The sequence below is a fragment of the Candidatus Electronema sp. JM genome, from assembly GCF_048287415.1.
Classification (GTDB): domain Bacteria; phylum Desulfobacterota; class Desulfobulbia; order Desulfobulbales; family Desulfobulbaceae; genus Electronema.
The window spans coordinates 1-55189 of the sequence record NZ_JBLWEN010000044.1 but is presented as its reverse complement, the minus strand read 5'-3'; the positions used below and the strand labels follow the sequence as shown (position 1 = coordinate 55189).

The following is a 55189-nucleotide window of genomic DNA, read 5'->3' as shown; positions in this document are numbered from 1 at the left end:
ATTTAATTCTTCCAGCGCGTCCTCATGACATTCAGTGCCTTGAAACTCTTCTGGATTAATTTGAAGGAACTATCCTGCAGACAAATGATTCATTGATAAATTCAGGCATTCTTTTCTTATGGATCGACATAATATTCTTGTCGTCACGCCGCCTCGGAATAATATGAAATCATATTTTTCTGAACATCTTCTCAAATTCTGCGGACGCGCAAGAAAGCTCATCGAAACTGTCGGCCCGCAGCTGACGGGATGCTTTGTCCGAACGTACGATCTTTGGCATTTTTAACACCGGATGATCCGTAAAATTTTGGCTCATGCTGTCTGTGTTTTCCTGAACTTATCCTGCAATCGCCCTCCGCTTGATCTGGATGGGCTGGTTGCAGGATAAAGAGTTGCACATTAGGTGATATAGTGTCTATTGAAGGACAAGATTGCGTTTCTGACGACAATTTCAGAGTTGACGGTGAAGCAGTGAAGCATGAGACAGTCGGCTGAAGCTGACCACGCCAGCTTCAGCTATCAATCGAAGCCACCGGCTTTCAGCCGGTGGAGCATTCATTCAGCAACGCTCAAGAGGGAGACCACTGGAATTGTGACAGAGGATAAATAGGCTGCTCGCAGCCGGAGTAGGAAATCAGCAGCCTTTGGCCAGAACTGACCAATGCATGCATTCTAAAAATTGATGCGGTGCTGGATTGCTCTGGCTTGGCTGACCTTGATGGACAGGACTTGAGGGGTAAGTGCTATTTTTCGATGAAGACCGCTGCGCTTTGATGGGTTTTTTTTGATTAGAAAAATACAACTGAGCATTATAGAAATAACAAGTTAAACGTTATCAGTGAAACTGACTTGATGCTATAGAACCGCCTGTCAATGTCATAATGTATGGATAAAAAATGTAAATAGCTACTGATTGCACATTGCTGTTCATTACAATACAATCAAATTTCAGGTATTTTTTATTGAAAATAATTTTCGTCAATTCAATCGCAGAAAAACTTGTCGGCACATCAGACAGCGCACTCTTTTTGACAGCCTCTTTCATAGCCCAAAGCATCGTTAAACGAGTTTCATGATCGCCGATATCAGGCCATTTATCCAGCAAGTCCAATTCATTCGTTGAAGCAAAATAATCGGTCAGCAAAGGAAGTTTACCCGATATTTTCTGAAGATCAATGCCGCAGCTCTTTCCTTGCGTAGTCAATGCGACTGCGTATCCACCGCTATGGGAAATAGAAAGCAACATATTGCGCTCTCCCGCCGGTCCAATGACAATAGGTTTTCCATATTCATTCGGCAGCACAGTCAGATGCTGGCTGTGCTGCCGCAGTTTTTCCGCATCTGATTGATTCAGCAGTGCCAATTTTGCGGCAATTCTTCCGCCAAGCCATTCCCGCCGCCTTTTCGCATGATGAAATCGTTGAAAATAATCCAGCTCTTGTTTGGAAAGCAGCATGACCGTTTCTTCCTCTTGCAAACAATCAAGATTCACCAAACTTGCTTGAAAAAGCTCTGAAAAATAAACACGGCCATAACCGCAAAAAACAGAGAAAAAGTCTTCAATATTTTTAAAACCACTCATTCTATTCGCATATGTCCCGATTGCAAAAAAATATTCTTGGAACTGTCAAACTTTGAGAGTCCCCCAGCAGAGCCGGGGGGTACTTCATTATAGAAAACTATTCCAACGCCGCCACGCCCGGCAGAACCTTCCCTTCCATCAGCTCCAGGAACGCGCCGCCGCCGGTGGACATGTAGGAGATGTTCGCCGCTTCACCGGACTGCATCACCGCCGCGTTGGAATCGCCGCCGCCAGTGATGCTCAGGGCGTGCGACGAGGCCACGGCGTGCGCGAGGGCCATTGTCCCGCGTGCAAAGGCATCCATCTCAAAGGCGCCCATCGGGCCGTTCCAGACTATAGTCTTTGCGTCAGCCAGCACTTCGGAGAAGCAAATCACCGAGGCCGGGCCAATATCCAAAGCCATCCATCCTTCGGGAATATCCTGCACCGTCACCTGCTTGCAGACCGCATCCGGCGCGAAACGGTCAGCGGCAATCACATCTATCGGCAAATAAACCTTCACGCCTTTGGCTTTCGCGTCCGTCAAAACCTGACGCGCACTTTCCAGCAGATCGTCCTCAACCTTGGAAGCTCCGACCGCAACGCCTTGGCTCTTCAGGAAGGTGTTGGCCATTGCCCCCCCGATCAGCATCTTGTCCACCTTGTCCAGCATTCGGGTCAAGGCGTTGAGCTTGCTGGAAACCTTGGCCCCGCCGACAATGGCGACTAAAGGCCGCTGCGGCGCATCAATGGCGCGATGGAAATAGTCCAGCTCCTTGTGCAGGAGCAGCCCGGCGGCCTTCTCTTTCACGTGCGCGGTGATGCCTGCAACGGAAGCGTGTGCCCGGTGCGAAGCGGCAAAGGCATCGTTAATGTACACATCCGCCAGCGCGGCGAGCTGCTTGGAGAATTCCTGGTCGTTGGCTTCTTCTTCAGCGTGATAGCGCAGGTTTTCGAGCAGCATAATCTCGCCGCTGCTCAAGGCAGCAACAGCTTTTTCTGCCTCCGGGCCGACGCAGTACGCCGTCAGCTTGACCTCTTTGCCAATAAGCTCCGCTAAACGCTTCGCCACCGGAGCCAACGAATACTTCTCCACCCGCTTGCCTTTGGGCCGCCCCATGTGCGAGGCGAGAATCACCTTTGCGCCCTGCTCCAAGGCATACTGAATGGTTGGCAGCACGGTGCGGATGCGCAGATCGTCGGTGATTTCGCCCTGCTCGTTCATCGGCACGTTGAAATCCACCCGAATCAGCACCCGTTTGTCCTTCAGCTCCAGATCGCGGATCGTCTTCATGGTTCGCCTCCTTTCTCAAACCATCTGATTGGCGACAGAAACGGTCAAATCACCAAGCATGTTGGTGTAGCTGCCCAGCTCGTTGTCGTACCAGCCGTAAATCACCGACTGGGTGACAGGAATCTCCAGCACCGCAGGCACCTTGCCGGGATCAAACTCAAAGCCTTTCAGCTTCAGGTGATCCAGATGCACTTTCAGCGCGGCGGTGCGGGTATGGGTCTCGGTGCCCTCAATCACTGCGGCGGCCTGCGGCGTGCCGATGATGTCGGACGAAACATTCTGCGCCTCTGAGTATTGCAGATACGGCGAATTGGCGGCGTAATCGCGGTAAATGCCGTTGATCAGCTCGCGCTTGATCGGGTTCTCCATCTCATCCTGGAAGTTCATCACCAAGATGATCAATGAGCCGGTGGCCGTTGGAATGCGCACTGATTCGGCAATGAAGCCGATGCTCTTCATCTCCGGGATGACAAGGCTGAGAGCCTTGGCCGCGCCGGTGGTGGTGAGGATGATGTTGTTGAGCAAAGAGCGCGTCTTGCGCAGATCAGTCGCTCCGGCGGAGGGCACGCTGTCCAGCACTTTCTGACTGCCGGTGGCGGCATGAACCGTGACCATCGAGGCGGTCAGCATCCGTTCCGCGCCGAAATGATCGAGCAGCGGCTTGATCATGTAGGACAGACAGGTGGTGGTGCAGGAGGCGGCGGAGATGATGGAATGCTGCTCCGGCTTGTAGTCGTCATCGTTGATGCCCATCACCGCCGTGACCGCGTCGGCGGGCATATCCAACCCTTTGGATTTGATCTTGAACGGTGCTGAGACCAGCACTTTTTCCGCTCCGGCCTGAAGATGGCCGCGCACTGAGCCGCTCTTTGCGTCGGCATCAGCAGTCGGGTCTTTGAACACGCCGGTGCTGTCCACGACGATGCGGACATTGTTCTCCTGCCACTTGATATCTTTCGGATTGCGGGCCTCGCGCAGAATGACGACCGGCACGCCGTTGACGGTCATGGTGCCAGCGGCCTCGTTCAGGTTCTCAATCACCCGTCCGCCCTTGTGGCCGTGCAGGTAGGTGGAGAGCTTGCCGTAGGTGGAATCTTTCTCAATCAGTGAGGCGATGTCCTCCAAGCCGCCGCCGACCTGACGGCCCAGATTGACCACGATTTCCGAGAAATGCTTGCGGGAGACATGGTGCCAGAGGGAAAGTTTGCCGATTCTGCCAAGACCGTTGATGCCGAGTTTCATGCTTGGGTTCTCCTTTTTGTGCAGAAAATAAGAAATATGTCTTCCGCCTGTCCGCCAGACGGCTGTGTGCGTGCGCCGCCGCTGCCAGAAGGCAGCCATGCAAAGTTCGGGTGAATATTTTCCCAAAGAGCGGTATGATGCGCTGATTCAGCTATCTATGATAGGTGATAAATGCGCTTCTGACAATATCAAACCCGATTGGTGCGGAAAAATATCCATGAAAAAAGCAGTTGTTCTTCTCAGCGGCGGGCTGGATTCCACCACGGTTTTAGCGATTGCCCGCAGCCGGGGCTTCGCCTGCCATTGCCTCAGCTTCCGCTACGGCCAGAAGCAGGATGTCGAGCTGGAGCGGGCGGCGGTTATCGCCAAAAACATGCAGGCCGCGCAGCATCTTGTTCTCCGGCTGGATTTGGGCCTGATCGGCGGCTCGGCCCTGACAGCGGCCATCGAGGTGCCGAAAGATCGCAAAGCGGAAGAAATCAGCGAGGGTATTCCTGTGACCTACGTGCCTGCGCGGAACATCATCTTTCTTTCCCAAGCAGTCGCATGGGCGGAAGTTATAGGCGCGGCGGACATCTTTCTCGGCATCAACGCGGTGGATTACAGCGGCTATCCCGACTGCCGCCCGGATTTCCTCCACGCCTTTGCGCAGGCAGCCCATCTCGGTACAAAAGCAGGCAGCACCGGCAATCCGTTCCGCTTTCACGCCCCGCTAATTGAACTGAGCAAGAAGGAGATTATTGAAGTTGGCATGAAGCTGGGCGTGGATTACTCGTTAACGCATAGCTGCTATGATCCGGTGCAGGGCTTGGCCTGCGGGCATTGCGATGCCTGCATCCTGCGGCTGAAGGGCTTTGCTGAGGCGGGAATGAAGGATACGGTGCGGTATTATTCTCAGGAGTTTTAAACTGTCAGCTCCATAAGAGCTGAGAAAGCAGAGGAATTCCAAGAAAGAAGAATGCGAAGCGGCGGCGCGGACGGCCAGTCCTCATGAAAACTTCAGGATTTCAAGTTGAATGGACTTTTTCATGAATGTAAAAAAATCCGCCATCTGGCTGTCCGCTGGGAAAGACAGCCCTGCCGCTTCGATTCTTTTCTCTGTCTGTTTGTTTTATGTGGGCACGACGAATAGTGGGACAGGTTCATTCTTCAGCGCCACATCCCTTCTGCGCTCCTTGGGCAGCTCATCGACATCAACGATGCGCAAGGCTTTGGTCGGGCAGGCGGCGGCGCAGGCCGGGACATCTTTTTTATGGCAGCGGTCGCACTTGACGGCAAGATGCTGCTCGGCGTTGCGGCTGATCACCCCGAAAGGACAAGCAAGAATGCACGACCAGCAGCCGATGCAGCGTTCTTTGTGGCGGAGGACAAAGCCGCGATCATTCTTGTAGAGGCAGCCGGTGATGCAGGCGGCCACGCAGGGCGCGTCGTCGCAGTGGCGGCAGAGCACCGGCATGGTTCTGCCGCCCTGCTGCTCGACAAAAAGCCTGCGCTGGGGCGGGCTGCTCTGGCTGACTGCGGCGACGAGGTTCTTGTCTTTGGAATGAGCGACCCGGCAGGCGATTTCGCAGCTCCGGCAGCCGAGGCATTTGTCCGGCTGGACGTAAATAAGCTCCATGAACGCGCCTCCTTACAGACCAAGGCCGACCCGGCGTTGATCAATGACCGCCAGCAGGGCGGCAGCGGCCTTGGCAGGGTCTGGCTCGACCAGAAAATAGCCGCCGAGCAGCCCTTTGATCTTGTCGGTAAGCACAGTTGCGACCAGTTTGCTGCCCAAAACCGGCGGGGCAATGCCCAGATGCACCGGCAGGCCCGCTGCCACGGCCCAAGTGCCAATAGCGACCGCCTTTTCGGTCACAGCTTCCGGCGCGGAAGCCACCACCGGCAGTTGGCTGAGGTCAACGCCGAGCTTGTCAGCCACTGCGACGGCCACGTCCACAGGCCGGGCGTTGTCCACGCAGGATCCCATGTGCAGCACTGGCGGCAGCGGCCCGCCCAAGCCCGCCGCTTCGCCCACCGCAGTCAGCACAGCGGCCAAACCCGTACCTGCATACTGTTTTGTGGCCTCTGAAGTCATGAAGCCGTGGCGGGCGTAGGCAGACGAAGCGCAGCCGGTGGCCAAGATCAGCACATTGTTGGCCAGCAGCAGCTTGACCATCTCAACATAATTGCGGTCTTGCGGCACCTTGACGCTGTTGCAGCCCGCAAAAAGGCAGATGCCCCGGATATTGCCTGCGACGATGTTGTCAATCAAGGGCTTGAGCGGGTCTTCACTATTGACCTTGGCCAGCGTGGCAATGATTGCCTCAGCCGAGAAACCGGCAATGGCCGCCGAGGTATGCTTGGGAATGCAAACCTTGTCGGCGTTGCGTTGCTGGAAATTGGCGATGCCCTTGCGCAGTATCTTTCGGGCGCAGTCCGCCGCCCTTTCATCGCAGAATTCCACGTGCTCTGCGCCCGGCATCTTGGCGATGGGCATGGTGGTGATGATTTTGGTGTGGAAGCACTCCGCCGCAGTGGCCACCGCAGGCATGATGCACTGGTAATCCACCACCAAAGCGTCCAGCGCGCCGGTCATGATTGCAGTTTCCTGCGAAACAGAGCTGGTCGCCAGCGGAATGCCGTGCCGCATCAGGACTTCATTGCCCGTGCAGCAGATGCCGACGACATTCAGGCCCTCGGCTGCGCCTGCCTGCTTGGCCGCTTCGATCATTTCCGGCTCGGAAGCGACTTGGGCGATGATGTCGCTGAGGAGCGGATTGTGGCCGTGCAGGGCGATGTTGACCGCGCCGCTCTTCAGCACGCCGAGATTGGCCCGGCTGACCACCGGCTGCGGCGTGCCGAACAAAATATCGGCCAAATCAGCGGCTAAATGGCAGGCGGCATAGTCGGCAAGGGCGCATTTGAGTGCGCCAAGCAGGATGTTGACCGGATCAGCGTCCACACCATAGGTGGTGCGGTGCATGACCTCGGCCACGCTGCTGTCAATGCTGGTCGGAACAATGCCAAGCCGGGAAAAGACCTCCAAGCGGCCCTTGGTGACGGTGGTCGCGGCCCAAGCAAGTCCTTCGTCCTTGTCGCTGAACTCGGCCAGAGCTTTGTCAGTCAGATCACGCGCAATGTCGCGGCTCGCGCGGCCCGCTGTTGCAATGCCGACACGGGCGGCGACGGCCTTCAGCTTGGCTTCATCTGTGATGGCATAGTCAGCGGCCTTGCCAGCCGCGATTTTTTTCAGCACGTGCGCCAAATGACGGGCATGGCCGCTGTGCGAGGCCGTGCCGCCTGCCACAGCGCGGGCCAAACCACGGGCAACAATGGTGTCGGCATCCGCGCCGCAGATGCCGCGCTGCGCTCCTTCGCCAAAGGGATCAATCCGGCATGGCCCCTGCATACAGTGACGGCAGCAGACACCCAACTCGCCGAAACCGCACTGCGGCAGCTGGGCCTCGTAGCGGTCCCAAGCGGTCTGGAGCTGCGCTCCGCCTTTGTGGTGGGCCAAAATTTCGGTGACGGCGGGGTCAATGGAACGGTTCATAGTAAATCCTTCTTGTTATCTCGATGTTCGTCATCTACTGCTTCATCTCCGCCATCACCTCGCGGACAATCGCATCTCTTTTGCCGCCGAGCGGTATTCGGCAGCGGATCAGGTTGGCATAGACACCGGCCCGCTCCGCCTTGCCGAGAAAAAGCAGTCCGGCGAGACGGTCTTGCTCAAAAATGAGCTTGCGGTAGTTGCCGCCGCAGGCTTCCGCGACAACCTCATGCTGTCCTGCCGTGCCCTTGAGCAGTCCAGCAGAGAGCAGGGGCAGTCCAGCGATTTCCGTGCTGTTCATCACCGCGAGCATGGGCGGCGCAACCGCCTTGCCGCCGCTCATATTGCAGCCAGCGACCCTGCCGCTGCACACGGCATTGCTCCAAAGGCCGCTGACTGCCGCGCTGCCGTCAGCCTGATCGGTGAATTGCATCAGATCACCGGCGGCATAGATGTCCGGCACAGACGTGCGCATCTGCTGATCCACCACCACGCCGCGTTCAATCGTGATGCCGGATTGCGCGAGGAAAGCAATGTTCGGCTTCACGCCTGCGGCCAGCAGGACAAGGTCAGCAGCGGCTGTGCGGCCCGACGCAAGGCGCACGCCGACAGCTTGGCCTGCCGCAGTCATGATTTCCACCGGCGCATCCTCCGTCAGAATGCTCATGCCCTGCTGCCGCAGACGGTCGGCGACAGCATCAGCGGCAAAGGCATCCGCCCGCAGCGGCAGAATGTGCGGCTGCTGCTCAATCACCGTGACTGCCAGCCCGGCCCGCAGCAGCGCCTCGGCAGCCTTGATGCCCACCAGCCCGCCGCCGATCACTGCGGCGGCCTTGCAGCCGCGCAGGAGATGCCGCCTGATTCGCGCCGCGTCATCCAAGCTGCGCAGGGTGAACACGCCGCCGCTCTCCGCACCTGCCAGATGCGGCAGAAGCAGCTCCGGCGCACCGCCTGCGGCCAAGAGGAGCTTTTTATACGCCAGCTCCCGCCCTGATTTAAGGCTGATTAGCCGCTTTTCCGAGTTGACAGCCACACATTGGTCGTGCAGCAGATCAACCCCGCTGATTGTCGAGGGATGCTCGGTGAAGAGGATTTCCTCCGCCGTGCGACTGCCATCTAAAAGATAGGGAATGAGCGGGCGGTAGTAGAACGGCAGCGGCTCGTCCGCCACCACCCGGATTTCCGCGCCCGGCAGATTCCGTCGCACAGCGGCCAAGCCTGACGCGGCGGCAATCGAGCCGCCCACAATCACGTAGTCCATCCTGATTTCTCCGTTTCAAGGCTCCGCTATGCTGATCCGCCTGGCATTTCCGCTGTGTCTGCGGAGCAGAAGCCGCAGGAAGCACAGCGGGACATGAGCAAGACTGTTTAAAAATCAACTAACTCCACATCAAAGACCAGCCACGCATTCGGCGGAATAATGCCGCCGCCTGCGCCCTGCTCGCCGTAAGCGAGGCTCGGCGGGATGATCAGCGTGCGTTTTTCGCCCTTCTTCATGCTGGCAAGGGCCATATCCCAGCCGGGAATCACCCGGCCTGCGCCGACTGGAAACTGAATCGGCTCGCCCCGGTCATAGGAGCTGTCGAATTTGCGGTCGTTCTCCAGCAGGCGGCCTGTGTAGTGGACGCTGATCTTCGTGCCCTGCGCAGGCGTTGGCCCTTGCCCTTCCTTGTTGACCGTCCAGTACAGTCCTGCCTTGTTCGACTGCGCTTTTGGCCAGCGTTTTTTGATGAGCTGGGCGGTCTGCTTCTGCGCCTCAGCAACAGCGGCATGCTGCTTTGTTTCCAGCTCCGCCTTGACCCGGTCAAACGCGGCCTGATCAGTTGCAAATTTCTGCGCTTTCTCGCCGTGGCGGATGATCTCAATGGTGCTGATCACATCGCCCTGCTGGATGGCATCAACCACGCTCTGGCCTTCAATCACTTGGCCGAAAATGGTATGCTTGCCATTCAGATGCGGCGTGGCGACATGGGTGATGAAGAATTGCGAGCCGTTGGTGGCAGGACCGGCGTTGGCCATCGCCAGAATGCCAGGGTGGGTGAACTTCAGGCCAGGAACAATCTCATCGGCAAAATTGTAGCCCGGCCCGCCGGTGCCGGTGCCGAGCGGGCAGCCGCCCTGAATCATGAAGTCCTTGATCACCCTGTGAAATTTGAGGCCATCATAGAAACGGGTGCCGGTTGCCCTGCTGGCTCCGCCGTAGGCCAGCGTGCCTTCCGCCAGTCCGGCAAAGTTGATCACCGTCAGCGGCGTTTTGTCGTAAAACAGCTCCAGCAGGATGTCGCCCTTGCCGGTTTTGATCTTCGCGTACAGTCCATCTTTCATTTTTTGTTCCTTAGATGCAGGTGGTGAAGGTGTTGACGTTGGCGCAGGAGCAGCCGGAGCCGTCTGGCTGGCGGCAGGAAATGCTGTAAAAACAAGCAGTGCCAACGCGGAAAGAAAACGCAAGGTTGAGACAGTCATATAATCCTCCTGAATGCTGGTGAGCACCTGAAAATAAAAATGCTCATGGCAGTGCCGCTGCCATATCGTTAAAGAATTTACTCAGATCCTCTTGTTCAACGCAGTGAGGAATTAGGCGGGGTAAAATTTGGATCAAAATAAGCAGCGCATCTGATGCTGCACATCTTCAGCAACACGAAAAACAGGAGCTGGTGGCTGCCGTTGAGGAAGATGATCGAACACTTCGTGATTCCATCGCTCATCACGGCGCAGATTGGCAACTTGGATATTTTTTCATATAACCGCCTGTTGCCGAATTCGCTCGATAATTGCGCTGGTCGAACTGTGGCTTTTAAAGACGATCCGCCGCACCGAGCCGCCAGCGGCCTTGACCTCCGCCGCACCGACGATCTGCTCTTCCGGCCAGTCCGCACCCTTCACCAGCACATCCGGCAGCAGCGCACTGATCAGCCGCTGCGGGGTGTCTTCCGCAAAAATGGTGACAAAATCCACGCAGCCGAGCGCGGCCAACACTCTGGCCCGCTCATTTTCGCTGTTCACCGGGCGGGACAGTCCTTTCAGCCGCCGCACCGAGCTGTCCGCGTTCAGGCCGACCACGAGGCAGTCACCGCAGGCGCGGGCCTGCTCCAAATAGTCCACATGCCCGGCGTGGAGCAGGTCAAAGCAGCCGTTGGTGAAAACGACTTTGCTGCCCTGCTGCCGGATCAAGGCCAGCCGCGCTTGCAGGGTTTCCAGCGAGACGATTTTATTTTTATCCCAGCCCGGCCAAGGCCGCTCGCCAGCCGTACAGAAGCGGGAGCGCAGCTTGTCTAATTCCGTCTCGTCAATCTGGGCCTGAACGCATTCGGCCTCCTCACCTGCTTCAGCGAGAATCGTTCCGTCCGGCGCGATGATCAGCGAATGTCCGGCCAGCCTGCCCTCGCCAACCGCGCCGCAGCCATTGCAGGCAACGACGAAGGCTTGATTCTCCACCGCCCGCGCCTGCGCCAGCAGCCGCCACTGCCCCAGCCGGGCTGAAGGCCACTGCGCCGACACCACAATCAGCCTGCTGCCCGCAAAAACTTGGCTGCGGCTGATTTCAGGAAAACGGAGGTCATAGCAGACCAAGGCACCCAGCGACCCGAAGGGCGTGGCAATGTGCAACGGCTCCTGTCCGGCCTGCAAATAGTCTTCTTCCTGCCAAAAGCGGAAGAGATGCTGCTTCTGATACGTGCCTGCCACGCCGTCCGGCCCGACAACGAACAGCGTGTTGCAGGGCTTGCTGCTGGCCTGCGGCTCCAAGAGCGAACCGGCAAACCAGAGGCTGCGCTCCGCCGCTGTTGTTTGCAGCGCGACAAGAATTGCCGGTGTCTGCTCGGCCAGCGCGGCTGCGTTGGGATAATCAAAACCGCTGGCCCAAACTTCCGGCAGAACAACAAGGGTGTTTTCCGGCAGCGTTTGCGCGTCCAGCAGCTCGTGGAACTGGCGGAGATTGGCCGGAATGTCGCCGGAGCTGATTGCCACTTGCAGGCAGGCGGCGTGCGGGAACAGAGTGCTCATGCTTGCAAACGCTCCGCAGCCTGCGCCGCCAGTTCAGCCACAGTCACTGCGCTGATTTTTCCATCCTCATAGAGCCGCAGCATCGCGCTGTCCGTCATCAACTCATGCAGCCGCTTCGGGCAGGAACAGCGGCCCAGCAGGCCCGCCGCACGCGCCGCCAATCCGCGCACTTCCGCGTCCGGAGAAGCAAAATACTGCGGCAGATCGTCGGCCATGCCCTTGGCCAAGGCCAGCTCGCGGCGGCACTGCGCCAGTCGTCCGGCAGCCCAGAGCAGGCCGCGCTGCAAGGTCTCGTGCTCCAGAAAATTGCCGTCCTGATGCGGCAGCTCGCCGTCGGGCCGCATGTAGGAAAGGAGCATATGAACGTATTCTTCGGCCAACCCTTCATGACGGCAGAAAATCTCGGCCATCGCCTCCGGCACGCCCCAGCCGATGCCGCCCGATTCCTCGTTCAAGCTCCAGAGCAGGCGGCGCATGATGATCCGCGCGGCCTCCATCTCCTCGTCCGCCAGCCGGGCGACCGTCCAACCCATTGCGGTGACGGCGTGCCAGCGCAGCCGTTCCTCGCTCCGGCAGATGGCGGCGATGAGGGCGTTGACCGCCTCTTTCGCATCCAACGCCGCCAAACCGCGCTGAATTTCGGCCAAGTCCTCCTGCTCAAGCAGCTCAAGCACCTGCTGCTTGATTTTGCGGGCACTCATGCCCCCTGCTGCGCCGGAGGCGTAAAGACCCGCTTGCCCAACTCGGCATCAAGCAGAAAAAGGCCGGAGCTGTCCTTGCCGATCAGGCGCAGCTTGCTGAGTATCTCGCCGACTGCTGACTCTTCTTCAACCTGCTCGGAGACAAACCATTGCAGAAAAATTTTGGTCGCATGATCCTGCTCGGCGGCAGCAATATCCATCAGTTCGTTGATTTTTGCCGTGATGCCTTCCTCATGCCGCAGCACCTGCTCAAAGGCTGCGAGCGGGCTTTCCCAGTCCGCATCAGGTTTGGCGACCGCCTCCAGCAGTGCCCTGCCGCTCCGGCTGATGATGAAATCATACAGCTTCATGGCATGAAGCAGCTCTTCCTGCACCTGGACCCGCATCCACGAAGCAAAACCGGACAGGCTGACAGAGTGAAAGTACGATTCAACAGACAGATACAGGCAGCTTGAATACAGCTCCGCATTGATTTGGTGATTGAGGGCTTCAGCAATTCGTGTTTTCAGCATGATAATATCTTGTCAAAATCCGCCGCGCGGCATTATTCCTCGTCATCGTCGCCACTGTCCTCCCGTTCGTCAATGCGCTGGAGTCCTTCCATCACCAAACCCATGAAGCCGCCCAGAACAGGGTATTCTTTCTCCTCTTCCGTCAGCCCTTTGGTGTAGGTGAAACGCCCATTCTGCTGCACGAGCAGGGAGAAAAAGGCATCTTTGTCCTTCAAGCTGCCGTAGCGGCAGCCAACCAGCTCACCTTCATTAAATAAGGCTTCGCCGTCACTTTCATTGAAAGTGAATGTCACCCGGCCAGATTTGCCGCCGGAATTGATCATCTGAAATAACTCGACCGGATTGATCTCAGTCAGCTCGCCGCTCATGCCGGAGCTGATTTTGCCCTGCCGCAAGGTGTTCTCCTGAGCACGGTTGACCAGCACGCGGTAGAAAAAAATTTGCAAGATGGGGTATTTAGCGAGCACGTGCTTGAAATCTTTGGCATTCAGTACCGCCAACTGGCAGGCGGTGCGGGAATACACCGAGGGATAGGTCAGTTCGCCCGAAAGCAGGCTCATCTCGCCAAACATGCCGCCCGGCCCGATTTCAGCAATAATCTCGCTGTCTTTCCGCACCACCGCCACTTTTCCTGACAGCACCACATAAAAGGTGGTGCCGCGCTCGCCTTCTTCAATGATGATCTTGCTGGGCGGGAAGCTCTTCATTTTCATCAGAAGAGCGAGGTCTTGCAAATCAAAGTCGCTCAACGGCTCAAACAGCTCCATCTCGCGGAGGATGTTGAAAAACTGGGCGATGATCTGCTGCTTGGCCCGCTGCTCCGCCGCCCTGAGCAGATTCATCTGGAGGGTGGAATAGGCTTTTTCCTTTTTGTACTCGAAACGGATCAGGCCAGTGCAGCCGCCGCACTCAAACTTGGCCTTTTGCACCCCTTGCCGGGTGATTCGCTGCTCCAGCGGCTTCGTCTCAGTCAAGACTTTGAGCAGCTCGCGCATCAGGAAGAGGCAGACCGGTTTGTCCCGGTCAATATGCAGGGAGGAATTTTGGATGGCGAATTCTTCGCCCACGTTGTACAAGGGGCAGGAGCATTCTTCTGTCACCACAAAGACGGCGTTGCGGAATTCCATGCGCTCAACGGAACTGCTTACTCGTCCTCATCCATGTCAAAGTCTGGTTCTGCTGCTGAAGAAGCCGGGGCGACCGCCACGGCCTGCCGCTCGTCAAGCTGCTGAAGTCCTTCCATCAGCAGGCCCATGAAGCCGCCTAATGGTTGCAGTTTATGATATTTTGCCGCCAGATTGGTGTTATAGCTGAAAGAGCCTTTCTTTTTCCCCATCACTTCAAACAAGGCTGGCTTGCCTTCCAACTCGCCGATGGTGGCATAAACTATTTCTCCTTCATTGAACAAAATGACAGCATGACCGTCCGGGAAGATCAAATCCACCTTGCCGGATTTGCCGCCGGAGTTGATGAGCTGAAACAGCTCCACCGGGCTGATGTAGATCAGCTCGCCGCTCATGCCGGAACTGATCTTGCCGGAACGGGCCATGTTCATCTGCGCCCGGTTGACTAAGAGGCGGTAGAAGAAGATTTGCAGCACCGGGTAGCGGTTGAGGATGAATTTCAAATCTTTGCCGTTGATGGTGCCGAACTTGACCACGGTGCGCGAATAGACCGAACTGCTGGCTGGCTCGCCGGAGAGCAGGCTCATCTCGCCGAAAATTTCGCCGCGCCCGATTTCGGCGATCACCTCCTTCTCACCCTTGACGATGGCCACCTTGCCGGAGAGGATGATGTAGAGATGCGTGCCTCTGGTGCCTTCAGCGATGATCACCTTGTTGGGATCAAACTGCTTGAGCTTGAGCATGGAGATCAGGTCGAGCAAGTCGTGATCTTCCAGCAGCTCGAAGACCTCCATCGTGCGCAGGTGCTTGAACAGGGCTTCCACGTGCCGCTTGCGGGCCTTTTTGTCGGCGATCCGCAGCAGGTTCATCTGCAAGGTGGAGAACCCCTTCTCCTTCTTGTACTCGAAGCGCATCGAGCCGGTGCAGCCCGGGCATTTGAAGGAAGCCCGCTGCATGGACATCTGGGTGAAGCGCTGCTCGCCCGGCTTTTTGACTAACGCCTTGTGCAGTTCCTGCACCAGCAACATGCAGACCGGTTTTTCGAAATCAACGCTGACTCCGCCGTCCTGCACTTGCAGCTCTTCGCCGATATTGTAAATAGGACAGTTGTCCTCTGACGTGACAACAAAAACAGCGTTGCGGTAATCCATGCTGGCCGTCCCGGTTCAAAAAGGAAAAAACAATGCGGTCATGAGCGGCCAAAAAACAGATAGATGACAAAACCGAGCACCGCCGCCGCGCCACCGAGCACCGGCAGCACCTTATTGACTTGCAGCTCGCCGTTCACCACCAGCGTCTGCATGTATTCAGTGCCGGAAAGCCACCAGACGGCGGCAAAAATTGCCAAGATAATCATCTCGGTGAATGACTGCTTCCAAATCAGGTAGCCGATCAACGCGATGAAAGGGACTAAAAAATACGGATTGGTGAACAATCCGGCAGCATCAACCTCTTTAATCTGGTGCGGCACCCCTGTGCCTTGCAGCCAAGTCACTATCCCGCTGAAAAAACTGTCCGAAGCTGCTGCGCTCGCCATTTTTCCGCTCCTTCGCAGATCAAGTCACACGGTTCCCGGCAGGAAGAACTCTCTGCCGAATAATCAACACGTTCAGTTCCAGAGTACCAGCAGAGACAAAAAGCTGTCAATTAAAAAACTTGTCTGCCGCCTGCGAAAAAAGGACAGGCGGCAGGCCGCGTCTCAGGAGGCGGCGGGACAGCAGCCTTTGCAGCCTCCTCCCTCGCCGCAGGCCGGAGCCGCTTTGGCATCTTGCCCGCAGCCCTTTGCGCTGTAACCGTCCGCATACCAGCCGCCGCCTTTCAGATGAAAGGCACTTGCGGAGACCAGTTTTTTCATGGCGCCGCCGCATTCTGAACATGTCGTCAGCGGCGGCTCGCTGATTTTCTGCTGCACTTCAACGAGCCTGTCGCAGGCTGAACATCTGTACTCATACACAGGCATTTTGTCACCTCGTCATGTGGCATCAACTGATTGGCATCATTGTCTCAATCCGCAGCGTCTGCGGCTGGCGGACACAATAATCCCGCCTTGTCCGCCTGTCAACAATGAAAGCGCAAACAGGCAGGAATGCGCTTCTTGCAGCCAGCACGCAGCATGAACGGCACTCTTGTTGCACCTCGCCAATATTTCTGCGTAAATTCATGGCTGCCTTTTGCTCCCACGCCAAATCTGTGCCCGCTGCTTTGAAAAAAAAAAATCTTTTTTCGTGCAAGAGTCTTGCATCAGAAAAGGAAATCAGTTACAGTACGCATCAGTCAAGCAAGATATCATCAGCATCGGGCAACAAACCGCACGCCGGGCGATGATGCAGTGGCGAGTTCAGGCGACATCCTGTCAGATTTGAGACAGGCCCTGTGAGATGCCAATTCAGCTTGACTGTTTTTCACAGAAAAAAATTCATGTTCCTCAGCAGGAAACCAGCTATGAAATTGAGCTGATTTTCTGCATTTTTTACTCAGCAGGGCAGAGCGGAAATTTTTCTGCTCGTGTCTGCTGCTGTCAGTGATCATCTCTTTCCGAAGGAGTGCAAAATGAGCAAAACCTTAGTTGAACTTGCTGCTGAAATTGTCCAGTCACAGGCCAGCGGCTCCAAAATGAGCGGCGATGAGATCAAAAATGCGCTGCAGAACACCTATCAGACCCTGAAGTGCTTGCAGGATGCAGAGAGCTGCGGCTGTAGCGCAGAGGAAAAAGATGCCGCTCCGGCCATGGATCCGAAACGTTCCATCCGCAAGAATGACATCGTCTGCCTTGAGTGCGGCCAGGCGTTCAAGATGCTGACCAAGCATCTGAAGTCGCACAACATGACTGCCCGCGAATACCGCAAGAAATACGGTTTCGCCAGCCGTCAGTCTCTCTGCGCCAAGGCTCTGTCCGACGAGCGTTCAGCAGCCAGCAAGGAGCGCGGCATTCATCCGAACCTGCGCAAGTCCATCGCCGAGCGGGCGGGCAAAAAGAAAAAATCCGCATGATCGGCGTTTTTGACTCCGGGGTCGGCGGGATGACCGTCGCCAAGGCGATTGAGGATATTTGTCCTGAACTGCCGCTGCTGTATTTCGGCGACCTCGCCCGCAGCCCGTACGGCTCGAAAAGCCCCGAAGTCATCACCGAATGCTGCCGCCGCAACACCGACTTCCTGCTCAGTCAGGGAGCGGCGGCGGTGGTGATCGCCTGCAATTCAGCGGCGGCCACCGCCTCCGAAACGCTGCGGCGGGAGTATGCGGTGCCAATCATTGACGTGGTCGCGGCCACCGTGGAAAAAGCGGCGGCAGTGACGGTCAGCGGCAGAATCGGCATCATCGGCACCAGAGCCACCGTGCGCTCGCGGGTCTATGAGCGGCGGCTGGAGGCGGCGCGGCCCGGCTGCAAAATTTTCAGCCAAGCCTGTCCGCTGCTGGTTCCCCTTGTCGAGGAGGACTGGCTCGACGCGCGCGAGACCAAAATGATTCTGCGCCGGTATTTGCAGCCGCTGCGCCAGCAGCAGATTGACACCCTGATTTTGGGCTGCACGCACTATCCCCTGCTCGGCAAACTGATTCAGGCCCGGATCGGCAGGCGGGTGCGGCTGATTGACTCTTCAGCGGAAGCGGCCCGGCACCTGAAAGAATTTCTTGATAAGCATCCCGATATCGCTTTAAATAGGGCGGAGCGCGAGCGGCCAAGCCGCTTTTTTGTTTCAGACTCCACCGGCCCGGTGCAGCAGCTCGCTGACCGCATCTTTGGCCGACCTATTTATTTGGAAAAAGCAGATGTCTAATCCGGCGTTCCGCACATCGTTCCTCCTTCCTCTCCTGCTTCTTGCCCTGCTCGCCGCCGGGCTGCGCGAAACCCGCGCCGCCTCTGAGGCCGAACTGCTGCCGCAGGTCGAAAAAATCCAGCAGCTCTACCGCAGCCTGACCAGCTTCAGTTTTGATTTCCAGCAAATCACCCGCAGCGGCAGGCGCGACCGGCACGGCGCGGGCAGCAGCGTTTTTTACCGTCCCGGCAGCGGTAAACCGGGCATCATGCGCTGGAACTACACTGCGCCTGACAAGCAGATTATTCTCAATGACGGCAAGCAGCTTTCTGTGTACACGGAAAAAGACAAGCAGGTGATTGTCTCTTCAGAAGCAGAGCTGGAAGCTGACATCACTGCTTCGCTGTTTGCAGGCAATCGCAATTTGACCGATGATTTCAACGTGCAGCCTGCGCAAAGCCGCTTTGTTTCTGGCGTAGCTGGGCAGGATATTCAAGTCGCGCAGCTTGTGCCTAAAAAGCCGCACGGGCAGATTAAAACGGTGCATGTCTGGTTTGACAGCAAATCCATGATCCGCAAGTTGGTGATGGAAGATCATTTCGACACGCTGACCGAGCTGGTGTTCAACAACATCAAGTTCAACGAGCTGCCTGTTGGTTCCGCTAAGGTTGCTGAAGAGCTGGTACGGCTGAATTTGCCGCCGGGAACTGAAGTAGTGAAGCAGTAATGTTAAATTTGCAATTTATGAATAGTGACATAAAAAAGTCACTTGATGATCTTGTAGCCGAGATCAAGAATGATATTTGCTTCTTTGGTTTTTGTGGTGTTATTGTTGGAATGATACTGACATGTTCTGTGTTACTTGAATACATAGGAGTATGTAAAGATATTGATTTAGCATCCATGTTTTTTAAAGAGTTCATCTCTGCGAAAATTTTCATGTTTTTTCTGATTGTTTATTTTTCAATAGGAATTACTGACAATTTAAGCAAACATAAGAGACCTTTCTTGAATAAAGCCGTAGCTCAAGCCAAAAAAAGATTTTACCAAACAGGAAGTTCTATAATCTCATTCGTTGCAGGATTTTTACCTTTTATTTTATTTTTTTGGCTGAAAACTTATGATGTTGCTGCGAGAAAGCTATTGATTGTTTTGTTGTTTTTTATTCCTTTTATTGCTATGTCCGTTGTAACAGTAGAACTCATATCTCGACGGGAAAATATCATTGATGGAAATTTTTGCTTCAGTATTATAGCGTTACTTCTTAGCTATTATGCAATTTATCAGTTTGGCTCATAGGAACCAAACAGTTTTCCAAACGTGAAGAGGCTATCTTCTTTTTTCTGCCTGTATTCCAACCATGACCCAAGAATCCTTTGCAGACCTGTTCCAGGAAAAAAATGTCACCGGCCAGCAGCTCCGGCCCGGCGACAAGATCGAGGCGGTTGTTGCCGACATCAGCGGCGAGAACATCTTTCTTGACCTCGGCGGCAAAAGTGAGGGAGTCCTCAGCGCAGCCGAATGCCGCAATGAAAACGGCGAGCTGACCGTCAGCGCCAGCGACAAGGTCACGGTCTTTTTTCTGGCCCAGCGCGGCGGCGAGCTGGTCTTCACCACCCGCGTCGGCTCTGGCCGGGCGGGCAGCGCGGAACTGGAGCAGGCGTTTCAGGCAGGCATTCCGGTCAAGGGCAAGGTGGTTTCTGAGATCAAAGGCGGCTTCCAAGTCACTGTGGCCGGACACCGCGCCTTCTGCCCCTACTCGCAGATGGGTCTGCACCGGATCGAATCGGCTGAGACGTACCTGAATCAGGAAATGGTCTTCAAGATCATCGAGTTCGGCAAGAAAGGCCGCAACATCATCGTCTCCGCCCGCGCCGTGCTGGAAGAGGAGCGCGAGCAGCGCAAGCAGCAGCTCCGCGACAGCCTGCACGAAGGCGACCGCGTTGAAGGCACGGTCAGCTCCATCCGTGATTTCGGGGCCTTTGTTGATCTCGGCGGCGCAGACGGCATGATTCCGATTTCCGAGCTGGCTTGGGGACAGACCGCAAAGGTTGAGGATGTTCTCAGCATCGGCCAGCGGGTGGCGGTGCTTGTCAAAAAGATTGACTGGGACAAAGGCCGTATCTCCCTCAGTCTGCGCGACACGCTGGAAAATCCTTGGGATCGGGTCGAGGAAAAATACCTGATCGGCAGCACGCACAGCGGCACGGTCTCGCGGCTGGCCGCCTTCGGGGCCTTTGTCACGCTGGAGCCGGGCATTGACGGCCTGCTGCATATCTCCCGGCTTGGCGCAGGCCGCCGCATCAAACATCCCCGCGAAGCTGTGTCCGAAGGCCAGGCCGTGACCGTGAAGGTCGAAGGCGTGGACAAAGCCCAGCAGCGCATCTCTCTGGTGCCGGAAGATTACGTCGCCAAGGAGCAGGAGGAAAAAGAGGTGAAGGAATGGACTCCGCCACCGAAAGATGCTGCGCCCAAATCAATGGGCACCTTTGCTGATCTGCTCAACAAGGCGAAGAAGAAGCGGTAAGCACCAAATTGAACGCGGGCATGATCCGACAGGCCATGCCCGCTCCCGCCCCTGCTATTTCCCTGTTTTTCTGCTGAAACCGGAAACGTGTTGATAACAAACGTCTTTCTGGGTCTTTTTTTTGATAATCCTGCGCTGTTGTGCTACAATTCATCCTCAAGTGCGCTGTGCCGCAGTGCGCAATGTTGCAACTCAACAACGTGCCGCCGCTAGGCGGATGAGATATGAACAGCAGGCAGCCAGTCAGAAGAATTGAAGCCTATCGGCAGATCCAGCTTGAACGCTGCGGTTCTTGGGACGAAAGCGTCCATGTTTTTGACGAGGACTCCGCCTTGGCAGTGGAAATGGCCCTTGCCACCGGCAGGCCCCTGCTGGTGCGGGGTGAACCGGGCAGCGGCAAAAGCCAGCTAGCCCGCGCCGCCGCGCAGGTACTGAACCGCGCCTTCATCGCTGAAATCATCACTGGGGCGCAGGACGGGCAGGATTTGCTCTGGCATTACGATCCAGTGGCCCGCCTCTATGATGCCCAAACCTTGGCTGCTGAAGCGGCGGCGCGGGCGTATCAGCAGGAGCCGGAGGAGGACGAGGCAGGCGAGGAACGCGCTCCGGCAGCAGCGGCGCAACCAGAACCAGCCAGCCAGCAGAAAAAACTGGCCCGTTTTCGCAAGAAAAAAACGCTCCAGCAGAAACGGCAGAATCTGTTCAAAGCTATCGGCCTTGCCGCTGCCCGCAGCGATTTTCCGGGCCGCACCGGCGACGAGCTGCATCCGGCGAGCTGGATCAGTCCCGGCCCGCTCTGGTGGGCCTTAGATTGGGCCTCAGCCCTGCGCCAGCATGAGCGGTGCCGCTGCCCGTTCTATCAACCGCCGGTTTGTTCCAGCCTGCCGCCGGAAGAAGCCGCCCAGCGCGGCACAGTCCTTCTGTTAGACGAAATTGACAAGGCCGAGCCGTCGCTGCCCAACACCTTGCTGGAAGTCCTTGGCAACGGCAGTTTTTCTGTGCCGCTGCTGGGGCAGACCATATCTGCTCCGCCCGGCTGCCCGCAACCGCTGCTGATCATCACCACCAACGAGGAACGCGAGCTGCCGCCAGCTTTTGTCCGCCGCTGTTTGGTGTTTCAGCTCCGTCTTGATGATGAGCAGCGGCTGCGCCGGTGGTGGAGCAGGCAGCCCTTTCAGGCCGAGCCGTTTCATGCGGAACGGGCCTTAGTCAAATGGCTGGCGGAACGCGGCGAGCTGCATTTTGCCCAGCAGTTTGCCGCCAAAGTGCGGGAGCGGGCTGCCGAGCTGCTGCTGCGTGACCGGCGCGAGGCCAGACAGGCCGGGCTGATCAAACCCGGCCAAGCGGAATACCTTGATCTGCTTTTGGCTCTGCGGAACATGACCCAGCCCGGAGCCAGCGACGAGCAGCTTGCCCTGCTGGAGCGGATCAGCCCATTCGCCTTCAGCAAAGACCGGCAGGAATGAGCAGGCCGGGAACAGTCAGCCGGGCTGACCTCCTCCGTCTGCTGGCCGCTTGCCCGGATGCGCCGCTGGCTGCTGCGGCCCAGTTGGCGGGCTGGCCATCGCAGCCAGAATCGCCCGCCGCTGTGCAAGCCGAAGTAACCGAAGGCTATGAAACTGCGCCTGCTGCGCTCCGCTTGTCACCGCAGGAACGTTTCTGGCAGCTCCGCAGCCGCGAGCTGCTGCCAAGCCGCTCCAACCGCGCCCAGTCTTTGCTGCCCGCAGAACTGCGGCAGCTTCGTCCTCTGCGGGAAAAAGAGCTGCGCCGTGCTGCGCCGCTGCCGTCCGTGCCCCCCCATTCGCGCCAAGCTGCCGCACTGCTGCAAGCGGCTGTTCAGCAGCGGCCTCTGCGGTTTGCGCCCGTCGAAAATCATCCAGAACCAGTTCCTGCGTCGGCGGTGCTGGCGCAGGAGTTGCTGCGCTCAAGTGCGCCGCTTGACCGCAATCAGGCCGAATGGCTGGATCATTTTCTTCTCCGGCTGATCCGCACCTGGTTTGACCGCCGCAAGGATGCTGATCTGCTCGCCTGCGCCCGTGATCTTCTGGACGTGCTGCCGGAGGACTTCCGCAGTCGGCAGGACAGCGCGGCCCTGCTGTATGGCCTTGCGCAGCGGGATGCGCTCCGCAAAGGGGCAATTATTCCGCCTGAATATCGCCCGGAAGCGGTGCTGGCAACAGCGCAGGAGCCGCTGCCGCCCAGCACATGGCTGCTGATTCAGGAAGGCGAGGCCTTGTTTTTGCTCAACAGCCCGGACAGCGGTATTTGCCTGCTCAAAGGCAGCCGCCTTGCTGCTTTGACGTTGGACAGCGACATCCTGCTGCTGCGCCGAAACGGACAGACTGCAACTGCGCCGGTGCAAACTCTCCTGCCACTGGCATTGTTGAGCGGGCTGGAGCAGCTTGCGGTGCAAAGCCGGACTGAGCGGCTGCATCTTCAGACCTGCGTCCGCCCGGCGTGGGCTGTGCTGATTGGCCGCAACAGCCGGGAACTGTTCGCTGAAGTGCCGTGGCTGGGCAGAGCGTGGCGGCTGCGCTGGCAGGTTACTGGAGGCATAGGCGGCTGGAGCAGCGGGCATGGCCCGGTCTGCGCCGACCGCTTCGGCATCTCCGCCTATATTGGCTTTTATGGCCGGGTGATGCAGCTGTTCCGCTGGCTGGACCCGGGCCGTTTTTGGATGGGATCGCCGCCGAATGAACCGGAGCGCGAGGCGTGGGGCAAAGAGACGCAGCACGAGGTGACGTTGAGCAACGGCTTTTGGCTGGCTGACACCACCGTGAGTCAGGAGCTGTGGCAGTTTGTGATGCGGAGCAATCCGTCGCGTTTTCTTGGCCGCGAGCTGCCGGTGGACAGTGTGAGCTGGGAAGATGCGCAGCTTTTTTTGCAGCGGCTGAACGCGATGGTGCCGGGTCTCGCCGCCCGCCTGCCAACCGAGGCGGAATGGGAATACGCCTGCCGGGCGGGCACAACCACTCCGTTCGCCTTTGGCAGCCAGATAAGTTCGGAGCAAGTGAACTGCAACGCCAGTTGTCCGTATCGCGGCAGCGCGAAAGGACTGTTCCGCCGCCAGACGATCGCGGTCGGCAGCCTGCCTGCCAATGCCTGGGGGCTGCATGAAATGCACGGCAACCTCTGGGAATGGTGTCAGGACTGGTGGCAGGAGGATTTAGGCGGCGATGCCGTTCTTGATCCGCACGGGCCGCAGCAGGGTGAATTCCGTGCGGTGCGGGGCGGTTCATGGTTTCTCAGCGGCAGGGCGGTGCGCTCGGCGGTGCGGGGCAGGTTTGCGCCAAATTTCCGCAATGACCGCCTTGGCTTCCGCATTGCCCGCGACCATGAGCTTAAACCTGCAGATACGGCAGCGGCGGTGCCTGAGATCACGCCAGCAGCTCCGCCATCCTTCCTGCGTCGCCTTTTTGGCCACGGTTGAGCCGCCATGCCACGTCAATCTCTTGCACCTGATTTTTTTCCGCCGCCTTGGGCATCAAGCTGGGGTGAAGATGGCCAAGGTCTTTGGCTGACCATCAGTTTGCAGGGCATCCGCCTGTTGTTCCGCTGGATCAGGCCGGGCACCTTCCTGATGGGTGCGCCACAAGAAGAAAGTGACGGCTATTTTTTGCCCGGCAAGGAAAGCCAACACGAGGTGACGTTGAGCAACGGCTTCTGGCTGGCGGAAACTGCTGTGCCGCAGCGTTTATGGCAGGCGGTGATGAAAAGCAATCCCAGCGGATTCGGCTGGCCGCAGCACCCGGTGGAGCGGGTGAGCTGGCTTGATGCGCAGCAGTTCCTGCTGCGGCTGAACAACCTGATTCCCAGCCTCAGCGCACGCCTGCCGACCGAGGCGGAATGGGAATATGCCTGCCGGGCGGGCAGCAGCTGCCCCTTCTCGTTTGGCGAGGAAATCACGCCGGAGCAGGTCAACTACAATGCCGCTGAGGAGGAAGGCGGTCGCTGCCGCCGCCGGACGGTTACGGTGCGCAGCCTGCCTGCCAATCCGTGGGGGTTGTACGAAATGCACGGCAATGTTTGGGAGTGGTGCCACGACAGCTGGCAGGATGACTTGGGGACAGAGCCTGTCACTGATCCGCAAGGTGCGGCTGCCGGAGAACTGCGGGTGGTCAAAGGCGGCTCGTGGGCCTGCGCTGCCGGGTATGTCCGCTCGGCAACCCGCGACCGTCATTACGCCGACTACAGCGGCGGCAGCATCAGCTTCCGGCTGGCGGTATGAAAGCGGCGATCAATGCGGCTGGAGATGCTGAAGAATAAACAGGGCGGCTTGAAGCTGATTGTCTTCCGCCAGCCGCAGCTCCACCTCGTCCTGTTTGGCATTCTTCTTTTTTTCCGCCCGCTGCTCGGTGTTCTCAAAATGATGGAGCAGGTCTTTCTCGCGGATTTGGCCGGAAAGCAGGCCGCTGTTCGCGTCTTCCTTTTCTTGGAACGGCACCACGATGTCCGGGGTGATGCCAGTTTCTTGGATGGACCTGCCGCTGGGCGTGTAATAACGGGCGGTGGTCAAGCGGAGACCTGCGCCGCCGGGCAGCGGCACCACCGTCTGCACCGAGCCTTTGCCAAAGCTTTTGGTGCCGAGCAAGGTGGCCCGTTTATGATCTTGCAGCGCACCGGCGACAATTTCCGCCGCGCTGGCTGATCCTTCATTGATCAAGACCACCATCGGAAAGGCATACTTTTCTGCGCCCGGACGGGCTAAAAACTGCTGCTCTTGACCGCGTCCTTTAGTCGAAACAATCAGCCCTTCCGGGATGAACAGATCAGCCAAATTCACCGCCTGCTCTAACAGGCCGCCGGGATTGTTGCGCAGATCAAGAATCAGCCCTTGGACCGGCTCTTTTTCCGCCGCCTTGACGACAGCCGCCTTAAAATCGGCAGTGGTTGCAGTCTGAAAATTGCTGATTTGCAGCTGATGCAGGCCGGGCGCAAGCTGGAAGGCAAAGACAGAATGCTGAGGAATGAGGGCACGGACCAACTCAATGTCTTGCGCATGGGTCAGACCGTCGCGACTGATAGTCAGCGTTATTTTGTCGCCAATTTTACCGCGCAGCTCCCGGATCGCATCGTTCAGGGTCATTTCTTTCGCCGAACGACCGTTGATCTTGATGATCCGGTCGCCCGCCTTGATGCCCTTCTCGAAAGCAGGTGTGCCAGCAATCGGCGAAACAACGGTCAGGATGCCGTCCCGCACGGTGACTTCAATGCCCACGCCGCTGAAACTGCCGCTGGCATCCTCCTGCAATTCTTTGAAATCCTTTGGCGGCAAATAGGAGGAATGCGGATCCAAGGTGCCGAGCAGGCCGTTGACCGCGCCGAGCATGATGTCGCTGCTGCTGATTTCATTGACATAATGCTTCTGCACCATGTCGAGGATGGTGGCGAAGGTTTCTAAGTTGCCGTACAACTCCGAATCCCGGCTGCGGCTTGGCTCTTTGGCGGCCAGCGGAGCCGCAGAGAGCGCAGCAGCCAAAACTGCGGAGGCGCAAAAACGCAGCAAAGGGTGATTCATAGCATTCCAAAGTAAGATTCTTCGATTCTTCTCCCTTGTTATATACCGCACCGCAGGCTGTTGGAGAAGAAAAAACACCATCAGTCGTTCTTGGCCTTCAGCCAGAGCAGCGGATCCTGCGCCGCGCCGTTCTGCCGGATTTCAAAATACAGGCCTGGCTCAAAGAGGGTGGCAAGGTCGCCGCTGCTGCCGATTTTTTGATTCTGGGCCACATCGTCGCCCTCACGGACAAAGACCGCGTCCAAACGCGAGGTGAGGGTCAGCCAGTTTTGGCCGTGGTCAATGACCACCGCGTTGCCATAGCCGTTGCGGTAGCCAGCAGAAATCACGCGGCCTTTTTGCACCGCCCGCACTTCGGTGCCCGGCTCCACGGCGATGTTGATGCCGCTGACCTTTTCGCCTTTGCGGAAGCCCTCCTTCAGCACCTCGCCGAAACGCTGTGTCAGCTTGCCCGTTGCTGGAAAAGCGAGTTTGCCTTTGTCCGGCAGCAGGCCCGGCCCGTTGTACGGCTCCACTTCCGGCTGCGGCTGGGAGAGCGAGCGGATGAGCTTGGCCTCAGCTTGGCGCATTTCTTGCATCGCCAGTTGGCTCAAGCCCTGCTCGGCTTTAATCCGAGTCAGCACCTCCTCACGCTGCGCGCGCAGGCCGTTCAAAGTCTGCCGCTGTTCCTCAGCCTGCCGCACCAACTCCTCCAGCAACGATTCCTCCAGCTCATAAGCGGTCTGCGCCTGCTTCAACGCGGTCAAGCTGGCCCGGTATTTTTCAATTACTGCGCGGTCATAGCCAGCCATGCTGCGGAAGGAATCCTGCATCAGCATCAGCTCCGGCAGGGTGCGGCTGGAGAAGGTGACGTTCAGTGCGCCGAGCCGACCCATTGTGTAAAAAGCCCGCAACCGGTCGAGCATGTGCCGCAGGGCCTTGTCCCGCGCCTGCGCTGTCTGCTTGCGGGCTTCCTCGGTTTTGGCCAAATTCTGCCGCTGCTCCTCAAGCTGTTTTTGCAGTAGATTGATCTTGCCCTGCTGCTCGTCCATGCGGCTGCCGAGCTTGTCCAGCTCGTCTAAAACCGCCCGCTCTTCCTCCGTGCTTTTCTGGAGTTTTTCCTCCTCCAAGGCCATTTCCTCGCGCAGCTTGCCGATTTTGATCCGCACCTGGCCAGCAGCATCCTGAGCCAGAACCGGCAGCGGCGCGGCAAGAACAGCGGCGGCGAGGATGACGGCGGCCAGCGTTTTTTTCGGGCGCATCATACGCTGAGTATCTTGCGGATGGAGACAAAGCTGCCGCCCGCGCAGAGCAGGACGGAGAGGATGATGATCATCGCAGCAGTGGGCGCGGCGAAAAAGCTGAAGGAAAACATGCCCTGCGCCGCTGTTTCGGCAAAAGCGGCCCGGATCCAGCGGAAAAGGATGTAGAGCGCGCTCATGCCAGCGACGGAGCCGAGCAGGCCGAGCAGCGCGCCTTCAAGGAAAAATGGCACCCGGATGTAGCTGTTCGATGCGCCGACAAGCCGCAGCAGCTCCAGCTCCTGCTTGCGTGAAAAAACGGTCAGGCGGATGGAATGGCCGATCATGAAGGTGGTGGTCATGATCAGCAGGCCGCCGGAAAGGAAAACCACCACTTGCAGGAGCTGAATAAAAGAGTTGAAACGCTCCACCCATTCTCTGCCGTACTGCACTTTCAGCACACCGGGAAGTTTTTCCAGATAGGCTGAAAATTCCTTCACCTTGGCAAGGCTTTCCAGCGTCCGGCGCGGATAAATTTCAATCGACGGCGGCAGAAAATCCTTAGGAATGTCTTTCAGCACGTCCTGGCTGTCGTCAAGCTGGCCTTTGAAGCGGTCGTAGGCTTCCAATTTGGAGATAAACTCAATCCGCTCCACTTTGTCAAATTTTTCAATCTTATGCTGGTATTCCTGCTGCAAAGTCTGATTTGGCTCTTCGTCAAGATAGACAATCAGGCGGAGGTCGTTGTCCAAGCGGTTGCCGAACTGGAGGGCGTTGTTATAGACCAAATAAAAAAACGTGAAGATCAGCACCGAGAGGGTGATGGTCAGCAGCGAGAGGACTTGGCTGCGCCAGCTTTTGACCAAGCTGCGCCAAGTCTGGCTGAAGACCGCGACTAAAAAATTCATGCCCTGACCTCCCCCTGCTTAACCAGCGTCGGCGGCTTCTGAATCGCCAGTCGCCCGTTTTCAATGCGAATAATTTTACTGCCGGGATAATCGTAAATGGCTTGGTCGTGCGTGGCGATGAGCAAGGTCACGCCCTCCTCGTTGCAGCGGCGGAAAAGCTGCATCACCAGCCCGGCTGTCTCCGCGTCAAGATTGCCGGTCGGCTCGTCGGCAAGAATCAGCTCCGGCTCGTTGGCCACCGCTCTGGCGATGGAAACCCGCTGCTGCTCGCCGCGCGAGAGCTTGCCCGCCAGCGCGTCGTGCTTGTCAGCAAGGCCCAGCTCGGTCAGCAGCTGCTTGGTCCGGCTGCTGATGAACTGTCTGCTCCGGTAGGAAACCTCCATCGAATAGGCGATGTTCTGGGCCACAGTTTTGTCTGGCAGGAGCTTGAAATCCTGATAGGCCACGCCGATGCGGCGGCGCAGCTTTTGCAGCTCGCTGTCCGGGATGCGGCTGAGGTCACAGCCTGCAATTTCGATATAGCCCTTGTCCGGGCTGTCAATGCCGCAGAGCAGCCGCAGCAGCGTGGTTTTGCCCGCCCCGCTCTGGCCGGTGAGAAAAATCATCTCGCCCCGGCGGATGCGCAGCGAGACATCAGCCAGCGCGTGCACATCCGGCGGAAAGGTCTTGCTGACCCGCGCCAGATCAATCATGGTCAGCCGCTTCTCTTCGCCGCCCATGACTCAGTTGCCGAAAATGAGGTCAAAAATCATGAAAGCCTGCTGCACGGCCTTGGAGTCATCCGGCAGCGCGATGTACGACGCGCCGCTGAGTTCCTGCCGCACCAGCTCATCGCTGGCCGGAATAAAGCCTGCCAGCAGCAGACCGCTCTCTGCCACCGCCGCATCTATTTTCTCCTGCAAGGCCGATGGGATGGGATCAGGAACGCGGTTGACGAGCAGGTACTGCTGCTGAATGTCCAATTGCAGCGGGCCGGTGAGGTCGGCAATGCGCCGGGCGGTGAGAATGCCCCGCGCCGAGGGATCGGAGACGATGAGCAAATAATCAATCCGGCGCAAATTCAGGCGGCTGAGATGCTCCATGCCCGCCTCGTTGTCCACGATGATGTATTTGTAATTGTCCGCCAGCCGGTCCATGCTCATGGCCAGATACTGATTGGCCGCGCAGTAGCAACCAGGGCCGTCCGGCTGGCCCATGACCATCAGGTCGAATCCTTCTTCCTCAATCAGCGACTGATGGAGTTTCATCTCCATGTACTGGTCGCGGCTCATGCCCGGCGGAATGTCGCCCTTCAGCTCCTTGCGGATTTTGCCCAGCGTGGTGCGGACATCCACGTTGAGCAGCTCGTTCAGATTGGCGTTGGAGTCGGCATCCACAGCCAGAGCCGGGGTCATTTTGCGGGCGGTGAGATATTTGAGCAGCAGGGCGGCGGTGGTGGTCTTGCCGGTTCCGCCCTTGCCTGCGAGCGCGATAATCTTGGTCATGGTCGTCCTTCAGGTGTTGATTCGTGGAGACTGAGGCGGTTTCCATCATACCCAAAAAAACGGATGATTCCAAGCTGAATGGAGGGGTGCCCTGTCAGCAACAGCAGCACACAAAGAGAAGAAAGGAACCCAGCCCGCCGACGGATAAAACAATGCGCAGAGCTGGAAAATCTGCTATGCGGTAACAACTTGTCGTGCTGTTTGCAGGTATAGCAGTTTCGAGTCGAACGGATATCATACCCAGCAATGGTTAAAAAACGATCCATATCAGAAAATCAAGCAGATTCCGCAAAAAAAATTGCGCCAGAATTGATCAAAGACGCATCACGTGGCCCGCAGGCACAGTCCTTTCAGATACTGCGTTTCCGTGATGGCTAATTTGACCGGATGATCCGCGCTCTGGCCCAGCCAGCGTAAAATCTGCGCGTCCCGCTTGGCATCCGCTGCTGCATCAGCAACAATTTTCTGAAACAGCTCCATCTTCATCAGCCCAGAACAGGAAAAAGTGAAGAGCGTGCCGCCGGGCCGCAACAATTTGAAGGCGAGCAGGTTGATGTCCTTGTAGCCCCGGCTTGCCCGTTCCAGATTGGCCTGCGATTCGGCAAACTTGGGCGGATCAAGAATGATCAGATCGAACAAGCGGCCTTCTTTCAGATATTGCCGCAGAAGCTGAAAAACATCGGCTTTCAAATTGGCGCAGCGGTCAGCGGAAAAGCTATTCAGCGCAACGTTTCTCTCAATCCGCCCGATGAAATCCGCCCGGTCTTCCGCGTTGGTGACGTGCTTGGCTCCGCCGTGCAAAGCGGCAATACCAAATCCGCCGGTATAGGCGAAGCAGTTCAGCACCTCCGCGCCTGCGCTGTGGTCGCGGACGAGATGGCGGTTGTCACGTTGATCAAGATAAAATCCAGTTTTGTGGCCTGCTTTTATGTCCACAAGGAATTTCATCCCGTTTTCTTCAATTTTCAACAGCTCAGGCGGCTCTTCGCCGCAAAGCACGCCTTTCTGCGGCTGAAGACCTTCCTTTATGCGGACATCCGCATCAGACCGTTCGTAGATATTGCTTATGCCGGTCGCCTGCTGCAATTGCTCGGCAAGCACCTTCTTCCAGCGTTCCGCGCCCGTACTGAGAAACTGGCAGACGATGCAGTCAGCGTAGCGGTCGGCAATCAGTCCTGGCAGACCGTCGGCCTCGGCGGCGACAAGGCGGAACGCGCTGCTTCGCGCCGGAATGTCCAATTCCTCGCGCCGCCGGACAGCAGCCTGAATGCGGCGGGCGAAAAAGGCTTCATCAACGGCCTCCTGCGGGTCAAACGTCCAGACGCGCAGCCGAATTTGCGAAGACGGCGAATAGGCTCCGCGCCCCAGCGTCTGGCCGTCAGCGGAAATTACATCCACAGTCGTGCCGGGCTGCGGATTGCCCTCCACCCGCTGCACTGCCCCGGAAAAGAGCCACGGATGCCCATGCAGCAAAGAACGCTCGCGGCCTTGTTTGATGATCAGTTTGTTCATGCTGAAAAACTGGTTGATGTTCTGGAGTTGGTTCAAACATACTCTGTTTGCAGAACAATACAACAGGAGTTATGCTGCCCGAAACTATCATCGTGAAATTTCTTGAAAAATGCGCTATATTCGGCAGCAGGCGGAATTCAGGCAAGATTGCTGCGAAAGAACAGCAGCGTTCCGCTGTGATGCGTTGCTTTTCCCAGCCGGTTGCGGTATATCATCTCTGACACGTTTTTCAAATCTTTTTTCAGAACAAAGGAGCTGATGCCATGTCGCTGCTTATTATGTACCGTCCATATATTTTGATTGCCGCGCTGGTCGGCATGATTTTTCTGCCGATTGAATGGCGAAAAAGAAAGCTGTTTATAATCACCGCCTTCCTTCTTGCCTTCTCGGCAGGTTACGAGCTGATCATGGAGGAGGCCGTGACCAAAATGCCGGGCCGCATCAACCGCGCCTTGAATGAGAAAGGCCCGGAGAAATCTGAAAATGTGAAATACTACAAAAAACCTGATTTTTAAGCTGCTCGACCTCGACGAAAAGGGGGCTGATGACGACCACAAAGCGGCTCTGCTGCCGCACGTTTGACAACAGGGAGATAATCCATGCGGGCAGAACAACTTATCAGCTTTTCCTTGCGGCAGCCGAAGGCGGCGCTTGCCGCTGTGCTGCTGGTCGCGCTGGCAGCAGGAGCGTTTCTCAGCCGGGCGGCGCGGATTGATACCGATCTGGTTGGCCTGCTGCCAGAAACCGAGCAGCTTCGCACGATGCAGGTCAAGAGCAGAAAGGCGTTCGGCTTGCACGACATGATGGTGCTGGGGGTGGTCAACACACAGCACCCGGATGGTGTGTTCAATCCGGAGACGCTGAAAAAAATTCATGTCCTGAGCAGGGTTGCCGCCACGCTGGCTGATCCTGCCCAGCCGGAGCAGCGGCGGATTGCAGGCCGCGAGATCATCTCCTTGGACACGGTGGAGAAAATCGGCCACGCCGAACGCGGACAAGCGCGTTTTGCGCCGCTGATGGCGGAGCCGCCAGCCACCCGCGAGGAGGCCTTGCAAATCCGGGCTGCCGCGCTGGCTGATCCGCTCCTCAAAGGCACGGTGGTTTCTGAGGACGGCAAGGCCGCAGCGATCTGGCTGCCGATTATCAATAAAGATTTTATCCGCACTCTTGCGGCGCGGCTGCGGAAGGAGATCAGCGCATTGGGGCCTGCGAACGGCGACGAGTTCCATTTTGCCGGTTTGCCAATAGCTGAAGCTGCCTCTGGCAGGGAGCTGAAAAGATCGCTGTTTTTTTATTTGCCGTTAGCCTTGCTGACGATTTTTCTGCTGACGTATTTATTCTCCCGCAGCTTCACCTTGGCAGCCGCGCCAGTGCTCACAGCGGCCTGCTCCGCTCTTTTTGTCATGGGCCTGTTGACCGGCACCGGCCATGCGTTGCACAGCCTCAGCCTGCTGATTCCGCTTTTCATCATGCCTGCTGCGGTCAGCGGCACAACGCACCTGCTTGTGCAATTTCTTGCCAGCCCGTCCCGTTTTCAAGATCAGCGGCAGGCTGTCATGGAGGTGCTGTCCGAGCAGGCTGGCCTCATGTTCTGGATTGCTCTGACCGCATCCGTCGGTTTTGCCGCACTGGCTTTTTCGCCTGTTCAACCGGTGCAGGACTTCAGCATATTTGTCGGCATTGGCTTGCTGCTGGCGTGGCTGTTGACTGTCTTAATTGTTCCGGCTTGCATCATGCTGACCCCGGTAGGCAAACCTGTCGCACGCAGTACCGCCCCGCGTGGGGCGCTTCATCAAACAGCGGTCGGCAGGCCGTGGACTGTTCTTGCGGTCAGCGGCGGCTTGCTTGCAGCAGGCGTAGTTGGCTTGCTTATGCTGCAATTCAGCGGCAGTCCGGTCGCATGGTTCGCTGCAAACCACGAAGTGCGGCGAGCGGAGCAGGTGCTGCAGCAGCACTTCGCTGGCATCTATGATGCCGCCTTGGTGCTGTCCGGCAGCCCCAAAGAACCTACCGCCGCTGAAGCCGCTGAACTGCTGCACAAAGAACTTCAGCCGCTGCTGCAAGAGAATCCCACCCTGAACGATGCGGCGCTTAACAGTATTACTGTAGAGAATACGGCAAAAACCGGCACAGAGCTGCTTGATGCTTTAACTGAGGCATGGAACAGCGAGCTGGACAAATTACCGCCGGAAGATCAAGCAGGCTATGCCTTCTGGACCAAGGCACTTGCAGCCATAGATAACGTGCGCAGCGGCAAGGAAATTTTCAAGCGGCCTGACCTGCTTCGTTATCTTGCGGATTTTCAGGCGCATCTATCTGCGCAGGGCGGTGTGGGCAAATCAAAGAGCCTCGGCGATCTGGTGAAAAAAGTGCATCAAGAACTGTATGAAGGCGATGCCAAGCAGTTCATCATTCCCGACACAGTCAATGCTGTGGCCGAGACGCTGGTTTCCTATCAGAACAGTCATCAGCCAGATGAGCTGCGGCACTTTGTCACGCCCGATTATACCAAGGCCGCTCTCTGGCTCCAGCTCCGCGCTGCTGACAGCAACAGCATGAAGCAGGTGATTGCCGCTGCGGAGCAGTATTTCGCCAGCCATCCGCCGCCAGTCGAGCTACGCCGAGAGTGGACTGGGCAGACGCATATCAACATGATCTGGCAGGAAAATATGCTGGCAGGATTGCTCAAGCCGCTCCCGGTCAGCATCGGTCTGATCTTCCTGCTGCTGACGCTGCTTTTTCGCTCGCCGACATGGGGGCTGCTGGCCATGCTGCCCTTGTTTTTCACGATCATGCTTCTTTGCGGTGCACTCGGTCTGAGCGGCAAACAAGGCGATATCCTGACGGTATTGCTGACCATGTTGGCTTTGGGGCTGGTGTTGCCTGATGCCGTTTATTTCCTCCGTCGCGCCCGGATGCCACTGACCGAATCTGACGCTGTGCAAGCCAATGCGATCCTGCCCAGCATCGTCATCCTTGCCGCAGGCTTCGCCCCGCTGCTGCTCGCGCCCCTGACCGTGCCGTATCAAACTGCCAGTCTGTTTTTGGCCGCAATCATGCTCTGTTCCGGCGCGGCGATGTTATGGGTTCTGCCAGCCTTGCTGACGGTGCTGAAAATCAGACCTGCAAAGGAGTAGCAAAGAAAAATTCAACCTGATTGGAGAACGCATCATGATTGTAACTGACTGGATTCACACGCTCGCCGGATTGTTTATTCTTCTGGGTTTGGCCTTAGGTGTTGACTGCGGCCACAATCCACTTTTTCTGCACAGATATTTTCTCGTGCTGCCGCTTTTTGTCGGCCTCAACTTGTTCCAGTTCGGCTTCAGCAAATTCTGCCCGCTGGGCATCATTCTGAAAAAGCTGGGAGTGCCGGAGACACGGCAAAACGGCGGAAGCTGCTGCGGCAGGTAAGCTGATTCGTGACGACAAAAAAACAAGCTGTCGAGCAAAAGCTTGACAGCTTGCGTATCGGTAATCACACCTTCAGCAGCTCCGCAATCCTGAAGGCCATCTCCAGCGACTGCTCGGCGTTCAGGCGGGGATCGCAGGCGGTGCAGTAGTTGCGGCGCAGGCCTTCGTCATTCAGGCCGGACGCGCCGCCGGTGCATTCGGTCACGTCGCCCGTCTGCTCGTCCTTGCCAGTCAGCTCGAAATGCACGCCGCCCGGAATCGCGCCTTCGCTGCCGCAGACCGCGAAGAAGCTCTTCAGCTCGGCAAGTATGTCCTCGAAGCTGCGGGTCTTGCAGCCGCTCAAGGCCTTGCGGATGTTGCCGTGCATAGGGTCACAGCACCAGAGCACGTTCAGTCCCTCGCTCTGCACCGCCCGGATCAGCGGCGGCAGATACTGCTCCACCTTGCCCGCGCCAAAGCGGGTGATCAGGGTCATCCGGCCTTCCTCGTTGTCCGGGTTGAGCCGCTGCATCACCTTGACGATTTCCTCCGGGTTGTGGCCCGGCCCCACTTTCATGCCCAGCGGATTGCGCACCCCGCGCAGGAACTCGACATGCGCGCCCTCAAGCTGGCGGGTGCGGTCGCCGATCCAGAGCATGTGGCCGGAGCAGTCATACCAGCGGCCCCGCACCTCGTCCTCGGAATCCTCGCGAGTCAGCGGCTCCTCATAATCCAAGAACAGCGCCTCGTGCGAGGTGAAGAACTCCACTTCCTTGATCTGCGGCATGTCGGTGTGAATGCCGATGTTCTCCATGAAGGTCAGCGTCCGCTCAATCTGCCGGGCAACGCTCTGCTCATAGGAGCCGCCAACCGGAGAATTTTTGACAAATTCTTGATTCCACTTGTGCACATTGTGCAGCGAGCTGAAGCCGCCTTGGGCAAAAGCGCGGAGCAGATTCAGCGTGGCGGCGGAGAGATAGTAGCCCTTAAGCATCCGCTGCGGATCGGCCTTGCGGGCCTCCGGCGTGCCCTCCACCGAATTGCACATGTCGCCCCGGTAGCTGGCCAGCTCCATGCCGTTGACCATCTCGGTCGGGCTGGAACGCGGCTTGGCGTACTGGCCGGCCATGCGGCCCACCTTGATCACCGGCCTGCCGCCGCCGTAGGTCAGAATCGCGGCCATTTGCAGCAGCACCTTCAGCGTGCTTTTGATGTTCGGCGCGGTGCAGCGGGCGAATTCCTCGGAGCAGTCGCCGCCTTGCAGCAAAAAGGCCTGACCCTTGGCCGCCTTGGCCAGATGCGCTTTCAGTTCGCGGATTTCACCCGCAGCCACCAACGGCGGCAGCTGCGAAAGCAGTCCTGTGGCTTCATGCAGCTCCTGCGCAGGCCATTCTGGCTGCTGCAAGGCGGTTTTGTTTTTCCAAGAAGATTTGTTCCAGGTGGTCATAGCTGTATTTATACCTATTGAAATTTATGGCGTTTTTTGAATCTGCTCAAGACCGCAGCTATTGCCCCACGCCAAAATTCCGCAATGCCGTGCGGAAGGAATTAAGCGGGCTGAAAATAGCGTCGCCAAGCAGGATGGTGTAGCCGAACCAGTGGTAAAAGGTCAGCGGCTGGCCCATTTCCCAAGCAAGATAACAAAGCAGGACGGTTGCTGTCACCAGTGCGATCACAGACGTGACCATATCTATCATGAAAACCGCCAAGCCGATGTCGCCAGATTTGAAGAATTCGGCAAAGAGCACGAACACTCCAAGGCCGATCAGGATAAATCCGGGCACTCCGTCCAAAGGTATTTGCGAAACCTGCGCTCCAACAAGGTAGATGATGATCAAAAATGTCCAGGGTACCTTGTTGAAAAATGATGCCGCGCTGCTGGAACTCATCAGTTTATCTCCTTGTCGTCAGTGCCGTCATTCATGCTGTCACACAGCTTTCTTCCGTCGCCGGGTCAAAGGAAACCGCCATTGCCCGCACCGGACAGCCAGTGACGCAAAGACCGCAGGCGGTGCATTTCTCCGGCTCAAACACCACGCTCAGTTCTGGCTTCTGAATGTGCAATGCGCCGACCGGACAGATGCCGGTGCAGGCTCCGCACTGAAAGCATTTTTTCTCATCACGATGCACGCGGCCTGCAATACGCTCCGCCTTGACACCCAAGCTCCTGAGATAGTCGAGGGCCGCGCTGATTTTCTCTTGCAGCCCTTTCAGCTCCAGAATCACGTAGCCGTCGCGCTGCGGCAGGATTTCCGCCTTGAGGATGTTGAATTCGACATCGTAGTGCTTGACGAGCTGGCAGATCACAGGCTGGTCAGAATTTGCTTTCGGGTAGCTGAGGTGGTAGATTCTGGTCATTTTTCAGTTTGTCGGTGAAGTTTGATTTTTTTCAGCAAAATTTCCGGCACCGCTTCTGTGTCCAAGCGCAGCAGCAGCTCCGGCGGCAGCTCGTCCGGCTGGGCAAAGGTCTCGCGCTGGCGGACGAATATCTCCCAGCGGCCATCGGAGACCGCGTTCGGGTCTTTGGCCCGCAGCTCAAGGCGGCGTTTGGTCTCCGCTTCCGAGCAGGAGCAGAGGATGAACAGCGGCCTTGCGCCCAGACGCTCCGCCAGCCGCCTGACCTCGCTGCGGCCTGCGGCGATGCTGTAGGAGCCGTCCAAAATCACGCCAGCCGCGCCGTTTTGCAGTAATTCTTCGGCCCGCGCCAGCATGGTCTGATAGGTTTTGGCACTCAGTTCTGGCGTGTAAATGCCCAGCCCGATCCCGTCCGGGCGGCGTTCGGTCGGAGCGATGCCCGCCAGCTCCTTGCGCAGCCGGTCAGAATTGAAATAAGGCAGACCGCGTTCAGCAGCAAAACGTTCGGCCAGAAAGGATTTGCCCGACGCGATCAGGCCGAAAAAAATATAAATTACCGGCTCAGACGGCATAGCTTTCCGCTAAGGCAAAATACTTGGCCGCCGCCTCAGTGCAGCTTTGGCGCACAGCCTCGTCCACTGCCGGATCGCCTGCGGTGAAGAGGCCGATTTTGCCGCGTACATAAGCTCGGTAGCATTTGTAGAAATTCAGCATTCCGCGCAGGCCGCTGTCGCCGGAAAGCTGACAGAAGCGGTCAATGCAGTGCTCGGACAGCTCGGCTATGCCGTGGAAATCCAAGTCCATGGCCAAGAAAGCCACGTCGCTGGCCACGTCGCAGTAGCGGAAACGCTGGTTGAACTCGATGCAGTCAAAAATATAGACTTTATCCGCCAGACAGATGTTGGCCGAATACAAATCGCCGTGGCAGTCGCGGATATAGCCGCCCGCGATGCGCTGCTTGAAACGCTCTTCATCGGCAAGAAAAGCCTTTGACCACGCCGAGATGCGGTCAAACTGAGCCTGGCTCAACGCGCCTTGGCCGATGAAGCCGAGCGTCTGCTCAAAATTTTCCAGAATATTGACCGCCACTTTCTCCGCCACGCCGAAGCCGTCAATCTCCGCGCTGCGCTCCGCCTGCTGGTAAAAGGGAATCAGCCGCGCAACCACAGCGTCCACCTGCTCGCGGCCCAGCTTGCCCGCCTTGATCAAATTGCCCATCATGCCTTCTTCCGGCATCCGGGCCATTTTCACACCGTATTCGAGTGCCTCGCCGGAGCCGTTGAGGCCCTCCGCCGTCACTGTGACCAAATCGAGATAAATCTCCGGGCAGAGGCGACGGTTGAGCAGCAGCTCCTGCTCGCAGCAATGCCGCCGCTTCTCCAAGGTGGAGAAATCAAGAAAGCCAAAGTTGACGGGCTTCTTGAATTTATAGACGAAATCGCCTGCAAGCAGGACGAAGGAAATATGCGTCTGCACCAGCCGCACGTCAGCGACGGGATGAGGATAGTGCTGCGGATGCAGTAGCGCGGCGATAAAGCCGGGCAGGTTCTGCTCAGTCATGGTTGCTCCCGGAAGGTTCTGCGGCCAAGTGCCGCTGGAACCTGCATTTAAATACGAATGGCCGGAAAAAGAAAGTCCGCAGTGACCTGCGGATGATTTTTTTGCCTGCGGAAGCGAGGCGGGGGAAAAAAGAAGGGCAGCAAACAGGGCAGGTGCTGCATCTGCCCTGTTGTGGCGCAGGCCGACGAATCAGCAGCAGCCGCCAGAGGAGCAGGAACCGCCGCAGCCGCCCTTGCGTGCGCCGGGCAGCGGTTTCTCGCAGCTAATGGTGAAGCCGCCGCCTGAGCAGCCGCAGCCGCCCGAGGATTCAACGAAATCCACCTTCACTGCGCCGCAGGTCTCGGACAGCCCTTTGTCCATGATGAAGCTGATGCCGTCTTTTTCCACGGTCATATCGCTGTCTTTGGCCTCATCTAACGACAGGCTCAGGCTGGGGCCGGAACAGCCGCCGGACATCAGGGACACGCGGACGGCGGATTCAATTTTGTTCTGGCTCAGATAGTCCTTGACGTTCTTCACAGCCAGATCGGTTATCTCAAACATGGTGTTCTCCTTATAAAAAAGTGCTGGCCGCAGCTTCGCGGCGCAAAGAGGGTTTGCAATTAGTTTACCCGAAAATACAGCGGATGGGAAATGAATCACAAAGAGCAGGCGGAAAGAATCGCTTCCTTCCGCCTGCAGAGACAGGCCTTGCGCTCCGGCGTGAGCGCGATTTCATCCACGCCGGGGCTGGTGAGGATGTTGGTCAGCGGTTCCTCATGGTGAGAGGCCATGAAGACTAAACCTCTTGCATAAGTCGTAATTATTTGATAATAAACAGCTATGCAAAACGAAAACGTGTGTGTCCTCAGCGATGCGGATTTCAAAAGAGCAATCGGTGTCCAACGTGACCTTTTCAGTGTCATGCTGGAAGAAATAAAGAAGAATATAAGATATTTTGGCCGTCCGCCAAAATTGAGCCGGGCTGATCAGCTTCTGATGACTCTGATGTATTGGCGTGAATGCCGAACTGAGTTCCATATTGGAGTTTCTTATGGAATTAGTGAGTCGGCTGTCAGCAGGAAAATCAAAAAAATTGAAGATGCTCTGATTGAATCAGAAATTTTTCATCTTCCAAGCGGAAAAAGAATATCATGCCGTTCCGATTTAAAAACAGTGCTGATTGACGCTTCCGGGCAGCCTGTCGAGCGTCCAAAAAAAAGAGCCGGCTCAGTTACAGCGGAAAGAAAAGATGCTTCAGTCAAAAAGTTCAAATAATCGCAGATTTTGAGACCGGAGAAATTCTTTCTTCTGATTTTTGTAATGGAAAAACGCATGATTTCAGACTGTTCAAGGAAAGCGGCGTTGCTGTGCGGCCTCATGTTCTTATTCTTGCAGATGCAGGGTATCAGGGTATTTCAAAAATTCACAAGAACAGCAGAACTCCGTTTAAAAGGAAGAAGAACTGTCCACTGAGCGAAGAGCAAAAGAAGGAGAACAGAGACCTCTCAAAACAGCGGATAACAGTTGAGCATGTATTCAGAAAATTGAAAATATTCCGTATTCTTCGAGAGAAATACAGAAACAGGAGGAAAAGGTTCTGTCTCAGATTCAATCTTATTGCCGCCTGCTGCAATCTTGCAATTAGATTATCAAGTTAGAACTTATGCAAGAGGTCTATTGAACCAACAGTGCCTGCGGCAGGAAAAGGCAGCACAGGATATCTGCCGCATTTTCCTGTTGCTATCCGGCAGATCAGCGGTAGAATGCTGTTTCTGTCAATCAACCGTGATTGCAGGATAAATATTTTCTGTCAAGGAGAACGCCACTATGAAGCCCCGATTCCTGTTGCCTGCCGTCGCCTCCCTGCTCTGCGCTCTGTCCGCCTCGGCGCATGAGCTGCCGGACGGAGCCGAACCATTGCAGAAATCCGAGCAATGCGCCGCCTGTCATCCGCAAATTGCCAAAGAATGGCAGGAGTCCTTTCATGCCAAATCCTCAGTGCATAAGGATTCAGCGCATAACGCCATGCACCAGTCCTTCACCAAGGCGATGATCAGCCAAGGAAAAAAGGCTAATTATCATTGCGCCACCTGTCATGCGCCAATGGCCGACAATTTGAAAGCCCTGATGAGCGGCGAAGCGGAACCGGACAGCGGCAACTGGACGCAGGTGGAAGGAATTGGCTGCACCTTCTGTCATCGCATTGAGGTGATCAACAAGGGCAAGAGCTTTGATCAATACAAACTGAACAAGGACGGCGCATATCACACCAGCCACCCGGCCAATCCCAAGGCTGGACACAAAACCGCCCAGTCTGCGCTTTTCGCTGATGGGCAAGTCTGCATGGGCTGCCACAGCCAGTATGTCAATCCGCACGAGGTGCCAGTCTGCGTCATGACGGAAGAAGGCAAGGGCAACTGCATCACCTGCCATATGCCTCAGGCTGAAGGCGGCAAAGCAATCGGCTCTGCTGGCGCAACCCATCTCTTGCACCGCTTTCCCGGCGGCCACGACGTGACTATGCTGCAAAAGGCAGCGGAATTGAAGGTGAGCGTCGAGAAAAAAGAAGGCAAGGAGCGGGCGATCAGCGTGCAGATTAAAAACATCACAGAGCACACCTTCCCCTCGACCAATCCAATGCGGATGGCTTTTGTCAAAGTGCGGGCAAAAGACAAAAGCGGCACTGTAATCTGGGAAAATTTTAAAGAAGACCCGCTGAAAGAGGACAAGCAGGCGGTCTTCTTCAAAGCGTTCAAAGCAGGTGAGAAAGTCGGCGTGCCGTCGTGGGAGGCGGAAGGTTTGGCCTTTGACACCCGCCTGAAAATCGGCGAAACCCGTTCCCTGAGCTATCCGATTTTCAGCCCGGCAGTCAGCGAGGTTGAGGCGGAGCTGATCTATCTGCTCTTTCCGCCTAAGGCTTTTGATGCCTTCGGCATTCCGAAAGATGGAGTGAACGACAAGCGGTTTTCCGTGCTGAAGGAGTCGGTGAAGATAGACTGATCCACAAATGGTTCCAGCTCCCTATATTGAGGAGGGAGCTGGATCAGTTTCAGTTTTTTGCCAGCAGGTCAAAATCCACGGCTTCAGCATAGGCCAGCAGCACAGCCTGATCAACAGAGCGGCCTTTGACCGTGACAATGAAGCGGCTGTCCACCACAATGTTGATTTCGCCGCTGCGGTCATTGCTGTTGTATTTGATAATGGCCCGCTGCCGTTTGATGGTCTGAATGTTGCCGCCAGAGGCTCCGGCGAAAAGCGGATTGTTCAGCATCATGATGATGGATTGCAGCACCGGCGAATCAGATACTATCTCCACCGAAATGACTGCGCCGCCGCTGGCGTAGTAGTCGCGGCTGACGGTTGAACCGCCGCCAAAGACCGCTGTGCCGAGGAATTTGGCCGCCGCCTCTTTGGCCATCCAGCCCAGCATCGGATTCGGCAGCAGCGATTTCATCCGCTCGCTTTTTTTCTGGCGGATAAGCTGGCCGGCATAATCAAGATTGGAGATGGCGCCGGCAAAATCATTGGCACGATACTGCCGGACGGCCTCTTCAACCGTGAGCACGATGTCATCTTTCACCGGAACACTTGGCGCGGCAGGAGCGGTCACCGCCTGCATCTGCGGCAGAGCTGGCGCAGGAGCAGGCGGAGGTCCGGCGGCAAGCTGCTGCCAGATGTTGAGTTCGCCAGAAGACTTGGGAAGTTCCTGTGTGCGAGCTGGAGCTGGCGGCGGGACGTTCTGGCTGGCGGCGGCAGGCGGGACTGCCGCAACATTTTTTCTTTCTGCGGACTTGGCGGCTAGTTGCTGCCAAATGTTGACTTCTTCAGCAGGCTTGGTAGCCGTCTGCGGCTGAGGTGACACTGGTACAGGCGACGGTGCATTCTGACTGACGGCAACCGGCGCGGCCTGAGACGGCGGAGCAGCAACAACCCCAGTTGTGGCAACCACGCCACTCTCAGGCTTTTTTTCTTCTTCCTGCGGTTCAGAAAGTAGCTGCCGTTCGGTGCCAGCCGAACTCTGCTCCGTTGAGTTCCCGCTTGGGACGGCCTGCTCCTGCTGCATAGCAAGTTCTTGTTCCTGCGCAACTGCGGCAGGCTCTTCCGAGTGCAGCAGACTGTTTTTTTCTTCCGCCGCCGCAGCCGACAGAAACAACAGCCCGCTGAAACTCAGACTAACCAAGATGGCGGCAGAAAAGGTGCGGTTCGTCATGCAGTTCATAAGGGATGCTGCGAAAAGGATTTTTGCACTATGCACTGATTAAGTGATACCAATCCGCAGGAGCAGTGTCAAGCGAAGAACCACGTAGCTCAGAAGCGGCTGCTGAAATACGGCTCCAGCACCTTGGGCAGTTTCACCGTGCCATCGGCCTGCTGGCAGTTCTCCAGAATCGCCACCAAAGTGCGGCCCACAGCCAGGCCGGAGCCGTTCAAGGTATGCACGAGGCGGCTTTTCTTCCCACCTTCAGGCCGGTAGCGGATGCCTGCCCGCCGCGCCTGAAAATCAAGGAAATTGGAGCAGGAGGAAATCTCGCGGTAGGTGTTCTGGCCGGGAAGCCAGACTTCAATATCGTAGGTTTTGGCGGAGGAAAAACCAAGGTCGCCGGAGCAAAGAGCCACCACCCGATACGGCAGCTCCAGCAGTTGCAGCACTTCTTCCGCGTCGGCAAGCAGGGATTCCAGCTCCTGCGCCGAGGTCTCCGGCGTGACAAATTTCACCAGCTCGACCTTGTCAAACTGATGCTGGCGGATCAGGCCGCGTGTGTCCTTGCCATACGAGCCGGCCTCGGAGCGGAAGCAGGGCGTGTAGGCGGTGTATTTCAGCGGCAGCTCGGCCTCGCTCAGGGTCGCGTCGGCGTGGATGTTGGTCAGCGGCACCTCGGCAGTCGGGATCAGCCAGAGATCGCGGCCTTCGAGCTTGAACAGATCTTCCTTGAATTTCGGCAGCTGGCCGGTGCCGGTCATAGTCTGCGCTGTGACCATGAAGGGCGGCAGAAATTCAGTGTAGCCATGCTTCTGGGTGTGCAGATCGAGGAAAAAATTGATCAATGCCCGCGACAGCCGCGAGGCGAAGCCTTTCAGCAGGCAGAAACGCGCCCCGGAGAGCTTGGCGGCGGTCTCAAAATCAAGAATGCCGAGCTGCTCGCCGATTTCCCAATGCGGCTTGGGCTGGAAGGAGAACTCAGGAATCGCGCCCCAGCGTTTCACCTCAATGTTGTCCTTGTCGTCTTTGCCAGGCGGCACTGAGTCGTCGCAGAGATTGGGAATGGACATGACCACACTTTCCAGCTCGGTCTCGATCTCAGCGAGAATCCTGTCTAATTCGGCAATTCGGTCGGAAACCTGGCGCATCTCCGCAATCAGCGGCTCGGCCTTGGCCTCATCGCCTGCCTTCTTCAGCTGGGCGATGTTCTTGGAAACGGTGTTGCGCTGATTTTTCAGCTGCTCGGTCTCGGCCAGCAGGGTCAGGCGGCGGGCATCAGCGGCAAGGAAGGAATCAATGAGTTCCGTTGTCATGCCCCGGCGGCGGCATTTTTCCCGGACAAGGGCGATATTTTCGCGAATAAAGCGTAATTCAAGCATGATGGCAGTGAGTGAGAGTGGGCAGCAGGCTGCGTGTCAGTCGTCCGCCTGCTTTTTTAGCATGGCCGGAGCCACTCCGCAATGGGTATTCAATTGATTTTGCTCTGCGGGTTTGTTACAAAGAACAGGTTCGTGGAACTGTAGGGGCGAAAAATTTTTCGCCCCTTGCCAACAAATTGCGGCTTATGTAAAAAATTCAATTCAATCGGCCCGGCATTCCGTGCAAGAACATCTCAAGAATCTGACAGCTTTTCTTGCGGAGCTGCGCAAATCGCTCCGTTTCGCGGTATTCAGCCTGATCGGCCTGACAGCGGTGATTTTTTTCCTCTCCTCCGGCCTGATCGGGGCCTTTCAGGAGCATCTGCACGAAAAGCTGTATTTCTTCTCAGTGGCCGAACCCTTTCTCGCCCATGTCAAGGCCGCCTTTTTCGGCGCGGTTTATTGCCTAATGCCGCTCTTCATGCACATCCTCTGGAAGGCACTGGGCAACCCCTTCGGCGTGACCGGCAGGAGACTCTTCTGGTTCACGACCGCGACCTGCCTGCTTTTTTATCTCGGCAGCCTGTTCTGCGTCTTCGTCACGCTGCCCTACGGCGCGAGCTTCCTGCTCAGTTATCAGTCCGCACACCTGAAGCCTTTCATCGCAGTCGGCAGCTTTGTCAACTTCGTGACCATCTTTGTGCTGGCTTTTGGCCTGATTTTTGAGCTGCCAGTCTTCATGGTGTTCTCGGTGCAGACCGGCGCACTGTCTGTCCAATTTTACAAAAAGAACCGCCGGTTCGCCATTCTGGCCATCGCTATTATCGCAGCAGTGCTGACTCCCACGCCGGATGTGTTCAACATGGCCCTGATGGGTGTGCCTCTGTATTTGCTCTATGAGGCCGGAATTCTTGTCGTCCGCCTGCTGCGCATTGACGAACGGCGGCCAGCGATTAAAATTCCATGACCTCGATGCCGTGCGCGAGCAGCAGGGCGGCGGTCACGCCCGGCTGCGGTGTCAGGCCGCAGGAAGGGCTGCGGGCTTTGAGCAGGGCCAAACGGATATTCTGCGCCTGAGCAATCTGCAAAACCGCTTCTGCTCCGGCGATGAACTGCCGCGTGACATCCGCGCCTTCTTTGGTGATGACGGCAGCCCGGCCCGCTAAAACGTCCGCGCCGCTGCCGGTCAGATCAGCCGGAATGCGGGGCGTGGGCAGGCCGCCGAGCTGCTCCGGGCAGACGGGCAGCCAGCAGAACTGCTCCAGCATGGCCAAGCAGCGGCGGTCGGGCTTGCTCCGCCCGTCATAGCGGGTGCAGAGGCCGGTCAGACAGGCACTGACGATGCAGCGTTCACGTTTCATCGCAGACATGGTATAGTGAAAGAATGGCAGCGGAATATAGCCGCTTCTTCACAGATAATCCAGCAAAATTATTCGCTTGCCCGCAGAAAAGCGGCGGCGGGAGGCATGGTGCGGCAACGGCGGCAAAGTTTCAACAGACGGGAAAAGCGGGCGTTGGCGCGGATAGTTGCCGCCGCGCTTCTCTTCTCCATGCTTTTTTTGTCTGTTGCGCCCGGATGCAGCCTGCAATCGTATCTGCGGGTGAACAGAAAAACCACCGCATTGTCGGCAGAAAATGAGCAGTTGTTGCAAGAAATTGTTCAACTCAGAAAGGAAATCCAGCTCCTTCAACATGATGTCCAGTATTTGGAAAAAATAGCCCGAGAAAAATACGGGATGCTGAAGAGCAATGAGGAAGTGTATAATGTCAACCCGATTGCTCCTGATCCTGCCGAGCCGCAAGTCACACCAGAAGGCGAGATAGAAGGGGATGTTCCGTGAGCGCAGAACAGTCTGCCGCAGTGTCTCCTGCTGCCCTACTTCTCCTGCTGCGGCAGACGCGCAGTCTGCTGGCCTGCCATTGCGCCCTCGGCCTGAGCACTTATCCTGCCGTGCCGGAGCTGCGCCAGTTTGGGGCTGAACGGCAGGCAACTGCTCCGTCGCCTCCTCGCCCTCAGTCTGCTGCTGTCATCCGGCCTGCGCAAGAATCCGCACCTGCGGCGGAGAGCTTGCCGGAACTTTTCCGTCAACTTGCTTCCTGCCGCCGCTGCGCTGCCGCCGCGCCGATTGCGCCCAGCACCAGCAGCCAGCCGCCCAAGCTGCTGGTGCTGGTCAGCGCGGTTTTCGGCCCTGCTGAGGAGGAGCTGTTCTGGAAAATGATGGCAGCCATCCAGCTTGACCGGGACAGCGTCTATCTCACCAGCACCGTGAAGTGCAAGGGATTGGATATGCTGCCAGCATCCCGAAGCAGCTGCTTTTTTTGGCTGGAACAGGAGCTGCTGGCGATTCAGCCGCGCCTGATCTGCGCAATGGGCGAGCCTGCCGCGTGGCTGCTGATTGGCAAGAACAGCCCCATGCTGCGGCTGCGGGGCAAGTTGCATCCATGCTGCCTGTCTGCCGCCCCGCAGGCCCAAGTGCTGGCAACCTACCATCCAGCTTTCCTGTTGCAGCAGCCGAAGGTGAAACAGGCCGCTTGGGCGGACTTGCAGCTCCTCCAACAGCGGCTGACATCGTTCTGAGCATCATCAGCTCGTAACAGCGAAATACTGCTCCGCCAGATTAACCTCCTCCTTCGAGCCAATGATCAGCGGCACGCGCTGATGCAGGTCGTTCGGTTGAATGTCGAGGATGTTCCGACCGGTGTCGTCAATGGCACGGCCTCCGGCCTGCTCGGCGAGCAGGGCCAGCGGCGCGGCCTCGTAGAGCAGACGCAGCTTGCCTTTGCCGCTTTTCCGGTCGCGGGGATAGACAAAGACCCCGCCTTTGATCAGGTTGCGATGAAAATCCGCCACCAAAGAGCCGATGTAGCGCAGGCTGTAGGAGCGTTCGCCGCGCTCGTCCAAGTCTTTCAGATGCTCGACATAGGCGCGGGTGTTGTCGTGCCAGTAGCGGGAATAGGCCTCGTTGATGCTGTAATACTTGGCCTTCGGCGGAATTTTGATGTCAGGATGGGAGAGGAAGAACTCGCCCACGCTGGGATCAAGGGTGAACCCCTGCACGCCTTCGCCGACCGTGTAGACCAGCATGGTGCTGGAGCCGTAGATGATGTAGCCCGCCGCCACCTGCTCGCTGCCTTTCTGCAGCAGATCGCCGATCTCGCCTTGGCCGTTCTGGCTTTTGCGGCGGTGGATGGAAAAAATCGTGCCGATGCTGACATTCACATCAATATTCGACGAGCCGTCGAGCGGATCAAAGGCCACGGTGTATTTGCCCGCGTAGCCGTCCAGCACTGGAATCGCGCCTTCATCCTCTTCCGAAGCCATGATGCAGACGTAGCCGCACTGCTCCATCCGCCGCTTGATGGTCAGATTGGCGAATTCATCTAACTTCTGCACCTGCTCGCCTTGAATGTTGACCTGGCCTGACTGCCCCAGAATCCCGGCCAGCCCGGCCATGTTGACCTCGGCGCTGATGATTTTCGCGGCCACGATCAGGTCGTTCAGCAGGCTGGTCAGTTCGCCCGTGGCTTCCGGGTGGCGGCGCTGACTGTCCATGATCTGGCGGCTGACAGTGATGCCCTTGCGTTTTGGCATAATACTCTCCTATCGTGAATTCAGAACGTTGCGAGATGATTATTTCTTGCCCGGCTGCCAGCTGCGGACAAAGTTGAGCAGCGTGCGCACGCCGATCCCAGACGGCCCTTTCGGCACATAGCTTTTTTCAGTGAAGCTCCATGCGGTTCCGGCTATGTCGAGATGCGCCCACGGGGTGTCGCCGACAAACTCCTGCAAATAGGCCGCCGCAGTGATCGTGCCCGCCTCCTTGCCGCCGCTGTTTTTGATGTCCGCGACGTTGGATTTGATCTGCTTGGAATACTCCGGCCCCAGCGGCAGCCGCCAGACCGGCTCGCCTGCCCGTTCGGCGGCGGCGCTGATCTGCGCGGCCAGCTCATCATTGGTGGCTAAAAGGCCGCTGCGGTGATGGCCAAGGCCGATGATCACCGCGCCGGTGAGGGTGGCAAGATCAATCACCGCGTTCGGCTTATACGTGTCAATGCCATAGGCCAGCGCGTCGGCAAGAATCAGCCGCCCCTCCGCATCGGTATTGACGATTTCTGACGTGATGCCGCCGAAATGGGTGATGATGTCGCCGGGCTTGAGGGCGGTGCCGGAAGGCAGGTTCTCGCTAGCCGGAATCAGAGCCACCACGTTGATGCCCTTGGGCTTTTCCTCGGCAATGGCCTGCATGGCGCAGATCACCGCCGCGCCGCCGCACATGTCGTACTTCATCTCCTCCATGCCCTGCGGCGATTTCAGACTGATGCCGCCCGCGTCAAAGGTCAGGCCTTTGCCGACCAGCATCAGGGTCGGGTTTTTTTTCTCGTCGCCGCCCTGATAACGGAGAATGACCAATTTTGGCGGCTGCACCGAGCCTTGGCTCACGCCGAGCAGGCCGCCCATGCCTAATTTTTTCATCTCCGGTTTACCTAAAACCGTGCATTCAAGGCCGTGCTCTTTGGCCAGCTTCTCGCCGAACTCGGCGAAATGCTTGGGAGTCCAGGCGTTGCCCGGCTCGTTGGCCATGTCTCTGGCCGAACAGGCCGCCTTGGCCGCCCGCTCGCCCTGGTGCAGGCCCTGCTTGACCGCATCCTGCGCAAGACCGCCCGCATGAAGCATTATTGATTCAATGTTAACTGGCGGTTCCTCATCCTTCTTTTTGCTCTTGTGGCGGTCGAAACGATAGCTGCCGAGCAGCAGGCCCTCGCTCACCGCTTCCGCCACCTCGCCGTCCGACAGGCCGGTGTTTTCCGGCAGAACCGCGAGCAGGCTTTTCGCCTTCAGCTTGACCGCCTGCTGCGCCGCCGTGCCAGCGGCCAGACGGAGCTGCTCGCGCAAAGCATCTGCGTTGATGTCCTCGCCGGTTTTGCCCAGCCCGATTGCCAGCACCCGGCCAGCGGCTAAATTGTGCTTGATGTCCTTGCTCGCGGCGGCAGGATAAAAGAGAAACGTCTCGCCTTTCTTGCCGGAAAAATCCCCGTTCTTCCAAGCATATTTGATATTCCGCCGCAGCACCTTGCAGGGGCACATCACCGCGCTGCCCCCGCTCTCCCGGATGAAATAGACAAGCATGTCGCCGTCAAACTGCTCCACGTCGCCTTTTTCCAGCTGAATCCTCATGCGTTTTCTCCAATTGTCTGCACAATCATCTTGGTTGAGCTGCCGCAGCAGCAGTCGCGGCATTATACTCTGTTCCTGAAATTGGCAAAACAGTTCGTTTCAGGCACGATGGAGAAATTGGCAAAACAATCCGGCAGTCCTTAAGACGCAGCAGTGGCAATTCGATTCGACCGCTGGAAATTTTATCTGGATTTTGTTATTGAAAGTCGGTTGGTTGCGGTTGCTGGCCCCTCAAAGGGGACTGATCGCAATCGGAAATGCTGCGCCGCATGTTTGAGAATCCGTGGGTGCATGGACAGTGCTGATACGCCATGAGCTGGCAGCGTAGAGCAGTCAGGCGAAATGCGGCGGGTTGAAGGTTAGAGAAACCGCTTGTATTTTCAGGAGGACGGTGGCAGTATTGCCTTCTGAACGCATTGACTGCCTATCCGCCTGATCTTCAGGCAGACCATATTCATCTTTGCATGGAGGACGGAATGAAAACAACGTTGAAGGGGCTGCTGCTCTTGGCGGTGCTGCTTGTCAGTACGGCCCATGCCGCTATTGACATAGCCACGGCGCAGAAGCTGCTGGCCAGCGACGGTGCTGCCAGCGACCAGTTCGGCGTTTCTGTATCGGTAGATGGAGATACTGCTGTAATCGGAGCCAACTGGAGTGATACAGCAAAAGGTGTTGATTCTGGCTCTGCCTATATCTTTGTCCGTGAGAACGGTGTTTGGAAGGAGAAGCAGAAGCTCACTGCCAGTGAAGGGAGTTCTGAGTATCTTTTCGGTTCCGTGTCAATCTCTGGCGACACTGTTTTGATCGGGTCTAACTGGGATGATGCAAAAGGTGAGAAATCTGGTGCGGCTTATGTCTTTGTCCGTGCGGTGGACGGCACTTGGACACAGCAGGCAAAGCTCACTGCCAGCGACGGGGCTGGTTGGGACGTTTTTGGCGACCGTGTAGCATTAGACGGGGATACCGCTTTGATCGGAGCTTGGGGCGATGACGACAAGGGGGATATTTCTGGTTCAGCTTATGTTTTTGTCCGGTCATCAGACGGCACGTGGAGTCAGAAACAGAAGCTCACCGCCAGCGACGGTGCGGCGGGCAATAGTTTCGGTTATCCTGTTTCATTGCATGATGGCATCATGCTGGTTGGTGCTGAAAATGACAGCAACAAAGGGGCGGCCTACGTCTTTGTCCGGGATGCGACGAATGACACTTGGACGCAGGAGGCGAAGCTCGTTGCCGACGATGGAGCCGCTGGCGACTACTTCGGCCATTCTATTGCAGTTAACGGCAACACTGCCTTGATCGGAGCAATGGCTGATGATGACAAAGGTGCTGATTCCGGTTCAGTCTATGTTTTTGTCCGTGCAGCGAATGGCACTTGGAGCAAGCAAGCGAAGCTCCTCGCCGATGACGGGGCTGCTGGTGACAAATTTTGCGTTGTGTCTTTGCATGGCAACAGAGCGTTGATCGGTGCTCCGGGCAAAAACAGCATTTCTGGTACCGCCTATGTCTTTGTTCGTGGTCAGGACGACACTTGGAGCCAGCAGCAGAAGCTCACTGCCAGTGACGGTACCGCTAATGACGCATTTGGAGTTGCGGTGTCGTTAGATGGCAGCACCGCTCTAATTGGTGCTCGCGGTCTTCTTGGTACCAGCAATACAGGCGCAGCCTACGTTTACAACACGCCTGTGAACATGTCCCCTATCTACAAGCTGCTGCTTTGAGGCGGGAGCAGGGGCGGTTCGCGAATCGCCCCTGCCCCCATCCCCTTCACCACCCCCCGCGCCGCCTCCTGACTGCCGCCCCAGTGCAGGTGGACGTATCCGGCCAAGGTGCGGTTGAGCAGGTAGCCCTCAGCCCTGCCGTCATCAAGGGTGTAGATGCGCCGCACTGCGTCAGGCATAGGGTCAATGTCGGAGTAGTGAAACTCGTGGCCGTGGAGCACGCCGCCTGCCGGGCCGAGCAGGCAGTCCTCGCGCAGCTCCGCCGTGCGGTAGCCCAGCCGCCGCAGCCGCTGGCCCATGCGGGCTGTCACCGGAAAAACCCCGGCCATCTCGTGCCGCCCGCCCTCGCTGTCCGCAATCGCCTCGCAGAGATACATGAAGCCGCCGCACTCGGCATAGACCGGCCTGCCAGCGCGGGAGAATGCCAGCACCTGCTCGCGCAGCGTGTGATTGGCGGCAAGCTGGGCCGCGTGCAGCTCCGGGTAACCGCCGCCGAAGTAGAGGCCGTCCACGTTCTCCGGCAGAGCCTTGTCATGCAGCGGACTGAAGCGCACTATCTCGGCACCGGCGGCTTGCAGCAGATCGAGATTGTCTTGGTAATAAAAGCAGAAGGCCTCGTCCCAGGCCACGCCGAGGCGCACTTTGCCGACCGGCTCCAGCGGCGCGGCGGGCGGGGCTGCGGGAATCTGCGCCTCTCCGGCAAGAGCCAACAGGCGGTCAAGGTCAACGTGCTCCTCAATCAGGCTGACGAGCCGCTGCCGGTTGAGTTCCACCTCCGCGCCCATGTGCAGGCCAAGGTGGCGCGAGGGCAGACTGATGCCGCTCTCGCGCGGCAGCCAGCCGATGATCTCCGCCCGGCACTGCCGCCGCACCGCCTCGCTGACAAGCTGAAGATGCCTCGCGCTGCCCACTTGGTTGAAGATCACCCCGGCTATGCGCAGACGCGGATCAAGCGTCTCGAAACCCCGCAGCACCGCCGCAGCGCTCTCCGCCATTGAGCGCACATCCAGCACCAGCAGCACCGGCACCTTGAGCAGCGCGGCCAGCTCCGCCGCCGAGCCGCTGCCGCCGTCAAAGAGGCCCATCGCCCCTTCGATCACCGAGATGGATTGATTGTCCGCATGGCGGCTGAAGCACTGCCGCACCCAGTCCGGGCCGCACATGCGGATGTCCAAGTTGCGCGAGACTCGGCCAGTGACCAGCAGATGCAGGCTGGGATCAATGAAGTCCGGGCCGCATTTGAAGGGCTGCACGCTCAGGCCGCGTTGGCGCAAGGCCGCCATGATGCCGAGGGTGACAGTGGTCTTGCCGCAGCCGGACTGCGTCCCGGCGATGAGGAGGGAAGGCAGGGACATCATCAAGGCCAGACCGCAGCAGGCGCAGCTTTGCACAAATTTGCCCTCCATTCAAGCGTCGAAATGGCGCAGCTCGCCGCATCACAGGAGCAGCATGGAGCAGCCAGGCACTGCTCCGACAATTTGAACTCAGCCTTGAGCGCAGGCCTTTCTGCATCCTGAGCCATTAGAAGCAATAAGTCCTCATTGCCATCAAGAGCAAGTGAATAATAAAGTTCCTCTATTACGTCAGCAAAGGAATCGGGGCGCGCACCTTCATCGTGCGCCTCAGCCCCGCCGCAGAGCGCGAGCTTTCTTCTCTGAACAGGTTTCGACGCATTGTCAGCTTCATTGCTCACCGGCACAAAAGCCGCTGCTGTCAGCCCTCTGACACTTTCCACGCTGATTACCTTAGGCTCGTCTGGCCTGCTGTCTTTTCTATCAACAGGAATGGGAGGAAGCTGCAAGCGCATGGCATCATCAAAGGTCATCAGTTTGCCTTCAGTGTAACTTGGAAGCACATCAAACGTCGTTAGTATGCCTGTGCTGCCAACGGTGCCAGCGAAGGGATCAAAAGACGTTTGCTGCGCATGGGCTTGACCGAAGAGAACAAACACCGTGCCGATGCAAAGCAACGTTCTCACCTCACGCTACCACCACCTTCAGCACATCCACCACCCGCCCGCCGTAGTCATTGCGGCACATTGCCTTCAGGGCGGCGTAGCTGTTCACCCGGATGTTCAGGCTGCTCACTGCCGAGCCGCTGAAGCCCTGCACGGTGAGGGCGCCATTTGCAGTGACCGCGACCGCCGCGCCAGTCCGGCCTTCCTCCTTCATATCCAGCAGGCTGAGGAGCAGCGCGTCCTGACGCGGGTCAAAGACGGCCTGAATGCGCAGGGTTTCGTCCGCCGCCACGCTGCCGCCGGTGACGCTGACATTCGCGCTTTCCTCCTTGCCGCTGAGAATGCCGACTTCGGGCGGATTGGGATGTCCCATCTTGGTCAGAGTCAGCGGCGAACGCAGCATCCGGCTGTAAATGCCGGTGCGCAGGGTGCCGCGCTCGCTGTAGCGGGTGCTGACGGAGATGCGGTATTCGTTGTTCCACGGATGCGCTTGGCCAGGCACGTCCGGCATGACGATGATCTCGCTGGCCTCAACCTTGCCGAAGCGGGTCTGCACGGCGCGGCCGCTCTTCGTGCCCTCAATCACGCAGCCCTCGTCAGCCTTGCTGCGGTCAAAGGCCATGTCCGCGCCCGCAAGCTGGAGCAATCCCTGCGGATTAAGCACATCTTTCAGCTCGAACACCGTGTCCTGCGCCGTGCTGATCAGCGGCAGCTTCTTCTCCTCCGGCAGGCGTTCGGTCTGCGCGGCTTGGCGCACCGTCTCAGTCAAGGGCTGGGAGGCATGGACGCGGACGTGCAGGCATTCATTCAGCGGCGGCAGCGGGTCGTCCGGGCTGTTCAGCTTGCCGGTGAAGGAGAGCGCATAGGTGAAGGCGTTCTCTTCCGTCACCTGACCGCCGTTGATCAGGGTGTCGCGGATGAGCTGATTGTGCAGGTCAATGAAGGCGCGGAACTCCTCCTCGCTGTAGTTCGGCAGAGCCTTGGCCATGCGGGCGGCCATGTCCGCCGTGCCGAGCACCTCGCGGGGAACAAAGCGGATCCAGTAGGACTGCGGGGTGGTCATGGCATTGATCTCAGGCCGCCATTGAATTGTGCTCATCGCTGCTTCTCCTTGGTCAATTGGTTGAGATGCCGCTGCAAATCCGTGTCAGCCCATCCTAAGACGGTCGCGGCAGGCTGTCAAGGAATTCCTCGCTGATTCGGCAGGCAGGGGCGGTTCGCGAACCGCCCTTACGACGGTCTGATTCTTCAAGGCGCCTTGACGGAGAACGCGCAGGCGCCTTCTCGGAAGACGAGAAGGTTCCTTCTCATAAAACGGCAAGGCTCCTACGCACAGAACGAGAAGGCGCCTTCTCGCACAACGCGGAGGTTCCTTCTCGTGATGCGGCAAGGAACCTTGCCGTCGAGCTTGTCCGGTCAGTCGGCGCAACCAGCTCCTGCAACTGAAAATTTCCAGCTTGATATGGCAGAAAGACCGAGCTATGCTGTCCGCATTGTGTTGATAGGCATTTCAAAAGGAGGAGCGAGATGGAAAGGCAAAGATTGTGGTGGGCACTGGCGGCAGCGTTTCTGTTACTGGCAATGCCGTGGGCGGCGCAGGCCGACTGGCAGCAGGTGGGCGCAGCGGGCTTCTCCGCTGGCGAGGCGTACTGCACCAGCCTGGCCTTGGACAGCAGCGACACGCCGTATGTCGCTTATACGGACTGGGCCAACAGCAACAAGGCCAGCGTGATGAAGTTCAACGGCACAAGCTGGCAGCAGGTCGGCGCAGCTGGCTTCTCCGCTGGCGGGACTTATTACACCAGCCTTGCCTTGGACAGCGGCGGCACGCCGTATGTCGCTTATACGGACTGGGCCAACGGCGACAAGGCCAGCGTGATGAAGTTCAACGGCACAAGCTGGGAGCAGGTGGGCGCAGCGGGCTTCTCCGCTGGCGTGGCTGGGTACACCAGCCTGGCCTTGGACAGCAGCGGCAAGCCGTATGTCGCCTATAAGGACTATGCCAACAGCCACAAGGCCAGCGTGATGAAATTCAACGGCACAAGCTGGGAGCAGGTGGGCGCAGCGGGCTTCTCCGCTGGCGGGGCTGAGTACATCAGTCTGGCCATAGACAGCAGCGGCACGCCGTATGTCGCCTATAAGGACGGGGCCAACGGCGACAAGGCCAGCGTGATGAAGTTCAACGGCACAAGCTGGCAGCAGGTCGGCGCAGCGGGCTTCTCCGCTGGCGCGGCGCACTACACCAGCCTTGCCTTGGACGGCAGCGGCACGCCGTATGTCGCCTATATGGACTGGGCCAACGGCTACAAGGCCAGCGTGATGAAGTTCGTGTCCAATCCCACCGGCGTGAACGACATAGACGATGATCTCATCCTTGATCTGGCCGACAACTGCATGACGGTCTACAACCCTGACCAGAGGGACACGGACGGCGACGGCGTGGGTGATGCCTGCGACAACTGCCCGCAGGCTGCCAACCGCAATCAGCAGGACAGCAACGCTGACGGCACAGGCGATGTGTGCAGCCAGTCCGCAGAAGCAGACGGCAGCGTAAACAGCGCGTTCCTTGTCCCGGTGTACGAGCTGCTGCTGCG

Annotated in this window: 56 protein-coding genes and 1 pseudogene; 20 read left to right on the top strand and 37 right to left on the bottom strand. The window is 57.6% G+C overall.

Translation table 11 applies throughout. The features are described from left to right. Positions 1-835: 835 nt before the first annotated feature. The 3 genes from ACNKH6_RS09395 to ACNKH6_RS09385 all read right to left on the bottom strand — a co-directional run bounded on the left by ACNKH6_RS09395 (position 836) and on the right by ACNKH6_RS09385 (position 4097). A complete protein-coding gene (locus tag ACNKH6_RS09395; RefSeq protein WP_417915298.1) occupies positions 836-1582 on the bottom strand; it encodes a 4'-phosphopantetheinyl transferase family protein in 747 nt (248 codons plus the stop codon). 97 nt (positions 1583-1679) lie between these two features. Next, positions 1680-2855, bottom strand: coding sequence for a phosphoglycerate kinase (locus tag ACNKH6_RS09390; protein WP_417915297.1), 1176 nt, complete (start codon positions 2853-2855; stop codon positions 1680-1682). A 15-nt stretch (positions 2856-2870) separates the two neighbouring features. Further along, positions 2871-4097, bottom strand: coding sequence for a type I glyceraldehyde-3-phosphate dehydrogenase (locus ACNKH6_RS09385; protein WP_417915296.1), 1227 nt, complete (start codon positions 4095-4097; stop codon positions 2871-2873). Positions 4098-4314: 217 nt separating this feature from the next. On the opposite strand from ACNKH6_RS09385, the gene queC reads away from it, so the two are divergent. Then, complete coding sequence (queC, locus tag ACNKH6_RS09380) at positions 4315-5004, top strand: 7-cyano-7-deazaguanine synthase QueC (protein WP_417915295.1); 690 nt, start codon at positions 4315-4317, stop codon at positions 5002-5004. Positions 5005-5208: 204 nt separating this feature from the next. Here the strand turns inward: queC and ACNKH6_RS09375 are convergent, their stop codons facing one another. From ACNKH6_RS09375 to ACNKH6_RS09320, 12 genes are all read right to left on the bottom strand, one after another. Beyond that, positions 5209-5715 (bottom strand): 4Fe-4S dicluster domain-containing protein, encoded by a 507-nt coding sequence (locus ACNKH6_RS09375; protein ID WP_417915294.1) that lies wholly within the window; start codon positions 5713-5715, stop codon positions 5209-5211. A 12-nt stretch (positions 5716-5727) separates the two neighbouring features. Then, on the bottom strand, positions 5728-7632 hold the full coding sequence (gene cooS, locus ACNKH6_RS09370) for an anaerobic carbon-monoxide dehydrogenase catalytic subunit (protein WP_417915293.1): 1905 nt from the start codon (positions 7630-7632) through the stop codon (positions 5728-5730). 34 nt (positions 7633-7666) lie between these two features. Continuing rightward, a complete protein-coding gene (locus ACNKH6_RS09365; protein WP_417915292.1) occupies positions 7667-8890 on the bottom strand; it encodes an NAD(P)/FAD-dependent oxidoreductase in 1224 nt (407 codons plus the stop codon). Between the two features lie 107 nt (positions 8891-8997). Next, the gene (locus tag ACNKH6_RS09360; protein ID WP_417915291.1) at positions 8998-9954 is read right to left on the bottom strand and encodes a peptidylprolyl isomerase; all 957 of its coding nucleotides are present in this window, start codon (positions 9952-9954) and stop codon (positions 8998-9000) included. Positions 9955-10365: 411 nt separating this feature from the next. Beyond that, a complete protein-coding gene (rfaE2, locus tag ACNKH6_RS09355; RefSeq protein WP_417915290.1) occupies positions 10366-11631 on the bottom strand; it encodes a D-glycero-beta-D-manno-heptose 1-phosphate adenylyltransferase in 1266 nt (421 codons plus the stop codon). Next, positions 11628-12332 carry a DVU0298 family protein gene (locus ACNKH6_RS09350; RefSeq protein WP_417915289.1) on the bottom strand — a complete coding sequence of 235 codons (705 nt, stop codon included), beginning with the start codon at positions 12330-12332 and terminating at the stop codon, positions 11628-11630. The genes rfaE2 and ACNKH6_RS09350 overlap by 4 nt, the downstream gene beginning before the upstream one ends. Next, positions 12329-12844 (bottom strand): ferritin, encoded by a 516-nt coding sequence (locus tag ACNKH6_RS09345; RefSeq protein WP_417915288.1) that lies wholly within the window; start codon positions 12842-12844, stop codon positions 12329-12331. Before ACNKH6_RS09345 ends, ACNKH6_RS09350 begins: the two co-directional genes overlap by 4 nt. A gap of 32 nt (positions 12845-12876) precedes the next feature. Then, a complete protein-coding gene (locus ACNKH6_RS09340) occupies positions 12877-13971 on the bottom strand; it encodes a cyclic nucleotide-binding domain-containing protein (RefSeq protein ID WP_417915287.1) in 1095 nt (364 codons plus the stop codon). 17 nt (positions 13972-13988) lie between these two features. After that, positions 13989-15119 carry a cyclic nucleotide-binding domain-containing protein gene (locus tag ACNKH6_RS09335; RefSeq protein WP_417915286.1) on the bottom strand — a complete coding sequence of 377 codons (1131 nt, stop codon included), beginning with the start codon at positions 15117-15119 and terminating at the stop codon, positions 13989-13991. A 38-nt stretch (positions 15120-15157) separates the two neighbouring features. Beyond that, positions 15158-15505 (bottom strand): hypothetical protein, encoded by a 348-nt coding sequence (locus ACNKH6_RS09330; protein ID WP_417915285.1) that lies wholly within the window; start codon positions 15503-15505, stop codon positions 15158-15160. A 162-nt stretch (positions 15506-15667) separates the two neighbouring features. Continuing rightward, positions 15668-15928 carry an FmdB family zinc ribbon protein gene (locus tag ACNKH6_RS09325; RefSeq protein WP_417915284.1) on the bottom strand — a complete coding sequence of 87 codons (261 nt, stop codon included), beginning with the start codon at positions 15926-15928 and terminating at the stop codon, positions 15668-15670. 329 nt (positions 15929-16257) lie between these two features. Beyond that, a complete protein-coding gene (locus ACNKH6_RS09320; protein WP_417915283.1) occupies positions 16258-16497 on the bottom strand; it encodes a hypothetical protein in 240 nt (79 codons plus the stop codon). A gap of 21 nt (positions 16498-16518) precedes the next feature. Here ACNKH6_RS09320 and ACNKH6_RS09315 point away from each other — a divergent pair, with 21 nt between their 5' ends. The 8 genes from ACNKH6_RS09315 to ACNKH6_RS09280 all read left to right on the top strand — a co-directional run bounded on the left by ACNKH6_RS09315 (position 16519) and on the right by ACNKH6_RS09280 (position 24478). After that, the gene (locus ACNKH6_RS09315) at positions 16519-16959 is read left to right on the top strand and encodes a MucR family transcriptional regulator (RefSeq protein WP_417915282.1); all 441 of its coding nucleotides are present in this window, start codon (positions 16519-16521) and stop codon (positions 16957-16959) included. Then, positions 16956-17744 carry a glutamate racemase gene (murI, locus tag ACNKH6_RS09310; RefSeq protein WP_417915281.1) on the top strand — a complete coding sequence of 263 codons (789 nt, stop codon included), beginning with the start codon at positions 16956-16958 and terminating at the stop codon, positions 17742-17744. The genes ACNKH6_RS09315 and murI overlap by 4 nt, the downstream gene beginning before the upstream one ends. Further along, entirely contained in the window at positions 17737-18450 is a 714-nt protein-coding gene (locus ACNKH6_RS09305; protein WP_417915280.1) for a LolA family protein, read from the top strand. Before murI ends, ACNKH6_RS09305 begins: the two co-directional genes overlap by 8 nt. A 17-nt stretch (positions 18451-18467) precedes the next feature. Next, on the top strand, positions 18468-19022 hold the full coding sequence (locus ACNKH6_RS09300) for a hypothetical protein (protein ID WP_417915279.1): 555 nt from the start codon (positions 18468-18470) through the stop codon (positions 19020-19022). Positions 19023-19083: 61 nt separating this feature from the next. After that, complete coding sequence (rpsA, locus tag ACNKH6_RS09295) at positions 19084-20250, top strand: 30S ribosomal protein S1 (RefSeq protein WP_417915278.1); 1167 nt, start codon at positions 19084-19086, stop codon at positions 20248-20250. 224 nt (positions 20251-20474) lie between these two features. Then, positions 20475-21716 (top strand): AAA family ATPase, encoded by a 1242-nt coding sequence (locus ACNKH6_RS09290; protein ID WP_417915277.1) that lies wholly within the window; start codon positions 20475-20477, stop codon positions 21714-21716. Beyond that, positions 21713-23680, top strand: a complete 1968-nt coding sequence (locus tag ACNKH6_RS09285) for a formylglycine-generating enzyme family protein (protein ID WP_417915276.1) — start codon at positions 21713-21715, stop codon at positions 23678-23680. Before ACNKH6_RS09290 ends, ACNKH6_RS09285 begins: the two co-directional genes overlap by 4 nt. Before the next feature lie 6 nt (positions 23681-23686). Beyond that, positions 23687-24478, top strand: a complete 792-nt coding sequence (locus ACNKH6_RS09280) for a formylglycine-generating enzyme family protein (protein WP_417915275.1) — start codon at positions 23687-23689, stop codon at positions 24476-24478. A gap of 9 nt (positions 24479-24487) precedes the next feature. Here the strand turns inward: ACNKH6_RS09280 and ACNKH6_RS09275 are convergent, their stop codons facing one another. The 6 genes from ACNKH6_RS09275 to ACNKH6_RS09250 form a co-directional block, all read right to left on the bottom strand. Continuing rightward, on the bottom strand, positions 24488-25768 hold the full coding sequence (locus ACNKH6_RS09275) for a S41 family peptidase (protein ID WP_417915274.1): 1281 nt from the start codon (positions 25766-25768) through the stop codon (positions 24488-24490). Positions 25769-25848: 80 nt separating this feature from the next. Continuing rightward, complete coding sequence (locus ACNKH6_RS09270; protein ID WP_417915273.1) at positions 25849-27012, bottom strand: murein hydrolase activator EnvC family protein; 1164 nt, start codon at positions 27010-27012, stop codon at positions 25849-25851. Next, on the bottom strand, positions 27009-27896 hold the full coding sequence (locus ACNKH6_RS09265; protein WP_417915272.1) for a cell division protein FtsX: 888 nt from the start codon (positions 27894-27896) through the stop codon (positions 27009-27011). Before ACNKH6_RS09265 ends, ACNKH6_RS09270 begins: the two co-directional genes overlap by 4 nt. After that, positions 27893-28615 carry a cell division ATP-binding protein FtsE gene (gene ftsE / locus ACNKH6_RS09260; protein ID WP_417915271.1) on the bottom strand — a complete coding sequence of 241 codons (723 nt, stop codon included), beginning with the start codon at positions 28613-28615 and terminating at the stop codon, positions 27893-27895. Before ftsE ends, ACNKH6_RS09265 begins: the two co-directional genes overlap by 4 nt. A gap of 3 nt (positions 28616-28618) precedes the next feature. Next, positions 28619-29380: an AAA family ATPase gene (locus ACNKH6_RS09255; protein ID WP_417915270.1), complete on the bottom strand. Its 762-nt coding sequence runs from the start codon at positions 29378-29380 to the stop codon at positions 28619-28621. Between the two features lie 324 nt (positions 29381-29704). Beyond that, positions 29705-30892 carry a class I SAM-dependent rRNA methyltransferase gene (locus tag ACNKH6_RS09250; protein ID WP_417915299.1) on the bottom strand — a complete coding sequence of 396 codons (1188 nt, stop codon included), beginning with the start codon at positions 30890-30892 and terminating at the stop codon, positions 29705-29707. A gap of 263 nt (positions 30893-31155) precedes the next feature. Between ACNKH6_RS09250 and ACNKH6_RS09245 the strand changes: the two genes are divergently transcribed. From ACNKH6_RS09245 to ACNKH6_RS09235, 3 genes are all read left to right on the top strand, one after another. Further along, positions 31156-31407, top strand: coding sequence for a hypothetical protein (locus ACNKH6_RS09245; protein WP_417915269.1), 252 nt, complete (start codon positions 31156-31158; stop codon positions 31405-31407). Positions 31408-31491: 84 nt separating this feature from the next. Beyond that, positions 31492-34029, top strand: coding sequence for an efflux RND transporter permease subunit (locus ACNKH6_RS09240; RefSeq protein WP_417915268.1), 2538 nt, complete (start codon positions 31492-31494; stop codon positions 34027-34029). A gap of 34 nt (positions 34030-34063) precedes the next feature. Beyond that, positions 34064-34306, top strand: coding sequence for a DUF2892 domain-containing protein (locus ACNKH6_RS09235; protein ID WP_417915267.1), 243 nt, complete (start codon positions 34064-34066; stop codon positions 34304-34306). 64 nt (positions 34307-34370) lie between these two features. Here the strand turns inward: ACNKH6_RS09235 and ACNKH6_RS09230 are convergent, their stop codons facing one another. The 7 genes from ACNKH6_RS09230 to ACNKH6_RS09200 all read right to left on the bottom strand — a co-directional run bounded on the left by ACNKH6_RS09230 (position 34371) and on the right by ACNKH6_RS09200 (position 38973). Beyond that, the gene (locus ACNKH6_RS09230; protein WP_417915266.1) at positions 34371-35732 is read right to left on the bottom strand and encodes a class II 3-deoxy-7-phosphoheptulonate synthase; all 1362 of its coding nucleotides are present in this window, start codon (positions 35730-35732) and stop codon (positions 34371-34373) included. Positions 35733-35790: 58 nt separating this feature from the next. Continuing rightward, positions 35791-36174 (bottom strand): hypothetical protein, encoded by a 384-nt coding sequence (locus tag ACNKH6_RS09225; protein ID WP_417915265.1) that lies wholly within the window; start codon positions 36172-36174, stop codon positions 35791-35793. 31 nt (positions 36175-36205) lie between these two features. Continuing rightward, positions 36206-36643, bottom strand: coding sequence for an NIL domain-containing protein (locus ACNKH6_RS09220; protein WP_417915264.1), 438 nt, complete (start codon positions 36641-36643; stop codon positions 36206-36208). Then, on the bottom strand, positions 36640-37212 hold the full coding sequence (locus ACNKH6_RS09215) for an AAA family ATPase (RefSeq protein ID WP_417915263.1): 573 nt from the start codon (positions 37210-37212) through the stop codon (positions 36640-36642). The genes ACNKH6_RS09220 and ACNKH6_RS09215 overlap by 4 nt, the downstream gene beginning before the upstream one ends. Further along, the gene (locus ACNKH6_RS09210; protein ID WP_417915262.1) at positions 37202-38200 is read right to left on the bottom strand and encodes a hypothetical protein; all 999 of its coding nucleotides are present in this window, start codon (positions 38198-38200) and stop codon (positions 37202-37204) included. The genes ACNKH6_RS09215 and ACNKH6_RS09210 overlap by 11 nt, the downstream gene beginning before the upstream one ends. 189 nt (positions 38201-38389) lie before the next feature. After that, entirely contained in the window at positions 38390-38743 is a 354-nt protein-coding gene (locus ACNKH6_RS09205; protein WP_417915261.1) for an IscA/HesB family protein, read from the bottom strand. Between the two features lie 95 nt (positions 38744-38838). After that, a complete protein-coding gene (locus tag ACNKH6_RS09200) occupies positions 38839-38973 on the bottom strand; it encodes a hypothetical protein (protein WP_417915260.1) in 135 nt (44 codons plus the stop codon). Positions 38974-39022: 49 nt separating this feature from the next. Here ACNKH6_RS09200 and ACNKH6_RS09195 point away from each other — a divergent pair, with 49 nt between their 5' ends. From ACNKH6_RS09195 to ACNKH6_RS09185, 3 genes and pseudogenes are all read left to right on the top strand, one after another. Beyond that, entirely contained in the window at positions 39023-39457 is a 435-nt protein-coding gene (locus ACNKH6_RS09195; RefSeq protein WP_417915259.1) for a helix-turn-helix domain-containing protein, read from the top strand. Then, a pseudogene (locus ACNKH6_RS09190) lies at positions 39439-39840 on the top strand (transposase family protein); the annotation flags it as partial. The gene ACNKH6_RS09195 and the pseudogene ACNKH6_RS09190, both read left to right, overlap by 19 nt. Positions 39841-40009: 169 nt before the next feature. Next, complete coding sequence (locus ACNKH6_RS09185) at positions 40010-41182, top strand: multiheme c-type cytochrome (protein ID WP_417915258.1); 1173 nt, start codon at positions 40010-40012, stop codon at positions 41180-41182. Between the two features lie 49 nt (positions 41183-41231). On the opposite strand, the gene ACNKH6_RS09180 is transcribed toward ACNKH6_RS09185, so the two are convergent. Next, positions 41232-42401, bottom strand: coding sequence for a hypothetical protein (locus tag ACNKH6_RS09180; protein ID WP_417915257.1), 1170 nt, complete (start codon positions 42399-42401; stop codon positions 41232-41234). Between the two features lie 89 nt (positions 42402-42490). After that, the gene (gene serS, locus ACNKH6_RS09175) at positions 42491-43762 is read right to left on the bottom strand and encodes a serine--tRNA ligase (protein ID WP_417915256.1); all 1272 of its coding nucleotides are present in this window, start codon (positions 43760-43762) and stop codon (positions 42491-42493) included. Positions 43763-43982: 220 nt separating this feature from the next. Between serS and tatC the strand changes: the two genes are divergently transcribed. Then, positions 43983-44708: a twin-arginine translocase subunit TatC gene (gene tatC, locus ACNKH6_RS09170; RefSeq protein WP_417915255.1), complete on the top strand. Its 726-nt coding sequence runs from the start codon at positions 43983-43985 to the stop codon at positions 44706-44708. Here the strand turns inward: tatC and ACNKH6_RS09165 are convergent. Then, a complete protein-coding gene (locus tag ACNKH6_RS09165; RefSeq protein WP_417915254.1) occupies positions 44695-45102 on the bottom strand; it encodes a DUF523 domain-containing protein in 408 nt (135 codons plus the stop codon). The two genes, tatC and ACNKH6_RS09165, sit on opposite strands and share 14 nt — an antisense overlap. Before the next feature lie 48 nt (positions 45103-45150). After that, positions 45151-45432, bottom strand: a complete 282-nt coding sequence (locus ACNKH6_RS09160) for a hypothetical protein (RefSeq protein WP_417915300.1) — start codon at positions 45430-45432, stop codon at positions 45151-45153. On the opposite strand from ACNKH6_RS09160, the gene ACNKH6_RS09155 reads away from it, so the two are divergent. Both ACNKH6_RS09155 and ACNKH6_RS09150 read left to right on the top strand, forming a co-directional pair. Continuing rightward, on the top strand, positions 45343-45582 hold the full coding sequence (locus ACNKH6_RS09155) for an FtsB family cell division protein (protein ID WP_417915253.1): 240 nt from the start codon (positions 45343-45345) through the stop codon (positions 45580-45582). The genes ACNKH6_RS09160 and ACNKH6_RS09155 overlap by 90 nt on opposite strands. Then, complete coding sequence (locus ACNKH6_RS09150) at positions 45579-46319, top strand: uracil-DNA glycosylase (RefSeq protein ID WP_417915252.1); 741 nt, start codon at positions 45579-45581, stop codon at positions 46317-46319. The genes ACNKH6_RS09155 and ACNKH6_RS09150 overlap by 4 nt, the downstream gene beginning before the upstream one ends. Positions 46320-46325: 6 nt before the next feature. Here the strand turns inward: ACNKH6_RS09150 and fbp are convergent, their stop codons facing one another. Both fbp and ACNKH6_RS09140 read right to left on the bottom strand, forming a co-directional pair. After that, the gene (gene fbp / locus ACNKH6_RS09145; RefSeq protein WP_417915251.1) at positions 46326-47333 is read right to left on the bottom strand and encodes a class 1 fructose-bisphosphatase; all 1008 of its coding nucleotides are present in this window, start codon (positions 47331-47333) and stop codon (positions 46326-46328) included. A gap of 39 nt (positions 47334-47372) precedes the next feature. Then, a complete protein-coding gene (locus ACNKH6_RS09140; RefSeq protein ID WP_417915250.1) occupies positions 47373-48917 on the bottom strand; it encodes a leucyl aminopeptidase in 1545 nt (514 codons plus the stop codon). A gap of 476 nt (positions 48918-49393) precedes the next feature. Between ACNKH6_RS09140 and ACNKH6_RS09135 the strand changes: the two genes are divergently transcribed. Then, a complete protein-coding gene (locus ACNKH6_RS09135) occupies positions 49394-50638 on the top strand; it encodes an FG-GAP repeat protein (RefSeq protein WP_417915249.1) in 1245 nt (414 codons plus the stop codon). Here the strand turns inward: ACNKH6_RS09135 and ACNKH6_RS09130 are convergent. From ACNKH6_RS09130 to ACNKH6_RS09120, 3 genes are read right to left on the bottom strand one after another with little or no spacing between them, the layout of a single operon-like run. Then, complete coding sequence (locus tag ACNKH6_RS09130; protein ID WP_417915248.1) at positions 50620-52044, bottom strand: cobyrinate a,c-diamide synthase; 1425 nt, start codon at positions 52042-52044, stop codon at positions 50620-50622. The genes ACNKH6_RS09135 and ACNKH6_RS09130 overlap by 19 nt on opposite strands. Continuing rightward, positions 51996-52607, bottom strand: coding sequence for a hypothetical protein (locus ACNKH6_RS09125; RefSeq protein WP_417915247.1), 612 nt, complete (start codon positions 52605-52607; stop codon positions 51996-51998). Before ACNKH6_RS09125 ends, ACNKH6_RS09130 begins: the two co-directional genes overlap by 49 nt. A 10-nt stretch (positions 52608-52617) precedes the next feature. Further along, positions 52618-53694, bottom strand: a complete 1077-nt coding sequence (locus tag ACNKH6_RS09120) for a hypothetical protein (RefSeq protein WP_417915246.1) — start codon at positions 53692-53694, stop codon at positions 52618-52620. 428 nt (positions 53695-54122) lie between these two features. On the opposite strand from ACNKH6_RS09120, the gene ACNKH6_RS09115 reads away from it, so the two are divergent. After that, positions 54123-55189: thrombospondin type 3 repeat-containing protein (locus ACNKH6_RS09115; protein WP_417915245.1), on the top strand; the 1067-nt coding region annotated here is incomplete at its 3' end.

Coding starts and splice junctions, on each gene's coding strand:
- ACNKH6_RS09395 (WP_417915298.1), bottom strand. CDS start 1,582: ATGAGTGGTTTTAAAAATATTGAAGACTTTTTCTCTGTTTTTTGCGGT.
- ACNKH6_RS09390 (WP_417915297.1), bottom strand. CDS start 2,855: ATGAAGACGATCCGCGATCTGGAGCTGAAGGACAAACGGGTGCTGATT.
- ACNKH6_RS09385 (WP_417915296.1), bottom strand. CDS start 4,097: ATGAAACTCGGCATCAACGGTCTTGGCAGAATCGGCAAACTTTCCCTC.
- queC (WP_417915295.1), top strand. CDS start 4,315: ATGAAAAAAGCAGTTGTTCTTCTCAGCGGCGGGCTGGATTCCACCACG.
- ACNKH6_RS09375 (WP_417915294.1), bottom strand. CDS start 5,715: ATGGAGCTTATTTACGTCCAGCCGGACAAATGCCTCGGCTGCCGGAGC.
- cooS (WP_417915293.1), bottom strand. CDS start 7,632: ATGAACCGTTCCATTGACCCCGCCGTCACCGAAATTTTGGCCCACCAC.
- ACNKH6_RS09365 (WP_417915292.1), bottom strand. CDS start 8,890: ATGGACTACGTGATTGTGGGCGGCTCGATTGCCGCCGCGTCAGGCTTG.
- ACNKH6_RS09360 (WP_417915291.1), bottom strand. CDS start 9,954: ATGAAAGATGGACTGTACGCGAAGATCAAAACCGGCAAGGGCGACATC.
- rfaE2 (WP_417915290.1), bottom strand. CDS start 11,631: ATGAGCACTCTGTTCCCGCACGCCGCCTGCCTGCAAGTGGCAATCAGC.
- ACNKH6_RS09350 (WP_417915289.1), bottom strand. CDS start 12,332: ATGAGTGCCCGCAAAATCAAGCAGCAGGTGCTTGAGCTGCTTGAGCAG.
- ACNKH6_RS09345 (WP_417915288.1), bottom strand. CDS start 12,844: ATGCTGAAAACACGAATTGCTGAAGCCCTCAATCACCAAATCAATGCG.
- ACNKH6_RS09340 (WP_417915287.1), bottom strand. CDS start 13,971: ATGGAATTCCGCAACGCCGTCTTTGTGGTGACAGAAGAATGCTCCTGC.
- ACNKH6_RS09335 (WP_417915286.1), bottom strand. CDS start 15,119: ATGGATTACCGCAACGCTGTTTTTGTTGTCACGTCAGAGGACAACTGT.
- ACNKH6_RS09330 (WP_417915285.1), bottom strand. CDS start 15,505: ATGGCGAGCGCAGCAGCTTCGGACAGTTTTTTCAGCGGGATAGTGACT.
- ACNKH6_RS09325 (WP_417915284.1), bottom strand. CDS start 15,928: ATGCCTGTGTATGAGTACAGATGTTCAGCCTGCGACAGGCTCGTTGAA.
- ACNKH6_RS09320 (WP_417915283.1), bottom strand. CDS start 16,497: ATGATCACTGACAGCAGCAGACACGAGCAGAAAAATTTCCGCTCTGCC.
- ACNKH6_RS09315 (WP_417915282.1), top strand. CDS start 16,519: ATGAGCAAAACCTTAGTTGAACTTGCTGCTGAAATTGTCCAGTCACAG.
- murI (WP_417915281.1), top strand. CDS start 16,956: ATGATCGGCGTTTTTGACTCCGGGGTCGGCGGGATGACCGTCGCCAAG.
- ACNKH6_RS09305 (WP_417915280.1), top strand. CDS start 17,737: ATGTCTAATCCGGCGTTCCGCACATCGTTCCTCCTTCCTCTCCTGCTT.
- ACNKH6_RS09300 (WP_417915279.1), top strand. CDS start 18,468: ATGAATAGTGACATAAAAAAGTCACTTGATGATCTTGTAGCCGAGATC.
- rpsA (WP_417915278.1), top strand. CDS start 19,084: ATGACCCAAGAATCCTTTGCAGACCTGTTCCAGGAAAAAAATGTCACC.
- ACNKH6_RS09290 (WP_417915277.1), top strand. CDS start 20,475: ATGAACAGCAGGCAGCCAGTCAGAAGAATTGAAGCCTATCGGCAGATC.
- ACNKH6_RS09285 (WP_417915276.1), top strand. CDS start 21,713: ATGAGCAGGCCGGGAACAGTCAGCCGGGCTGACCTCCTCCGTCTGCTG.
- ACNKH6_RS09280 (WP_417915275.1), top strand. CDS start 23,687: ATGCCACGTCAATCTCTTGCACCTGATTTTTTTCCGCCGCCTTGGGCA.
- ACNKH6_RS09275 (WP_417915274.1), bottom strand. CDS start 25,768: ATGAATCACCCTTTGCTGCGTTTTTGCGCCTCCGCAGTTTTGGCTGCT.
- ACNKH6_RS09270 (WP_417915273.1), bottom strand. CDS start 27,012: ATGATGCGCCCGAAAAAAACGCTGGCCGCCGTCATCCTCGCCGCCGCT.
- ACNKH6_RS09265 (WP_417915272.1), bottom strand. CDS start 27,896: ATGAATTTTTTAGTCGCGGTCTTCAGCCAGACTTGGCGCAGCTTGGTC.
- ftsE (WP_417915271.1), bottom strand. CDS start 28,615: ATGGGCGGCGAAGAGAAGCGGCTGACCATGATTGATCTGGCGCGGGTC.
- ACNKH6_RS09255 (WP_417915270.1), bottom strand. CDS start 29,380: ATGACCAAGATTATCGCGCTCGCAGGCAAGGGCGGAACCGGCAAGACC.
- ACNKH6_RS09250 (WP_417915299.1), bottom strand. CDS start 30,892: ATGAACAAACTGATCATCAAACAAGGCCGCGAGCGTTCTTTGCTGCAT.
- ACNKH6_RS09245 (WP_417915269.1), top strand. CDS start 31,156: ATGTCGCTGCTTATTATGTACCGTCCATATATTTTGATTGCCGCGCTG.
- ACNKH6_RS09240 (WP_417915268.1), top strand. CDS start 31,492: ATGCGGGCAGAACAACTTATCAGCTTTTCCTTGCGGCAGCCGAAGGCG.
- ACNKH6_RS09235 (WP_417915267.1), top strand. CDS start 34,064: ATGATTGTAACTGACTGGATTCACACGCTCGCCGGATTGTTTATTCTT.
- ACNKH6_RS09230 (WP_417915266.1), bottom strand. CDS start 35,732: ATGACCACCTGGAACAAATCTTCTTGGAAAAACAAAACCGCCTTGCAG.
- ACNKH6_RS09225 (WP_417915265.1), bottom strand. CDS start 36,174: ATGAGTTCCAGCAGCGCGGCATCATTTTTCAACAAGGTACCCTGGACA.
- ACNKH6_RS09220 (WP_417915264.1), bottom strand. CDS start 36,643: ATGACCAGAATCTACCACCTCAGCTACCCGAAAGCAAATTCTGACCAG.
- ACNKH6_RS09215 (WP_417915263.1), bottom strand. CDS start 37,212: ATGCCGTCTGAGCCGGTAATTTATATTTTTTTCGGCCTGATCGCGTCG.
- ACNKH6_RS09210 (WP_417915262.1), bottom strand. CDS start 38,200: ATGACTGAGCAGAACCTGCCCGGCTTTATCGCCGCGCTACTGCATCCG.
- ACNKH6_RS09205 (WP_417915261.1), bottom strand. CDS start 38,743: ATGTTTGAGATAACCGATCTGGCTGTGAAGAACGTCAAGGACTATCTG.
- ACNKH6_RS09200 (WP_417915260.1), bottom strand. CDS start 38,973: ATGGCCTCTCACCATGAGGAACCGCTGACCAACATCCTCACCAGCCCC.
- ACNKH6_RS09195 (WP_417915259.1), top strand. CDS start 39,023: ATGCAAAACGAAAACGTGTGTGTCCTCAGCGATGCGGATTTCAAAAGA.
- ACNKH6_RS09185 (WP_417915258.1), top strand. CDS start 40,010: ATGAAGCCCCGATTCCTGTTGCCTGCCGTCGCCTCCCTGCTCTGCGCT.
- ACNKH6_RS09180 (WP_417915257.1), bottom strand. CDS start 42,401: ATGAACTGCATGACGAACCGCACCTTTTCTGCCGCCATCTTGGTTAGT.
- serS (WP_417915256.1), bottom strand. CDS start 43,762: ATGCTTGAATTACGCTTTATTCGCGAAAATATCGCCCTTGTCCGGGAA.
- ACNKH6_RS09165 (WP_417915254.1), bottom strand. CDS start 45,102: ATGAAACGTGAACGCTGCATCGTCAGTGCCTGTCTGACCGGCCTCTGC.
- fbp (WP_417915251.1), bottom strand. CDS start 47,333: ATGCCAAAACGCAAGGGCATCACTGTCAGCCGCCAGATCATGGACAGT.
- ACNKH6_RS09140 (WP_417915250.1), bottom strand. CDS start 48,917: ATGAGGATTCAGCTGGAAAAAGGCGACGTGGAGCAGTTTGACGGCGAC.
- ACNKH6_RS09135 (WP_417915249.1), top strand. CDS start 49,394: ATGAAAACAACGTTGAAGGGGCTGCTGCTCTTGGCGGTGCTGCTTGTC.
- ACNKH6_RS09130 (WP_417915248.1), bottom strand. CDS start 52,044: ATGGAGGGCAAATTTGTGCAAAGCTGCGCCTGCTGCGGTCTGGCCTTG.
- ACNKH6_RS09120 (WP_417915246.1), bottom strand. CDS start 53,694: ATGAGCACAATTCAATGGCGGCCTGAGATCAATGCCATGACCACCCCG.